Below are 45,447 nucleotides of genomic sequence, written 5' to 3'. Positions count from 1 at the left end.
CGCCCGCCAGCACCTGAAACCATCATCCCAATGGATTACAGGCCGACGGTGCACTAACAATCAACTTGGACCAGTCAGATGAGGCTGCTCATTGGCGCGCGCTGCGTCCAGAGCAGCCAGCGCTTCGGGGGTCAGGATCATAGCAGCCACGAGGAAACCGCCAAGCGCAACGGGCGCGCCAAATTCCAGAAGTTTGAAGTCGACAAACAGCGCGAGCTTTTTGGACATCAGAACCAGTGGCAGCATTGCCAGAACCAGCCAGACCACGTGAAAGCCAACACTTTTGGTTTCGAGATGGTGCGCGTCCGATCCTGCTGTGGTTGGCAGTTCATCTGCGGGCTGGCGGAAGATTTCTGGTTTGCCGGCGGTCTGATAGACGAGGAAAATGCCATAGAGCACAACCGACATCCCAATCATAAACACTGTTTGCAGGGCAGAGAGGCCACCGCCGGGTGCAGATGTGGTGAAGCTTGGCAGCACAAGGCTTACGATGGCGACGGGAAGCAGGACCACGAGATAGGCATTGGCTCCCGAGAGGTTGAACACTTGCAGCCCATGGCGCAGGCCGCCAATCAGGAGGCTCAATCCAACCAGCCCGTTCATCACGATCATCAGCACCGAGAACATAGTGTCCCGCGCCAGTGTCGGGTTGTTGTCCCCGGTCAACATAACCGCTGTGATAAGCGCCACCTCGATGCCGATCACCGAGAGCGTCAGGATCAGTGTGCCATAAGGCTCACCGAAGATGACGGCCAGACATTCCGCGTGATGCACCACACGAAACACCGCAGCCAACATCACGCCAAAGATACCGCCCAGCAGCAGCCAGGACATGCCAGAGCCCATGGCGGCGGGCTTGATCAGATCACCGGCGAAGGTCAATGCGACAAACACCAACCAGATCAGTACCGTCGCTTTCTCCGCGCGCAGGATGTTTGAAGTAGAAAAAGTCATTTTGGGTCTCCTGCCTTAGCGTTTCTGGGTTGGTGCAGATTTGAGACTGGTGGTCTCTGCCGCCTTAAAGTTGGTTTGTTCAGCTTTTGCTGCAGGTGCGACCGTTTTGATCCGCACAACAACCAAGGCTGTGAAAGCGGCCATCACGATGGCGAGCATCCAGTTCATGGCCAGGTCGCCAAACACAGCCGAGACAACGCTTGTCAGGAGTGGGCCGATAATGCCGCCAATGGTGAACACAAAAAGCATGGTTACAGCACTCGATGCTACATAAACGGGCACGGTCCGGTCCATCGCATGCGCCAGCAAAAGCGCATAAAGCGTGAGCATCGATCCACCGAGCAGAACCAGACCGACAAATAGGAGACGGTAGAGGGGTGTTCCCACCAAGCTCGCATGGCGAACACCATCCCCGGTGGAAAAGAATGCGAAGATCAAGAGCGCGAAAGTTGCCACTGCGGAGGCGACCAGAATGACCTTCCGGCGGTCCATCCGGTCAGAGGCAAGCCCCAGCGGGTAGAGAAACAGGATACGCCCGACGTAGACCGCGCCCATTGCGATCGCTACGTCCGCGGCGTCGACGCCCATGGTCGCCGCCCGATATGGCACAACATTCATGAAAACCGTGGAGACTATGCCAACAGCGAGCGCGCCAAAGGCAGCTGTGGGGGCATCTATGAAAAGGGCTTTTACACGCACATTGGCCCGCTCTTTGCCTTCCGGTGGCGTGCTTGGCGCGGCTGCAATCACGACGATAGCGAGACAGTACAGCAAAGACACCAACACAAAAGACTGGTTCAAATCGTCTGGAGTCACGATCACGATAACCTGGCTCAACACCGACATCAGGCCCAGAATGATGGCAAACACCGCAAGCAGGCGCCCGCGCGACGTCCCATCCACAGTTTCGCTGATCCAAGCGTCGCCGATGGCAAACAGCCCGGCTGTGGCGATGCCTGTCATAAGCCGCACAAACAAAAGGGTGGGTTCGTGATCTGTGACCGAAAAGAGCAAAGCCGCAGCCGTACAAATAGCGGCGGCCGCCGAAAAGGCGCGGATGTGGCCAATACTGGTGATCCAACCAGCGATGTAAAAGCAGCCAATCAGGAACCCCAGCGAGTAGGCCGCCGGTGCAAGCGCGGCGATTTCCTGCGAAGCACCGGTTTCCGCGAAATACAGGGCGACAATTGTGCCGGACGCCGCGGTCACCAGTTGGATCGCGGCAACAGCAATGAAGAGATATTTGAGAGTGTGAATTTGAGCGCTGAAACTGGGCATATGCGCACCTTTGAGAAAAATTCGGGGTTGGACGCCCAAGGCAACTGTGTCGATTGCCTTGGGCCGTGGGCTTACTTCAGATGAAGGTCAAAGAAGGCGTTCAGCTCGCGCAAAGCATCCTGCGATTCCGGGGCATCGACCATGAAACCTGCGATGTAGTCGCCGTGCGCCTGACCGTCATAGACGTGCAGGTCGGCAATCACATCCGCATCCCGCATGGCGCGGTGCATCCGCACTGTATCGCTGAGCAACAGATCCCGCGTGCCACTAAGGAAGATTGCAGGCGGCATCCCCTCAAGGTCGCCATAGACCGGAGAGAGATACGGATCGTCGGCGTTTTTGCCGCCCGCATACAGCTCAAAAGTGCCCGCGATTACGCCCTCATGCTGGCCAAGCGGATCAAGACCTTCGAGGGTTGTCCAGCTGTCAGACACATTGGCAAGATCGGTCGCGGGCGTGCCAGCCATGATCGCACCCGGCACCGGCAGACCTGCGTCCCGCAGTTGCAGAGTTGTAGAAAGCGTCAGGTTGCCGCCCGCCGATGTCCCAAACATGGCGATTTTGGCTGGATCATAGTTCTGAGTGATCTCGCCCCAAACCGCAATCACGTCATCGGTTGCTGCCGGAAACGGGTGTAGGGGCGGGCGACGGTAATCTACAGAGATCACCTCTACACCCAGCCCATTTGCCAACCAAGCGGCCTCCATGATTGCCGCTTTGCCGCCGTTGAACACGAAAGCGCCGCCATGAACATGAACAAAAACGGTGTCGGCCCAACGCGGGTCGATTTCCTCAGGCGTGACGAGATATGTCGTAACACCCGCGATCTGACCAACACTGAAATTGGCTCCGGTTTTGGCCAACATCGCCTCGGCCCCTTGCGCAGACGCTGCATCAAATTGGGCTTGGAAAGACAGCCACTCTTCCAGTGTCTCCGGAACCGCCGGCATTCCTACGATCTCGCGCGAGCCAATCAACTCGGCCAATTCTGGGGATACGCCCACTGGGACAGGCACCGTGCGCTCTGCCAACGGCAAGCCATCAGTCGCGGTTTTCACAGGGGGTTCAGCGGCAAAGGCCGGTACCGAAAGCGCTGCAACAAGAGCAGTGGTCAGGGCAGTTTTCAGAACGGAACGACGTTTCATTTCAATCTCCTACGTTTTAGGTGTCCGTGTTTGTCTTTGATGAACCTGAGGTAATTTCGCGCCTTGCACCTTGCGACCGCCGAAAGTGATCATTTGACGACAAAAGGGCGTCTGCTTGGGGCTTTTGTCTTGAAGCAGACCTGTGATGTGCAAACCAAGGGAGGCAGGTGGCAAAATAAAGCCCCGGTCGGACAACCGCCGACCGAGGCAATGACGCGAAGCGTTGATCAGGATGTCTGATCAATGGGCAGGGCAATCGGGAAGGCCCAGCCATCTTCAAGGATCTCTGGACCCGGCTGATACAGGCGCACGACGTAGTTCCACCCGTCCATGATCGGCAAACAGTTCACCCGACCATCCTCACAATCCCCGAAATGTATGGTCACGGTGCCGTCCTCGTTGGGAACGGAAGTCACGTTGTTGACCGAATAGGCCCCTGCGTCGTTGGGCACCATGTAACCGCTCGCATCATAGACTGTGACCGACCAGAAACCGTCTACAGGGACGTCGCCGACAGTCAGGATGTGGGGAATTGTGCCATCGCCCAACACCGGATATTGGCCGTCATAAACCGCCGCCGCAGGTGGGTTGCCGCCCCATCCGGCCGCCGCGCCGACCAAATGCGAGATTGGATTTACGGCGTCGGCCGTCCCAAACACCTCAAACGTGTTACCACTGAGCCCTTGCGCCAACGGAAGCAGCAGTTCGCGTGTCAAATCACGGGAGGCGGCGTCCCAGTTTGGTACCTCAAAGCTTCCGGCGTCAGACTGATGTACTTCAATGGCGTCCTGAAGCGTGTTGGCCAGGGCAATGTCTGATGGGTCATTCTCGTCTGCGAACGTCCTGAACAGGACCGACATATAACGCGTGCCGACCTCCTCTTCAGTGAAATGATAGGTGCCCGCGTCATGAACAACGCCTACCACATAGTGATCCTGGTTGAGAATTAGCATGGACATAAAGCGTCCTTCGGAGTCTGGCAGCACAATCGAGGCGGGCTCGGTCAGATCGATCACGACGCCGGAATAAAGTGTATCGCGGTTCATCCGGATCACATCCTGCGCATCCAGTGGTACCGGTTCGCGGATATGCATCAACCCACCAAAGCCACCCAGATCGACAATGCGCTGATGATACATGTCGGTCTCAGCTCGCACAAAATTGGTCACATTCACCGTCACCGGGGCCTCCGCAAAAGCAGGCACGGCAAGGCCTGCGGCGGCAACGATGGCAAGGAAAGAGGATACCGTTTTCATTTCAATCTCCTTTGATGGTAAGAGCGCGACCGTTCCAATTTCGGTCGCTTTGTTTGGCTCATTCCTCAGGTAGGCGGCCAAGAATGGCGTTGGGATGGGCCAAACACTTCTCAAAGTGATCAATCGACGACATAGTGAGCGCGTGCGCGACCCGATGCAGAACTCAAGGGGTTTACTCCCGACACTCGACGCCCTGGACCAGATGGCGTCCCCAAGGCTCGTTGAACGTGCGCTCAAAGATGTTGGGTTAACCCGCACGGTGCTTGAAGGCCCTCCGGTTCCGCTGCCGATACGGTATCATGCACAGCTTCTGGAAACGATTTCCGGCAAAATTGGAGAGCGCCATCTCGGGGCGATCATGGCGAAAGACTTTGCCTACTCTTCTCTCAACCGGCCTGATCCGTTTTCGAGCTATGCGCTTGGGGCTTCTCGGTTGGACATCGCCCTTCAACGGGCCGCCCGGGCGCTGCCCTTTCTCCAACGAGGGACCCAAATTCGCACACGAACCGACGGAAATTGTCTGGTATTCAGTTTCGGGGTGCAATTTGAAAAGAGCATCGGGGCTCAATTGCTTGAGCAGGAAATTCCTTCGATCCTAATCGCTCTTGTGCGTCCCTACCTTGGGACAAGCTGGGTGCCAGATTGGGTCGAACTTCCGGCTGAGCACAGGCTTCAGAAAGTTGCATTTGCACGATTGCTCGGCACAGAAGTCCGGGCCAATGCAGATTTTCCGGGGATCGCAATTCCGATGTCGCAACTTCAGACGCCGACCCGCCTTGACGAAGGCGGACGCGTGCAAATGACGGCTGCAGGCATAGAGAGGTTGCGGTTGAACCGCCCGCCCCGCACACATGCCGAAACGGTACGCCAAGCGCTTCGCATGCAACTCAACAACGGCAGCGCCGCGGTCGACGATGTCGCGGCGGCGCTTGGGGTCGGGGTTCGGACATTGCAGCGTCAGCTTCGGATCGAAGATGTGACGTTCAAGGAGATCGCGCTGTCCGAACAAGTTAGTCGGGCAAAGATGCTCTTGAGTGAAAACGACCTGAACCTGTCTCAAATCGCCTTTTATCTTGGTTTCTCCGAGGTCAACAGCTTCCGGCGCGCGTTCCGCACCTGGTTTGGACAATCGCCGACACAGTACCGTTCTCGCGCATTCAGCTAAGCTGCGGCATAGCGATTAATTCATCGAAGTCTGTGTCTGCAGTTGCTGCGGTTCCTCTTTGATCTTTGGAATGTGTAGTGAAAGCACACAGACATGCAATTGCAGGTCACTTTAGGTAGCCGCAAGCGGACATTAGTCCGTCCTGCAGCGAAGGTCCGTTTTCGCCCGTTCACGGCGAATGCTGTGCTGGTCCCTAAGGTCTACTTAGGGCTCGCTTTGGACCTTAGCCGCAAGGTGCTCCGACGGTCCGATGGGCGGGCCAAACTATCTGGCAGGGATCGTTTTTTTAGTGCAAATGACTAAAATGACGGCAACGCAATTGAGTCTAGGATATGATAGTAGGTTCCGAAGTGGAGGTTCCAATGGCGAATTTGACTGTCAAAAACTTATCGGTCGAAGTTTATGGACGTCTGCGAATTATCGCAGCGGAACGAGGTGTAAGCATCGAGGAAGCCGCGCGACAACTTCTCGACGAAGTGTCACGACCGTCAGAAAAAGTTGGTGATGTAATTGTGGAATACGTACAGAGCCTTAACGCGTTTCTTCCTGAAATCAAGCGGAGCGACGAAGCCCCAGAACCGACAGACTTCAGCTGACTTTTTAAGGTGCGATCATCTTTGTTTCAGTAAATGGTCGCAGATCACAGCCTGGTTTCCATCCGCCCAGTGGTAAAGCGAATAGAAATCCCCACAACCTAAGTCCTCTATTTCAGCTTCTTTTCGGCGTTAGGACTTCAGTTTCGATGTGGGTCATAGAAGGTGCCGTGCACTGCAGCTACTCAACCAGGGATCGTTTCACATAACACCCCTTCAGCGATGTTCCCGGTTCGTTACAGCCCGAGAAATCAGCGCGGGGTTGTGTGCGCAGCCCAGCCTTGGAAAGACTGTAACCCGCGTCGAACGCTATTAATCAATCTGGGGAAAACGTATCGTTCGGTGACCGCTCACTTAGAAAAGAGCCGATGTACGACAGCACCTTAGATCAGTTCAATCGGCAATACTCAGCATATCGAATGCGGCAACTAATCAGACCTGACCAAGGCTCAAGCCGGCCACCAAGCCGCCGTTCGCTGCCTTTGCAGCACTTGACCTCAGCGTCGGCGGCAATGTTGCGCCCACCTGCCATCCGACACTGGAATTTGAACGTCCGGATTGTGCGGTTTTCGACCTGCCGCACATGCGAAAGACCGAATCTCGCTAAACGGCAAGAATGGGCTCTTACCTCCTATCGATGCCCGCCGCAGAGAATGTCTGCTCTGAGCCCAGAGCAGACCCAACGCGCCATCCTTTCTTTGCAAGTGCAGCATCTCAGTTTGCCCAACGAACAGCGCATTCCGTCATCAGACCTAGATCTTGCTACCCGGCCCCGAGCTTGTCGGCGAAACGTTTCAATTCTACGGTGTCCTTGACCACGATCTTGCCGTAGTAGGTTTCCAGAATTCCCCGGCGTTTCATGTCGCGAAAAGCGCGCTGGACAGTTGGAACCGAAACACCGACAGCCAATGCAAAGTCCATTTGTGAGATCGCAACCGAATTACCCGCATCCAGCCGGTCGTTTGCTGCCATCCATGACAATCGCCTCGCAACCAGGTCGACACCTTCACCCGTGACAATTTCTGCAACAACCTCTTGCATTTGACGCCTTAGCGCGTTGTCGTGAGCGATGATGTCGACGTAACGCCGTGGGTTTGAGTCCAAAAAGTGCATCAGTTCCCGTCTGGAAATGCGCAGCAGTACTGACGGTTGGCGCGCGATGGCCAACCCCACTGCGGGCTCGTTGGTGATCACATCCGAGAAACTGTACCACTTGCTTTGCCGACCGGATGGGTATGCCAGTTCTTCATTGTTCGGAGCAAGAAGTTGAACGTCAATCTGCCCTCGGATCAGACCATGAACATGGGTTGGAACCCGGCCACGAGGATAGAGAATCTGTCCGATTTCCAGCGTCTTTACTGCGCCTAGTTTCAGGAAATCGTCCTGAAACGCCGGGCGTCTAGTGGAAAGCCATCCGGACCCTCGAAGAATGTCACTCTGCTCTGCCGTCAGTTGTCCAGAATTCCCCATGCCGGCCCTTCAAGCACATTCTTCGCTTCATTCCCGTGCTCATGATGAAGCAATAAACATCGTAAGTTGCTCTGGTGATCAAGTCTAGTGAATCAACGCCCCCTATCATTGTTTGCGGAGAGTTGTTCGATGCAAGCATCGCCTCAGATCGGCCTGTCAGACCCAAATGCGCCGAGGTGGAAACAACCGCTCGTCACGTCAACAAGAACGGAGAAAGATGATGACCACCCGCAGAGATGTTTTGAAAGCCATACCCACTGTCGGAACAGCATTTGCTGTTTCTGCAAACGTTCTCTTGGATGATGCCGTCGCTCATGCGCAGGAGGTCGCGCCGCCGTTGGATGGCCATTTCCACCCCAAAGGCAAAGCGCCATCTTCACACACCAAGGCAATTCTGGACAAAGCGCGATCCGACCTGCCGTTTTCTGACACGCAGGATTTTGACGAACAAAAGCGCGGATTGATCGCAGAAATGCCCGAGAAGCAGATCATGGCGGATGCTGGTCATGTCGCCTGGGACAAAGAGCGGTTCGACTTTCTGAACTCGGACGAAAATTTTGACAGCATCCATCCTTCGATGCAGAGAATCTCGCGCCTGAACCAGAACTATGGGCTCTACGAGGTCATCCCCGGCATCTACCAGGTGCGCGGTTTCGACCTTTCGGACATCTCATTCGTGCGCGGCAAGACCGGCTGGATCGTGATCGACCCTCTGGTTTCGGCAGAAGTGGCGCGGGCGGCATGGGAGTTGTTCCAAGAACATGTGGGTGAAGGGCTGCCTGTGACGACGGTGATCTACTCGCACAGCCACGGCGACCACTGGGGCGGTGTTCGTGGTGTCGTCGACGAAGCCGATGTTCGGTCTGGCAAGGTCGAGATCATCGCTCCGCGCGACTTCATGGAACACACGATTTCAGAGAACGTGTATGCCGGTAACGCTATGAACCGGCGACTGTTTTACCAATATGGCCTGCTGCTGCCTGCGAGCCCACACGGATACGCTGGCCAAGGGCTTGGTCAAGGCGTCTCCGCCGGTCAGGTTGGCCTGATCGCACCGACACGCATCGTCGAAGACGATATCGAGGAGTTCGAGGTCGACGGGGTGCGGATGATCTTTCAGAACACCCCGGGCACCGAAGCGCCATCTAACATGAACACCTATTTGCCGGACATGAAAGCGCTCTGGATGGCAGAGAACGTCACCGCGACGGTTCACAACATCTACACGTTGCGCGGTGCGCCGGTGCGGGACCCGTTACGTTGGTCGAAATACATTTCACGGGCGCTGCACCTTTATGGGGAAGAGGCCGAGGTGATGTTCTATTCGCACCATTGGCCGCGCTGGGGAAATGATCGCATTCAGACCATTCTGCGCGACCAACGTGATGTTTACGCCAACATGAACAATCAAGTCCTGCATTTCGTAAACAAGGGCGTGACGATCAATCAAATCCACAACGTTTATGAGTTTCCGAAAGGACTACAGGATAAATGGCATTGCCGCGGCTATCATGGGTCAGCAGCCCACAACAGCCGGGGCGTGGTGCAGCGCTATATTGGGTTCTGGGATTGCAACCCGGCCACGCTGATCCCGCCGTCGCCGGAGGACAGTGCCCCGCTCTATGTCGAGATGATGGGCGGTTCGGACGCGATCATCGCGCGTGGGGCCGACTTACATGACAAGGGCGACTACATGCTGGCGACCGAAATCCTGAACAAGCTGGTTCAGGCCGAACCGCGCAACATGGCGGCGCGGAACCTGCTGGCGGATGTCTACGAACAGCTTGGCTACCAGCAGGAAAACCCGGGGCTGCGCAATTCGTTCCTGTCCGGCGCGTTCGAATTGCGCTCGGGCATTCCCGGCGGGGACATTCCGGATACCTCCAGCCCAGACGTGATCCGCGCCATGTCGACCGAGTTGTTCCTAAACTTCCTCGCCATTAAGATGGACGGTCGCAAAGTTGAAGGGCATGAATTCACCATGAACCTCGTCACTCCGGACAATGGCGAGAAGTTCCTTGTCGAACTGCGCAACAGCACGCTGACCAATGTCGAAGGGTTCATCTCTGATGCTCCGGATGTGACACTCACGATCAATCGATCAGATTTGGAGCCGGTCATGGCCGGGGAAAAATCGCTGGATGCCCAGATCGCTGATGGTACCGCAACGCTCGACGGCGATCCGACCATTTTGGGTGTTCTGGCGCAGGCGATGGTCGATTTCGATCCCTTCTTCGAAGTTCTTCCAGGCACACGTGATCCACATCATGTCGAAGCTCATTCTGACGCATTCGAAGCCGTAACGGGGCTACCCGTTATCGAGTGAGTGTCTGAAGGATCAGGTGGGAACAAGGCATGGGCGGCAAAATCGCCCGTGCAAGGCATAGATAACAAGGCCATGTTCATCCGGCAGGGTCGACTGGGTTGAACAGAACTGACGGGGGTCCGATCATGATCAAACGTTACGAATACGCTTTTTCGAGACGCCAGTATATTGCACTTCTGTCCGCGGCCTCGCTTGTCTGTGTCGCGGGTTGCGCGTCCTTGACGGCTTCGTCCGAAATCAATGAGCTCAACTCCGATCTCAGGGCCAGACTTGCGACCATCCCGGCAAGTGACAATTCGGAACTGGTGAACATCGCGCGTCAGATCGAGGCATTGTCGTCATCAATGATTGAGGCACATCTGACCTTCGTCGATGAGTTCAATCGTCTTTCGATTGATCAGAGCACAAGCAGCAGGCAACTGACCGAAGCTTCGTCCAGTTATGACGCTGATCGGCTGTCGCGACGTTCCCAGCTGCTTGGATTGCAGCAACAACTGCAAGGTTCAGTTCCAGATGAGTATTGGCCCGAGGTCGCCGAGATCCTGTACAAGAAATCGGACGTCCTGAGTGGTGGAACACGTCTGGAGATCTGAAATGCCCGTACTCATAACAATCACAGCAGTCAATTTCTTGTTTGGAGGGCCATCCGACGGCCCAGCGTCATTTCTGAACCCGGAATCCCTCAGGTCCAAGTTGAATGATGCCATCGAGCCAGAGGACAGCACCACACGCGTCGCGGCAATGCAGATTGTGGACGAGCTGGTCGCAGCTGTTGAAAGCTACCAGCTGGCCGTGGATGCCGCTGCGGACAAGGCGATCCTCCAATCAAAAACCAGACAGACGTCGGCCAGATCTACTGCTGTCATTTTTTCCAAGATTGACCGTAACCGAAGCCAAGCGATGCAAGACATCATACGCTTGCGGGGTCGGCTCGCTGAACTTCTGGGCCAAGGAGTCTGGTCGCGGGTATTCGAAAGCTGAATCGTCTGCGAGAAACGGGCGCGCAATCTGCTGGTATTGGCGCCGCCAATCTTTCCAAATGAGAAAACTGGAAAGGCGCAACACCCCTCTTCCGCCTTGAGGCGACGGTGGTAAGTGTCGGTGACGCAGTTCTTTAAAGCCGCTGTGCGAACCGCCAATGTCTGCTTTGTCGAGCCGTTTTTCGGTAACCAGGCCGACCGACGATTGTCGATCTTGAACCTTTCTCGCCGACTTTGCAATATCCGCTTCCTGCGCATAGCTGTCACGCCAAGATAATCAGGCTGCAACTGCGGCGAACGGCAGCAAGGTCCGCTGCCCTGCCATCTGAGAAGCGCGTGGGAATGTCCGGTTTGCGCGGTTGGCGGCGTGCCGCGCTTGCATATGCGCGCGGCTTGATCGATTGCGGCTTCGGGCTCTGAGTTCCGCTTCGGCCCCAAAGGAAAATCCTGCTGCCAAAAAGGAAGAACTATGCGTGGCGGATCAGAACTGGGAAATGGTGGAGCCTAGGGGAGTCGAACCCCTGACCTCTTGCATGCCATGCAAGCGCTCTCCCAACTGAGCTAAGGCCCCATCTAGGTACCGCTGATGCGGTGGACGGACGTTTAGGAGACAGTGACGACGAGTGCAAGTCCAAAAATGGAATCGAACGCGAATTTCCGCACTAAGCTGTCCGTGGAACGAAAAAGGCGACCCTGTGGTCGCCTTTGACTTGATCAGTTTTCGTCTTCTGAAGACATGTCGGTGATATCATCCAGCGACACGTCATCACTGGTGTCATCATCGTCATCCAGCAGATCGTCATCCAGTTCGACGTCGACAGAGTCGTCGTCATCCAGAACCAGATCCTCTTCCGACGCGTTTTCACGCGCTTTGACCGAGGCGGCATCTTCTGCATCGGCCGCGATCATGCGGCTTTTGGATGTTTCAAGCTCCACGATCTCGCCAGTGTAGGGGCTGATGATCGGGTCCTTGTTCAGGTCGTAGAATCGCTTACCGGTGGTCGGGCAAACGCGCTTTACGCCCCATTCTTCCTTGGGCATGTCAAATCCCCTTGATATCAGGTGAGTCGTCTAAATGATTCAGCTCACCTGCCACAGGCAGAGAGCACTGTCAAAGTCTTTGCGCAAGAGAGGTCGCGATATGGGAAAGCATGCACTGCCAGGGACACCACCGGTGCCGCTGAGGCTGCGCAAATCCGCCCGGGCGCGGCGCATCAGTTTGCGAATTTCTCAACTGGATGGGAGGGTTACGCTGACCTATCCGGTCGGTGTGCCTGAATCCGAGGCGCTGAGTTTCGCACGTACCAAGGAAGAGTGGATTCGCCAGCATTTGCAGGACAGGCCTGAAACGGCCGTGGTGCAGTTCGGACAGAAGATACCGATTGAAGGCGTTGTCCGGCGAATCGTGCCCGCCAAGGGTCGGCGTGTTCAGTTGATGGCGGATGAGGTCGCAGTGCCCGAAGGGGCCGAGGCACGCAGATTGGCCCGGTTTCTGAAGGAATTGGCGCGGGACCGATTGATTGGCGCGTGTGATGATTACGCGGCAATGCTGGGGCGGTCGTACAGCACGCTCGGCCTGCGCGACACGCGGTCACGTTGGGGATCATGCAGTTCACAGGGTGGATTGATGTTCTCGTGGCGGCTCATTCTCGCGCCGTCCGAGGTGCTGCACTATGTGGCCGCGCATGAAGTGGCGCATCTTGTCGAGATGAACCACTCGCCCGCGTTCTGGGAGCAGGTGGAAAGCATTTTCGGCCCCTGCCAGCAACCCCGCCGCTGGTTGCGTGACAATGGGGCAGAGCTGCATCGTTACAGGTTTGACGCAAAGCCGAGTTGACCTTGCACTGTTTTGTGATCACATAAGCGGATGTTGAGCACACGCCCGTCTGACACCCAAACTGCCACTCATGACCGGGTGTACCGAGCCCTGAGGTCTCGAATCATGCATGGTGAGATGGCGCCGGGACAGGCGCTGACCTTGCGTGGCATCGGCAAGGAATTCGGCGTCTCGATGACCCCGGCGCGAGAGGCCGTGCGCCGTCTGGCCGCCGAGGGGGCTTTGTTCCTGTCCAATTCCGGCCGGGTCTCGACACCTGAGTTGACCAACGACCGGATAGAAGAATTGGCGGCGTTGCGCGCGTTGCTGGAAGTCGAGCTGGCCAGCCGGGCTTTGCCCCGGGCGCATATTGCGCTGATCGACCGCTTGCAGACCATCAACATGACCGTTGCCGAGATGGTGACCAAGCGGGACGCGGTTGGGTACATCCGTTCAAATCTGGAATTTCACCGCACCCTTTACCTGCGCGCTCAGGCGCCCGCGATGTTGGCCATTGCCGAAACGGTCTGGCTGCAACTCGGGCCGACGATGAGGGCGCTTTACGGGCGTCTCAGGCGCACTGAGCCACCGCATTATCACAAGCTGATCATTGCGGCCCTCAAGGCCGGGGACGAACCGGGCTTGCGCCTGGCGGTCCGTTCGGACGTGACGCAGGGATTGCGCTTGCTGGTGAGCTGAGCGGCATCCCGCCGACATTCCCGCGCCTACTGCTCAAGGTTTCACCGTTCTGGCCTGTTCAGTCCGACTGGGTTACTCTTGAGGCAAATCACAAACAAGAGCAGACCACAGCCATGATCACTCGACGGACTTTTTCCATTTGCCTTGGATCAACATTGTTGGCCGCCTGCACGGGTGGCGGTGCGCCATCCAGCGCGCCTGCATCGCGTATGCGGGCTGTTCCCAATGCGGGTTGGGATGCCTGGGTTGCCGGGTTCAAGGGCAGGGCGGCATCGCAAGGTATTTCACAATCCACGATTGACCGCGCCTTTCAGGGGGCAGGGTATCTGCCCGATGTGATCGAGCGCGACCGCAATCAGGTAGAGTTCAAACGCTCGCTCGAAGACTACCTGGCCATTGCCGCCTCGGACGAGCGGATCAGCACCGGCCAGAAGATGCTGCGGCAATACAACGGGACGCTGTCGCAGATCGAGGCGCAGTACGGGGTGGACAAGGAAATCGTCGTTGCAGTGTGGGGGCTGGAAAGCCGCTATGGCGCGCGTCGCGGCGATGTGCCCGTTGTGTCAGCCCTGTCGACGCTGGCCTATGACGGGCGGCGTGGTCAGTTCTTTGAAAGCCAGTTGATCGCGGCGCTCAAGATCCTTCAGAATGGTGACACCACGCCAGACAGGATGACCGGCAGCTGGGCCGGTGCGATGGGGCACACGCAGTTCATTCCAACCTCTTACCTGGCCTATGCCGTGGATTTCACCGGCGACGGGCGGCGCGATATCTGGTCGGACGATCCGACGGATTCGCTGGCTTCGACCGCTGCTTACCTGTCGCGCGCAGGCTGGGTGCGGGGGCAGCCTTGGGGGGGCGAGGTCGGAACCGTTTCCGGCACGCCGGTCGCCGTGCTGCAACCGCAGAAACCCGGGCCGCGCATTGCCGTCTTCCGCAATTTTCAGGTCATCAAGCGCTATAACAATTCGGACAGTTACGCGATCGGGGTCGGTCATCTGGCGGACAGAATCGCCGGTGGCGCGCCGTTTCAGGCCTCGTTCGGGCCAGATGCAAACGGTCTGACATTGGACGACCGCAAGGAATTGCAACGGCGGCTGACATCCCAAGGGTATGATACGAAAGGCGCGGATGGGGTGATCGGCAAAAACACGACGTCTGCTATCAGCGCGTATCAAAGCGCCAATGGCCTGGCGGTCACCGGAGAACCCTCGGTTGCGTTGTTGCGCAGGTTGGGCGGCTGACGGTTACGCCGCCAACCCTTTCGAGCCGATATCGAGGAATTTTTGACGGCGGTCCTGTATCAGGGTCGCCGCGTCTTTGCCGTCCAGTTCCTCCAGCATATCGGTGAGAGCCGCGCGTACAGCCTCGACAGCGGCCGGACGATCGCGATGCGCGCCGCCCTTGGGTTCAGGGATGATCCGGTCGCAAACGCCAAGCTTGTGAAGATCCTGAGCGGTCAGACGCAGCGCCTCGGCCGCTTCACGCATCTTTTCTGCATCTTTCCAAAGAATCGATGCGCAACCTTCCGGCGAGATCACCGAATAGACCGAGTGTTCCAGCATTGCCACGCGGTTGGCGGAGGCAAAGGCCACGGCCCCGCCCGAGCCGCCTTCGCCGATGATGACCGACACCAGGGGCACGCCGATCTTCAGACACATCTGGGTCGAGCGGGCAATCGCTTCGGACTGACCGCGTTCCTCGGCGCCTTTGCCGGGATAGGCGCCCGCGGTGTCGATCAGGGTGATCACTGGCAGGCCGAACCGCCCGGCCATCTCCATCAGGCGCACGGCCTTGCGATAGCCTTCGGGACGGGCCATGCCGAAATTTCGTTCGATCCGCGATTTGGTGTCGCTGCCTTTTTCATGGCCGATCACCATGACGGGTTGATCGTTGAAACGTGCAAGCCCGCCGATCACCGCCAGATCATCGGCAAAATTGCGATCTCCGGCCAGAGGGGTGAATTCGGTGAACAGGGCATTGACGTAATCGTTGCAATGCGGGCGTTCCGGGTGTCGGGCGACCTGGCATTTCCGCCATGGGGTCAGGTCGGCATAAAGCTCATCCAGAAGCTTGGCGGCTTTGGCGTCCAACGCGGCGGCTTCTTCGGTTACGTCCATCTCTTCGTTGGTGCGGGCCAACGCACGCAGTTCTTCAGCCTTGCCTTCAATTTCAGCCAGCGGTTTTTCGAAATCCAGATACTGGGTCATGACGCCTCTCAACGCGAAAGTTCCCTGCTATATGGCCTGACGGTGCTCCGGATGCAACTCGGCAAGGAAGATGTTCGATTTCAGATGGGCGACTGGAAAACCGGATACTGATGGCCACCGCCAAGAAAGACCCCGCGCTGCGCGCTCTGGCCTGCACCCACGACAAACTAACGCGGCGTCTGACCCTGTACCCACCCGACACCGCGCCCGAGGATGTGCTGGCCGAAACCTGTCTGGGTCAACTGGGCCAGAGAACGGGATAGAGCGAGGCCACAAGCAGCACCGCCATTGTCCAGTTGAACGCAACCAGCCTGCGCGGGTTCGTCAGCACCCGCGACATCTGCTGCCCGAGAAAGGTCCATGTGCTCACCGATGGCAGGTTGACCGCCCCGAAAACCAACGCCACAAGCGCAATCGCATGCAGGGTCTGACTGGGCGTGTAAGCGGTTGTGGCGGTCAGGGCCATGGCCCAGGCTTTGGGGTTCACCCACTGAAAGGCGGCGGCTTGCAAAAACGTCATGGGTGTCCCCGCTGCCAAATCGCCTGCGGCTGGCGCGGCATGCGCGATCTTCCATGCCAGATAAAGCAGATAGATCACCGATACGACCTTCAGCACTGAATAGCTGACCGGGTACCGGTCAAAGACCTGAACCAGCCCTGCACCGACCAGCAGCACCATGAGCGTGAAGCCAAGGCCAATGCCCAGCATATGCGGGATCGAACGCCGAAAGCCGAAATTCGCACCCGATGCCATCAGCATCAGATTGTTCGGCCCGGGCGTAATGGATGTCACGAAGGCAAAAGCGATGAGCGCCAGAAGGATGTCGTAAGTCATGCTGCGAAGTATCGTCTGACCGGCAGCAAATGAAATTGCTTTTTCGTGCGCATTTCCGCTATTTCTGCAACTTATGATGAAGAATGATCGGATAAATCGCCAGATATTGCACGAACTGACCCGTGATGGGCGCATCAGCAATCTGGAGTTGGCCGAACGGGTCGGGCTGTCTCCGTCCGCCTGCCTGCGTCGCGTTCAAGAGCTTGAGAAGGCCGGCGTAATCACAGGCTATCGTGCGGTTCTGAAACCGGCCGCGATGGGTGTCGGCTTTGTCGCCTATATCGGGGTCGGTCTTGGTGAACACACGAAAGCGGCGCAAGAGGGGTTCGAGCGGGCCCTGCAACAAGCCCCCGAAGTGGTCGAATGCCACAACATAACCGGTACAATCGAATACCTGCTGCGTGTCGAATGCGCCGATCTGCCGTCCTACAAGACCTTCCATACCGAGGTGCTGGGAACGCTGCCTCATGTCACGTCGATCACATCCTATGTGGTCATGGGGTCACCCAAGGATCTGCGTGCTTAACCACTGGAAATGTGAAGCCACACTCTCTTGCAGCGCAAATTTTCAGGGCCTAGTGTCATCGTAATGACGTTGCCAGGGGAAACGCCCAGCCAAAACGGTACGCAAACAGGGAGATTACGATGAAACTCGTTCGAACAGTGGCGACCGCAGTTGCCATCTCGGTCATTGCCGGGGCTGCTTTGTCTGCCCCGTTGAAACTGCAACCTGCCAATCCACAGCCATCTCCGAAGGCGGGGTTGAATGTCAAATATTCTGGTACAGGCAATCAACACAAGAAGATCCGGGATCTGAGTCAGGCAAAAAGCATGCTGTCTAAGGCGAAGCCCGGAAAGCCGTTGCGCGGGTTGGATTACAGGGACACCAGCAAGGGTGAGGATGTCTTGACCTTCGACCAAGCCTACAACGTTGCCGCCGAGGTCACAGGCTATATGCGCTTTGACTCACCTGGCGTTTACGAGCTGGAAACCTGGTCGAATGATGGGATAGAGGCTTGGGTTGGCGGTCAGCAGATTGGCCGGGTAAATGGCATTCAGGGCTGTGAAGCCAATCAACGCACCGAAGTGGAAGTGCCCAAGGCGGGCTGGTATCCATTGAAGATCGTCTATTTCCAGAAACTGGGAACCTCTTGCCTGATGATGAAGTCAGGAAAGAAGGGGGAACGCTTCACATGGACGCCCAATGACGTTTTTGGCCGTTGAAGAATTTGAAAGGGGCGCTCGATGGAGCGCCCTTTTTATGGCTTAGCAGCCCGCCGCAATCAGTTCGGCCTGCGCCACGATGACTTCGGCCTGCTTGATTGAGGCGATGTCGACAAGGCGGCCTTTATAGACGGTTGCACCCTCACCGTTGGCTTTGGCCTGTTCCATTGCGGCCAGGATTTCGCGCGCCTCGGAAACGGCCTCATCCGACGGGGTAAAGACCTGATTGGCCAGTGCAATCTGCTTGGGGTGGATCGCCCATTTGCCGACCATGCCCAGCGTGGCCGAGCGTTTCGCCTGAGCGATGTATCCCTCATCATCGCTGAAATCCCCGAATGGCCCATCCACTGGCAGCACCCCATGGGTGCGGCAGGCGGCAACGATGGCGGCTTGGGCCCAGTGCCACGGATCGGACCAGTGTTTTTCACCCTCGCGCAGCATGTAATAGTTTTCCTGTGTGCCGCCGATGCCCGTGGTCTGCATTCCCATCGAGGCCGCAAAATCTGCGGCTCCAAGGCTCATGGCCTGCAAGCGGGGAGAGGAGGCTGCGATCTCTTCCACATGCGCGATACCGGCTGCGGATTCGATAATGACCTCGAAGCTGATCGGTTTGGTCCGGCCCCTGGCGCGTTCAATGGCGGTGACAAGGGCATCCACGGCATAGACATCCGATGCGCAGCCGACTTTGGGAATCATGATCTGGTCCAGACGGTCGCCTGCCTGCTCCAACACGTCGACAACGTCACGATACCAATAGGGGGTATCCAATCCGTTGATGCGAACGGACATGTATTTGTTGCCCCAATCAACAGTGTTCAGGGCTTCGATGACATTGGCGCGGGCTATGTCCTTGTCCGAAGGAGCAACCGAATCCTCAAGGTCAAGGTTGATCACATCCGCAGCAGAAGCTGCCATTTTCGGGAACAGTTTGGTATTCGATCCCGGACCAAACAGTTGGCAGCGATTGGGTCGTGCAGGCGCGGCGGGTTGGATGCGAAAGCTCATCTGGACCTCGTGTGGGTAATGAAATTGCGATTTTCTCGCCCAAAGAGGTATTAAATTGCGCAACCTGGCGCAAGGGAGATTGTGCATCTGCGGCAATGCGGGTGCAGAATGCTGCGTGTCAGCAGCTGGGAAGTGGTGATTAAAGTTTAATCATTTTAAAAACTTCGAAGAATTTTGCGTCTTTTGTGTCCGTGGCGCAAGAATGTCGCGTACCTGCCGTGTTTGGCGGACCAAAACGCGAAACGCTCGTTTAAACGCTTCTCTAGCTTAGGCCGGAATCAAAGGAGTGACCGCAATGATCGAGACACCGTACCTGCTGTTTTTGGGCGATGCGCCCGACCAATTGGCGGCCAAAGTGGCTGTGGGCATCAAGGATTGGCGCCCGGAAAACGCCGTCGGCCAATATCGTATGGACGGCTGCAAGGCTGATCTGGGTCTGAAGGATATGACCCTGACCGAGGCCAAAGCGGCCGGCGCTAAAACGCTGGTTATCGGTGTCGCCAACCGTGGCGGTGTGATCAGCAACGCCTGGAAAGAAGTTTTGATTGAAGCGCTGGAAATGGGCTTTGATCTGGCTTCGGGCTTGCACAACCTGCTGCGCGATGAAGGTGATCTTGTTGCCGCGGCACAAACGCATGGTTGCACCTTGCATGACGTGCGTGTGCCGACTGTCGGATACCCGATCGCAAATGGCCGAAAGCGCACTGGCAAGCGTTGCCTCGCAGTCGGAACCGATTGCTCGGCCGGCAAGATGTACACGGCGATGTCGATGGATGCCGAGATGCGCAAGCGCGGCATGAAATCCACATTCCGTGCCACAGGCCAGACAGGCATCCTGATCACCGGGCAGGGTGTTCCGCTGGACGCGGTCATTGCAGACTTCATGGCTGGCTCGGTCGAATATCTGACACCGGACAATGACGAGGATCACTGGGACCACATTGAAGGGCAGGGGTCGCTGTTCCATGTCTCTTATTCGGGTGTGACCATGGCGCTGATCCATGGCGGGCAGCCCGACGCACTGATCCTGTGCCACGAACCGACCCGGACCCATATGCGTGGTCTGCCCGAGTATTCCCTGCCGACACTGGCGCAATTGCGTGACACGGCCCTGCCGCTGGCGCGGATTGCAAATCCGGCCTGTCAGGTTGCGGGTGTGTCGGTCAACACGCAGAACCTGAGCGAAGACGACGCCAAGGCTTATCTGGCCAAGGTCGAGGAAGAGCTGGGTCTGCCCGCAACCGACCCGTTCCGCTTCGGTGCCGGTAAGCTGGTGGACGCGCTGGCCGCAATGTGATCTGAACAATGCGCCGGTGGCGGGGGTGTTTCGCCTCCGGCGTGAGTATTCCGGAAAAGATGAAGGAGCGGGTGCGTGCAGATAGAGGTCTCTCGCGATGTGTTTCAGTTGGCGCAGGTGTTTACCATCTCGCGCGGGTCACGGACCGAAGCAAAGGTGCTGACGGTGCAGGTGTCGGACGGAACGCATCAGGGCTGGGGCGAATGCGTCCCTTATGCGCGTTATGACGAAACGCTCGAGTCGGTCGAGGCCGAGATCGCCGGTCTGCCTGCTGAGTTTAGCCGTCGGTCGCTGATGGACCTGCTGCCTGCCGGTGCCGCCCGGAACGCCGTGGATTGTGCTTTGTGGGATCTGGAAAGCAAGCGCGCAGGAAAACGCGCCTGGGATTTGGCGGGCCTGCCGGTGCCCGGACCCGAGATCACGGCCTATACTCTGTCGTTGGATACTCCGGAGGCAATGCAGTCTCAGGCGGCCGAGAACGCGCACCGCCCGCTTCTGAAGATCAAGCTGGGCACGCCAGATGACATGCCCCGGCTCGAGGCCGTGCGCGCAGGTGCTCCGAACGCCAGGATCATCGTGGATGCGAACGAAGGCTGGTCGGCCGAGGTTTACGCCGACCTCGCCCCGCATCTTGTGCGTTTGGGCGTGGCACTGGTCGAGCAGCCATTGCCGGCCGGTGACGACGACGCTTTGATCGGAATGGACCGCCCGGTGCCCGTCTGCGCCGACGAGTCCTGCCATGATCGCGCCAGCCTGCCCGGGCTTAAGGGGAAATACGATGTCATCAACATCAAACTCGACAAGACCGGTGGCCTGACCGAGGCGCTTGAACTGCGCAAAGCCGCAATCGCGGAAGGGTATGACATCATGGTCGGCTGCATGGTTGGCAGTTCGCTTGCCATGGCACCCGCGACACTGTTGGCGCAGGGTGCGGTGGTGACGGACCTTGACGGCCCGCTTCTGTTGGCCGAAGACCGCGACACCCCGCTGATTTTTGACGACGCCGGAGTTCACCCGCCCGAAGCGGCGCTCTGGGGCTGAGGAGACAAACATGACCCGAACCGTTTATGTAAATGGCGAATACCTGCCCGAGACCGAGGCCAAGGTATCCATCTTTGACCGTGGCTTCCTGTTTGCAGACGCGGTTTACGAAGTGACCAGTGTGCTGGATGGCAAGCTGATCGATTTCGAGGGTCACGCGGTGCGCCTGAAGCGGTCTCTGGACGAGCTGGAGATGGCCGAGCCCTGCACCAAGGAAGAGCTGCTGGAAATCCACCGCAAGCTGGTTGATCTGAATGGCATCGAAGAGGGCCTGGTTTACCTTCAGGTTTCGCGCGGCAGTGACGGCGACCGGGATTTTGTCTTCCCTTCGGCCGATACCAAGCCAAGCCTCGTTCTGTTCACCCAGAACAAGCCCGGGCTGGCTGACAGCCCGGCGGCACGGAAAGGTGCCAAGATCATCTCTATCGAGGACATCCGTTGGGGCCGCCGCGACATCAAAACCGTGCAACTGCTTTACCCTTCGATGGGCAAGATGATGGCCAAGAAAGCGGGGTGCGACGATGCATGGCTGGTCGAGGACGGCTTTGTAACCGAGGGCACCAGCAACAACGCCTATTTCGTCAAGAACGGCAAGATCGTGACTCGCCCGCTGTCCAACGACATCCTGCACGGGATCACTCGCAAGGCCGTGCTGCGCATGGCAGCCGAAGCACAGATGGAAGTTGAAGAGCGGCTGTTTACCATCGACGAAGCCAAAGAGGCTGATGAGGCCTTCACGACCTCGGCCAGTGCTTTCGTGATGCCGGTGGTTGAAATTGACGGAGTCACGCTGGGTGATGGTACACCCGGTCCGATTGCCAAACGCCTTCGTGAAATTTACCTGGATGAAAGCCGAAAGGCCGCGATCTGAAGAAATACCACGTTGGACGGCGTTGCGGTAAATTGCTGCGGCGCCGTGTCGACATCAGTCGGGTCCAAGGGGCCGTGAATTTCGCTGTAAATCCCGCCAAGCATGAGCAGTTCACATACGGCTTTCGGCCGAAAGGCAGGTCACTTACAAGGTTGAGCCGGAACACTGGTATTATCGTCGGACCAGTTCCTGCTGTGTCACAGGAATATGGTTGAAGGCGGGGTTACCCGACCTTGAAAGGGCTCAGGCTTTCCTGAAACTGTTCGATGAATTCCAGTGTTACCAATGACGGTTGCTTCAAAATTGGACGCACCAACGAGAGGGTATGCGTCAAGGACGGCTTGAACGGCCGATAACTCAATCCCCACGACGTGTATTGGACAGCATCCAGTTCGCTAACGACCGAGACACCAACACCTTCCAGCGCCAATTCACATGCTGCCGTGAACTGCCTGACCTCGATATGCGAGTTCAATTCGACATTGGCATGTTGAAACACTTTTGAAAGCCGCCCGAAAAAGTCGCTGTCGCGTCGGGTGTGGATGATTTTGCTGTGTGCAAGATCCGCCGGAGTAATTTCGGACAGGCCTTCCAACTCGTGCCCAGTGGGGAACACGCACACCGTGCGAACGTCGATGTTCCTGCTTTCTACGGCCGGATGACCGTGAAAGCTGTCAGTGATTCCGAAATCATACTGCTCGCCGATCATCCATTCCAGAATGCGTTCAGGTCTGTCAGGTTCGATCGTCAGGGTGACACCGGGCCGATCCTTCAGGAAACCGGCGACGACTTTGGGCAAATGGCTGGTGGCAAATCCCGGCAGGCACGCGACACGGATGTGCCCTGCTTTGCGTTGCGTGATATCCTGGCTGACATCCGAAATCTGTCTCATCAATTCGAGAACGCGCTCGACACTTGGCAAGAGATAGCGAACCTCCTGCGTTGGCACCAATCGGCCTTCCCGGCGGTCAAAAAGCTGAAACCCAAGCGATTTTTCAAGATCGGACAGCAATCTGCTGACAGCTGGCTGGGTCACGCCCAGATCAGCCGCTGCGGCCGTGACAGACCCGTTGGTGGTCACGGCCATCAGGGCCTCCAACTGCCGAACTCTCAGAATTTGACTCATTGCTGATCCCGATCTGCTGCGCCATTTCATAACACTATGTTATTTTTTCACCAAGTAGATAGGCCTTGAATTATATTTTTGTAACGTTAACGTCGTGAAATCGTCATGTGGGCCGTTTACGCGTTGCGGTCGGTATTCAACGAAGCATCAACCCTGATGCATGGGAGGAATCATGAAAAAGAATCTGCTTGGCGCTCTTGCCATCACCACGGCCTTGTCCCCCTTGGCGGCAATGGCGCAAACCGAAGTCCAGTTCTGGCATGCCTTCACCGGTCGCCTTGGGGAACTTGTCAAAGGACAAGTTGAAGAATTCAACGCCAGTCAGGATGAGTTCGTCGTGGTCGAAAGCCACAAGGGCAACTACTCGGAAACCCTGAATGCCGGGATTGCTGCATTCCGGGCCGGTGAACAGCCACATATCCTGATGGTGTTCGAAGTCGGCACGGCGACAATGATGTCAGCCAAAGGGGCGATCAAGCCGGTCTATGAGGTGATGGCCGAAAGCGGCGCGTCTTTTGATCCCGACGCGTATATTGGCGCCGTCAAAGGCTACTACACAACCACTGACGGAGAGATGCTGTCGCTTCCCTTCAACTCCTCGACGCCGGTCCTGTGGGTCAACCGCGATGCCATGCAAGCGGCGGGTGTTGATCCGGACACGGATCTGTCCACTTGGGAAAAAGTCGGCGAAGTGCTCGAGCAGCTGAAGGCAGGTGGCGAGGATTGCCCGCTGGTGACAGCATGGCAAAGCTGGATTCACCTTGAAAACCTTTCAGCCTATCACGATGTTCCCTTTGCCTCACGGGACAACGGATTTGCCGGTCTGGATACCGAGCTGATGCTGAACGGTCCGGTGCAGGTTGCACATCTGACCGCGATGGGTGACTGGGCCAAGGACGGCAAGTTCATCTATACCGGCCGCAGAAACGAAGGTGGTGCGAACTTCCGGTCAGGCGAGTGCGCATTGTTCACCGAAAGTTCGGCCGGATACGCCGGCATCAAGGCAGAGGCCGAGTTCGATTTCGACGTGCGTCCGCTGCCCTATTGGGAATCCGTAACCAGTGAGCCGCAAAACACCATCATCGGTGGCGCGTCTCTTTGGGTAATGGAGGGTCATGAGCCGGAAGAGTACAAGGGCGTCGGAGAGTTCCTGAGCTTCCTGTCATCACCTGATGTACAAGCGGCCTGGCACCAGAACACCGGTTACCTTCCAATCACGACAGAAGCGGGTGAGGTTACGCGTGCCGCCGGTTTTTATGACGAAAACCCGGGCACCGACGTCGCAGTGATCCAGATGACCACGAAAGAGCCGACCGCAAATTCGAAAGGCTTGCGCTTGGGATCGTTCGACCAGATCCGGGGCATCATCGACGAAGAGCTTGAGGCGATCTGGTCCGGTGAGAAGACCGCTCAGGAAGCGATGGACAGCGCGAAGGAGCGCGGCGATGCGTTGCTGCGCCGGTTCGAATCCGCCAATCAATAAGTCGTAACGTCATGCGGGCCCTTTCGGGGCCCGCATTTTCTTTCTTCGGTGGGTTTTCAGGATGGAAAAACGCGTCACCTTTCGCGGCTGGCTGTTGCCATTGGCGTTGATCGCCCCTCAGGTCATCATTTCCGCTGTTTTCTTTTTCTATCCCGCCGGTCAGGCCATCTGGCAGTCGCTGTTCATACCTGACCCGTTCGGGCTGTCGTCCCAGTTCGTGGGGCTCGGCAACTTTGAATTCCTGCTGAGTGACAAGTTTTATCGCGCCTCCTTCGTGACGACGGCGGTGTTTTCCACGCTGGTCACGTTGTGCTCGATGATCCCTGCCTTGTTTCTTGCGGTCATTGCGGATCGATTGATCAAAGGGTCCGGGGTCTATCGGACGTTGCTGATCTGGCCCTACGCTGTTGCCCCTGCGGTTGCGGGCGTTCTGTGGCTGTTCATGTTCAACACGCGCGTCGGCGTCGTGTCATGGTATCTTGGCCAGCTTGGATATGACTGGAACCACGTTCTGAACGGCACCGAGGCCATGGGGCTGGTGGTCGTTGCCTCTGCCTGGGGGCGCATAAGCTATAACTTCCTGTTCTTTTTCGCTGCCCTGCAATCCGTTCCAAGATCCGTGATCGAGGCGGCGGCGATTGACGGCGCGCATTTCTGGCGCCGATTCTTCACGATCGTGCTGCCGCTGCTGTCGCCGACGGCGTTCTTCTTGCTGGTGGTGAACGTCGTTTATGCCTTCTTCGAGACCTTTGGCGTGATCCACACGATCACCGGCGGCGGGCCGCAACAGTCGACAACAATTCTTGTCTACAAGGTATTCTCGGACGGGTTTGTGGGGCAGGACCTCGGCTCGTCTTCGGCGCAATCGGTCATCTTGCTGATCGTCGTGGGCCTGTTGACGGTCATCCAGTTCAAATACGTGGAAAAGAGGGTGCATTACTGATGGCGGCCCAACAACACGGAATGGTCGAAAAAAGCGGCGCGGGCATCTGGTTGTCCCATGCCCTCATGATCCTCGGTGTCCTGATCATATTTTTCCCGATATGGCTTGCCTTCGTGGCTTCGACCGTGACCCAGGCCGAGATCGTCTCGCCACCGATGCCTGTCGTGCCCGGCGATCAGTTCTGGGTGAACTACAAGGCGGCGCTGTTCTCGGGGGTAAATGTGCCCGTTGCCACGATGCTGTTCAACAGTCTGGTGATGGCAATCGGAATTGCAGTCGGCAAAATCATCATCTCACTGCTGTCCGCTTTCGCGATTGTCTATTTCCGCTTTCCCGGACGAACGACGTTCTTCTGGCTGATCTTCCTGACCCTTATGCTGCCGGTCGAAGTCCGCATCGTTCCGACGTTCGAAGTTGTCGCCGGGTTCGGCATGCTCAACAGCTATTACGGGCTGATCTTTCCCCTGATTGCCTCGGCCACGGCAACCTTCCTGTTCCGTCAGTTCTTTCTGACCATCCCCGACGAGCTTGCCGAGGCAGCCCGGGTCGACGGCGCGCGACCGATGCGGTTTTTCATCGATATCGTCGTCCCCATGAGCCGGACCAACATCGCCGCACTGTTCGTGATCCTGTTCATCTATGGGTGGAACCAATATCTTTGGCCGCTGCTGATCACGACCGATCCCGAAATGAATACCATCGTGATGGGTATCAAGCAGATGTTCCCGTCCGGTGACGACTTTGCGCATTGGCCGACGATCATGGCGACGTCCATTCTGGCGATGATCCCACCGGTCATCGTGGTGGTGTCGATGCAAAAGCTCTTTGTCCGTGGCCTTGTCGATAGCGAGAAGTAAGAAATGGCAACAGTTACCCTAGAGAATGTCAAAAAGAGCTTTGGCCCGACGGATGTGATCCACGGCGTTGATGTCGATATCGCCGATGGAGAGTTCATCGTGATCGTCGGCCCGTCAGGCTGCGGCAAGTCCACATTGTTGCGGATGGTGGCGGGGCTGGAAACGGTCACGTCCGGGGAAATCCGGATCGGCGGTGAACGCGCCAATGACAAAGAGCCCATGGATCGCGACATCGCCATGGTGTTCCAGAACTACGCGCTCTATCCACATATGTCCGTGCGTCAGAACATGGGGTATGGCCTGAAGATCGCGGGGCTGCCCAAGGCTCAGATCGATCAAAAGGTGACCCAGGCGGCTAAGCTGTTGCAGCTTGAACCTTTGCTGGATCGCAAGCCCAGGCAATTGTCCGGCGGTCAGCGCCAGAGGGTCGCGATGGGCCGGGCCATTGTCCGCGAGCCCGCTGTTTTCCTGTTTGACGAGCCGCTCTCGAACCTGGATGCCAAGCTTCGTGTTCAGATGCGTCTGGAAATACGCGAACTTCAGGAAAAACTTGGGATCACGTCACTTTACGTCACGCATGACCAGGTCGAAGCAATGACGATGGCGGACAGGATGATCGTGATGAACGGCGGCATCGCCGAACAGATCGGCACGCCGCTCGAGGTCTATGAAACTCCACAAACGCTGTTTGCCGCGCAATTCATCGGCAGCCCGGCAATGAACATATTCGAAGCACGGCGCCAAAACGGGGCGGTCAAGATCGGAGAAATCGAAGTCGGCCCCTCTGGGGGTCCGGACTGCGCCGTGAAGCTTGGCATAAGACCGGAGCACCTGTTGTCGGATGACAACGGCCCGCTTGAAGCCGCGATTCAGATGGCTGAACCGCTTGGGGCCAACACGTTGCTGCACGGTCACCTGTCGGGCTCTGAAAGCGCGATCACGGCAAGCCTTCCCGGTGTCCACCCGATCGAAGGACGCCATCCGATTATGCGGTTCTCGGTGGCACCTGAGAACATGCATTTGTTTGACCACGCGACAGGCAAAAGGCTGGAAGGCTGATGGAGTCTCAACAGGTTGAGGCCTTTCGCGGCGGGGAGAACCTGATCCGGGTCGTGGGGCATCGAGGGGCACGGGGCGTGTTGCCTGAAAACAGCATGATCGGCTTCGACTTTTCACTTTCCATCGGCGTCCCGCTTCTTGAATTTGACGTTGTCCTGACAGCCGATGATGTGCCGGTCATTACGCACAATCATCGTCTGCATTCGGCCAGTTTCCGTGATTGCAATGGCCTGTTTCTGACCGGGGAAGAGCCAAAAGTTTCCTCGCTGACTTACGAACAGATCCGACAATTCGATATTGGGCGTCTGGACGGCCATTCCGCCTATGGCCAACGCTTCCCGGATCAGGCGCAAATAGACGATGTTCGTGTTCCAAGGCTGTTGGATCTGCTCGATTTGGTCAATGACCCGAATTACAGTGATGCCCATTTGATGCTCGAGCTGAAGTCGGACCCCGACGTGGCCCATGATGCGCTTTACCGGGAAAACTTTGTCCGCAGAGTACTTCGGGATGTTCGCGGCAAGGGTTTATCTTCGCGCGCGGTGCTTCACAGTTTTGATTGGAACCTGTTGGCGGAGTGTCAGAGGCAAGCTCCGGAAATACCTTCATCCTACCTAACGCAACTTCCGGATAATGCCGACGATGTTGGCGAGGATTCCTCAAAATCCGTTTGCCCGGACTTTCGTGGCCGTCGCGACGAAATTCCAAACTTGGTAAAGCAGGCTGGCGGTTCGCTTTGGTGCCCGTACTTTGCGGATGTTACACCCGAAAACGTCAAGCGCGCAAAAGAGCTGGGCCTGTGCGTCGTCGTGTGGACAGTCAATGAACACGAAGATATCGGCAGGATGATCGATCTGGGAGTGGACGCAATCGTATCCGACTATCCCGGGCGGGTTCAAAGACAACTGTCGGAGTCAGGCTTCCGTTGGCAGTAGCGTACCGGTGATCCCGGCACCCCGAGGGTGACGTGGATGAATTTCTTGCGCCGATTGAAAATTGCCTCAAACAAAGGCCCTTCAGCCCGTTATCGCTCAGGATCAGTATGTTTTTTCAACATGATTTGATGAGAGCCTTTGCTCAGGACACCGTTCTTGGGCCCGCGGCTGACGGAAATCCGGAACGCTGCCCCCATTTCTCTGAGCGTTACGCTTGCGGTTGTCGGGATAGTGTTCCGTACCTTTGGGCGATGAAGAAGAATTGATACCTGCACATCAGTTCGTTCAATGCCATCAGGTTTTTTGGTATAGGTTTCGGCCATCGCTGGTCACAACCGTCATCGACGGGCCGGCGCCCCTGACGAACAGCGCCAAAAATTGAGTCACATTAACAACAATCTTGGGTTTGCTACAGTTCTGTCTCTTTTCCGCCGGAATTTGTGCTGATAAGGAAAAAATTGAGTGTTGGGGTGTTGGTAAGTGCGAGTGGGCAGATGAGAGCCGGAACAAACGGTCAAATAGCTATTACTTGGTGTCAGACGGAAATTGATGGGCTAGAAGACGCGCCCCTTTCCTGTATGACGGTCGGAGCAGCATGGTCATGGCGTGGACAAGCAATCGTCATGAGTGAGACTGCCGAGCAAAGCATCGGAAAAATCGGAAATGTCGGGGGCGTTTCCAGCCCGGTGACCAGCCACTTTCCTATTGTCCGTGAGATTTCGGGCGATGTGACCGGAACCCTTACCCTTACCAACGGTGCGCAGAAGTTCTCTGCCAAGCTTGTTGCCGATGGCAACAATACGTCGCGGGCTCTTGTGTTCGAAGGCGCTTGCCCGCCACGGGACGAAGAGTTCTGGATTGTCGAAGTGACCGAGCTTGCGATGATCCCAAACCCCGCCGCGAAAAGCGGCGCGACGGTAGTTTCTTTCCCGACCTCAAACTAGGACTTCAAGCCGCCGCCTGGCGGTTTGGGTGCGGAGCCCGGTCCGCTGGTTGTCTGCCCTGATCGTTTTTCTGAACTTTGCGGGATGTTGTGTTGACTCCGCCAGCATTGCGGATATAAGCGCGGCTTCATTGGTGTTGGTGGCCCCCGCAAGGGGATGCCTGTCATGGGGGAGACCTCAAGAGGACAACGCCCTTCATAGTGGCCCGTCAGGGCTTCGACCTAACGAAGGAGATCAGCCGTGACCAAACGCACGTCTGCCAAGTACAAAATCGACCGCCGGATGGGCGAAAACATCTGGGGTCGTCCGAAATCCCCGGTCAACCGTCGCGAATACGGCCCCGGCCAGCATGGCCAGCGCCGCAAGGGCAAACTGTCTGACTTCGGTCTGCAACTGCGCGCCAAGCAGAAGCTGAAAGGCTACTACGGCGACCTGACCGAGAAGCAGTTCCGCCGCATCTACGCTGAAGCCGAGCGTGTGAAGGGCGACACTGGTGAGAACCTGATCGGCCTGCTGGAGCGCCGCCTGGACGCTGTGGTCTACCGCGCCAAGTTTGTCGCAACTGTTTTTGCCGCGCGCCAGTTCGTGAACCACGGCCACGTCAAAGTGAACGGCGAGCGTGTCAACATCCCGTCCTACCGCGTCAAAGAAGGTGACGTGATCGAGGTGCGTGACAAATCCAAACAACTGGCTGTTGTCCTGGAAGCCGTCGCACTGGCCGAGCGTGACGTTCCTGACTACATCGACGCCGATCACTCGAAAATGACCGCGACGTTCGTGCGCGCGCCGGGCCTCAGCGATGTGCCTTACCCGGTCGTCATGGAACCGAACCTGGTCGTCGAATTCTACGCGAAGAACTGATCTTCGCCGAAATCGAATTCCGAAAGGCCGCGCTTTTGCGCGGTCTTTTTTTTGGTTTGCCCATGGCGCAGCCGTCATCGCGACATTGCCTGCGACTCCTTAGGGTGTTTTTGGGCAAATGTAGTGCGTGTCAGATCGGCAGGGGCCTGCCTTCGGCGATCGCTTCCATCGCGAAATACGAGGTCACGCTGTCCAGCTCGACCTTTTCGATCAATCGTTGATAGACCTTGTCATATGACGACATGTCCTGCGTTACGACTTTCAGCTGATAGTCGTAATCCCCTCCGATCCGATGAAAATCCACGACTTCCGGGATTGTCAGAACATGGCTCCGAAACGCCTGAAGCCACTGGGCAGAGTGGTGTCGGGTGCGGAGCATGACGAAGACCACAAGGCTCAACCCCAGTTCTTCTCGTGCGATGCGGGCCGTGGATCCGATCAGCACACCGTTTTCGTTCAGGGCCTTCAAGCGCCGCCAGCAGGCATTCTGGGACAGGCCAACCCGATCCGCCAATTCCCGCTGTGACAGGGTGGCGTCCTTTTGCAGCTCTTTCAGTATGCGTGTATCAATTTGATCTATTTTTGATGCCATAACTGATCATATGACACAAAAATTCAAAAATCCACGCAAAGATATGTGAAGTTTCCTCGGGCCAGAAATATCACATTGGTATGGCAGTAAGGAGCCAATGCCATGACCCTGTCCAAATTCCGTGCGGAACTCTGTTCCACCGCTCACAATTCAAATCTGCGCGATGGGCTGATCGGCGAGAACGTTCTGATCCCGGGTCTGCTTGGAGACGTGCCGCTTGTCTATGCGGATTACGTCGCTTCGGGCCGCGCGTTGCGGCAGGTCGAGGATTTTGTGGCGCAGGACGTTTTGCCGTTTTACGCAAACAGTCACACCGAGGCCTCCTACTGTGGGTCCTACATGACACGTCTGCGCCGCGAAGCGCGGGCGGAAATAGCCCGCATTGTTGGTGCTCGGGAAGAGGACGCGGTGATCTTTACCGGGTCCGGCGCCACTGCGGGGCTCAATCGGTTGGTCAGCCTGCTAGGGGTGGCAGAGGCTGACCAGCCGATTGTCTTGATCGGACCGTATGAACATCACTCAAACATTCTGCCGTGGCGCGAAAGCAAGGCATGTGTCATCGAAATCCCCGAGGCCGAGGGCGGTGGCGTGGACCTGCATGCGCTGAAAGCCGCGCTGGAGGCCCATGTGGATGCCGATTTGGTGGTCGGATCGTTTTCTGCCGCGTCCAACGTAACGGGCATTGTCACCGATCCTGATCCGGTCACGCGGATGCTCAAGGCGTATGGTGCCTTGGCCGTTTGGGACTATGCCGGTGGTGGGCCTTATCTGCCGATGGACATGGGGTCCGAAGGGGCCCGCAAGGATGCGATCGTGGTTTCGCCGCACAAGTTTCCCGGTGGCCCGGGCGCGTCAGGCGTTTTGGTTGTGAACCAATCGGCCGTTAAGCGGACCTGCCCCAGCTGGCCCGGCGGTGGAACCGTAAGTTTCGTTTCACCGTGGCGGCATGACTACAGCACCGATCTGTCCACCCGGGAAGAGGCCGGGACGCCCAACGTGATCGGAGACATTCGTGCGGCGCTGGCCTTCATCGTCAAGGATGTCGTCGGAACGGACGAAATCGCCCGGCGTGAGGCGCAGTACAATCAAATGGCGCTGGACGGCTGGAAGAACAACCCGAACCTGACCCTGCTTGGGGTCGAAAAAGCGCACCGTCTGCCGATCTTTTCCTTCCTGGTGCGCGACAATGCGGGCCAGCCCGTGCACCAGCAGCTGTTTACGCGGATGCTCAGCGATATCTACGGCATTCAGGCGCGGGGCGGCTGTGCCTGTGCCGGACCCTACGCCCACCGCTTGCTGGGGATCGATCAGGCAACGTCAGAGGCGCTGCACGCTGCCTTGTCCGCTGGGGAAGAAATGAAAAAACCCGGCTGGGTGCGCCTGAATTTCTCATATCTGATGAGCGAAGAGACGGTTCAGTTCATCATCGACAGCGTCAATGACCTGTCGCACCGGACCGAAGAATTCACGCCTTACTACAACGCTGACCCGGCAACAGCGCGCTTCAAGGCCGCATGAGGGAATTGCCGCTTTTCTCAACCCTTTGAGACAGGTATGAGAGGCCCATTCAACGGAGCCTCTCATGACCAAGATCACCCCACAACCCGGCATTATGGACATCGCGCTGTATCAGGGCGGTCAGTCGCATGTGGCGGGAGTGGAGCATGTGATCAAGCTGAGCTCGAACGAGAACCCGTTTGGACCCAGCCCCAAGGCCATAGAGGCGGTGCGCGACAGCGCGGCCACTCTGCATCGTTATCCCAGCACCGACCACGCGAGCCTGCGCGCGGCCATCGGCGCACGCCATGGGCTGGACCCGGCGCGGATCATCTGCGGTGTCGGCAGCGACGAGGTATTGCAATTTGTCGCCCAGGCCTACGCGGGGCCGGGGGACGAGGTGATCTATACCGAGCACGGGTTTTCCATGTACCCGATCATCGCCCGCATGGCCGGCGCGACGCCGGTCATGGTGGCCGAACGTGACCGCAAGGTGGATGTGGATGCCATTCTCGCCGCGGTGACGGGGCAGACGCGGATCGTGTTTGTCACCAACCCCGGAAATCCAACTTCGACCATGATCCCGAACGACGAACTGGAACGTCTGGCGCTGGGTCTGCCCGACACCTGCCTGATGGTTCTTGATGGCGCTTATGCGGAGTTTGTCGATGGGTTCGATGGCGGGGCGTCGCTGGTTGACGCCCATGAGAATGTAATCATGACGCGCACCTTCTCAAAAGTGTACGGGCTGGGCGGTATGCGTGTCGGATGGGGCTATGCGCACCGCCCGATCATCGACGTGCTGAACCGGGTGCGCCAGCCCTTCAACCTGTCAATGACCGCATTGGCGGCGGCTGAAGCTGCGGTAAACGATGTGGAATTCCTGACCTTCTGTCAGGCCGAAAACGCGCGCCTTCGTGTGTGGCTGGCCGATCAATTGGCCAAGACAGGCGTGCCGTCGGACCCGTCCTGCACCAACTTCATCCTAACGCGTTTTGCCGATCAGGCCGAGGCCGAGGCCTGCGATGACTACCTGAAAACGCAGGGTTTGATTGTCCGCCGGGTTGCAGGCTACAACCTGCCGAACGCCTTGCGGATCACCGTGGGCGACGAAGAAGCCTGCCGCCGTGTGGTTGCGGCGATCACTGCATTCAAAGAGGGCGCAGCATGAGCCAGATTTACGACCGCGTTGCGCTGATCGGGCTGGGCCTGATTGCTTCGTCCATGTTCTGGGCGATGAAACGTGCAGGGCTGGCCGGGGAAGTGACGGGTTATGCCCGGTCTGAAAAGTCCCGTGAAACCGCGCGCAGGATCGGATTGTGTGACCGTGTTTGCGACACGGCACGCGAGGCGGTCGAAGGCGCCGATCTTGTCGTGCTCTGCGTGCCTGTGGGGGCTATGGGCGCAGTTGCAGAAGAAATTGCACCCGTGCTGAAACCCGGTGCCACCGTTACGGATGTGGGTTCGGTCAAGCGGGGCGTCATTCGGGCGGTACAGCCTCATATCCCCGACGGAGTGCATTTCGTTCCCGCGCATCCCTTGGCAGGGACCGAGCATTCCGGCCCTGAATCCGGGTTTGCCGAACTGTTTGACAATCGCTGGTGCCTGTTGGTCCCGGTCGAGGGTTCGGACCCGGATGCCATTGCCCGTCTGCGCGCGCTCTGGGAGGGCATGGGGTCGAATGTCGATGAGATGGATGCGGATCACCACGATCTGGTCCTCGCCGTAACGTCCCATGCGCCGCACCTGATTGCCTACACGATGGTTGGCGTGGCCGACGATCTGCGACGGGTAACCGACAGCGAAGTCATCAAATATTCGGCCGCCGGCTTCCGCGACTTCACCCGGATTGCCGCGTCCGACCCGATCATGTGGCGGGATGTGTTCCTGTCCAACAAGGATGCGACGCTGGAAATCCTGGGCCGGTTCACCGAAGAGCTTTTTGCCCTGCAACGCGCCATACGCACTGGCGACGGCGATCATTTGTTTGACTACTTCACCCGCACCCGTGCTATTCGTCGCGGCATCATCGATGCCGGGCAGGATACGGATGCGCCGGACTTTGGGCGGGGAAAGGCAAGTTCATGAGACTGCGCTGGGGGCATATTCTGATCGGGGTCGTGGCTTTGAGCGCCGCGCCGGTTCATGCCGCGCCCCTTGACCAGTCTTTGGTGCCCCTCATGCGCCCTTTGACTGTTCAGCAGGCTGTCAGCGCGCCTGCCCCTTCTGACATTGCCAACCTGCGTCCGGTTTCGCGTCCGGTTTCGCCGCAAGTCACGGCTGCGGCGGCGCGCCCGTCGGAGCTGCCACTTCTGGGGCCGGACACATCCTTGATGCCTTATTTGCGACCCGAGTCTGTCGAGCAGCAGGTGTTGTTCAAAAGGCGCAAGCTGCGCAAAGGGTCTGTTTGCGGGGATATTGCCATTCAAGGCAAACCTGTTGGCCGTGTCGGCAGCAAGAATTCAGCCTGTGGTGTCAAGGATGCGGTGCAGATCACCTCGGTTTCGGGTGTGATGCTCAGCCGCCCCTCGACGATGGATTGCGGCACCGCCATTGCGTTGAACAAGTGGGTCGACAAGACCGTCAAACCCACCTTCAAACGCCGCGGGCCCGTGGTCGAGCTGCAAATCGCCGCCCATTATGCCTGCCGAACCCGCAACAACCGCAAAGGTGCGCGGATATCCGAACATGGCAAGGGTCGTGCGATCGATATCTCAGGTTTCAAAATGGCTGACGGTGAGGTGGTGACCGTCCTGAACGGGTGGCGCAAGAACCCGTCTCAGAAACAGCTCAAGAAGATCTGGCGCGGGGCGTGCGGCCCGTTTGGTACCGTGCTGGGGCCGAATTCCGATCGCTATCACAAGGATCATTTCCACCTTGATACGGCCCGCTATCGCAGCGGACCTTACTGCCGTTAACGCAGGATCAGACGCGGGGCAGGGCCCAAAGGCAATGGCCCGAGCGCCACGAAACCATCGCGGAAATTCAGTTGCAGATCCAGCGCGTTGGGGTTTCCGCCCAGCCCTGCCAGAAAGTTCAGCCCTCGGGTGACGGGATCAACGGCCTGATCGGGCAGGGCACCCGCCGCGTTTGCCATTGCGATCATATCCCGCCAGTTTTCGGCTTTGACGGCAATCTCACCGGTCGGGATACCTTGGGCGTCCACATCCAAATCGCCGGTCGCGAACAGGCGCAGCTCACCCCATTTGATCTCGGCCAGACGCAGATCGATGGCCACGGGCTGCGGACGGCTGTCTTCGAGGGCGGACCGGCTCCAAACCTTGTCGAAAGTGGTGACCATATCCAGTTCCAGCGTCTCAAAGCTTTGCGGTAACGAACTTGCGGAATGCATCAGGGCCCGCAGTTTTTCCCCCGGTGTAAACCCATCCGCGCGGGCCGTGATGGAATAGGCTTCTGAAATTGGCGTTTGTTCCATGATCAGGCTCAGCGTGTCGCCCGAGGCCAGCGTGGTGGAGTTTTCCGTCACCGACCAGGCCTCGGCCGTCAAAGCCATTTTCTCCAGCACGAGCGAGACGCCGGGCTGCAATTGCAGCTCGGCCAGCAATTCGTCGGCCACGATTGTTGATGTCTGGTCGAAATATGACAGGCGTTGCGGTGTGTCCGCGAACCGCAATATCTGACGACCGGGCCAGACGGCAGGGCTTTTGAATTCGATCCAATCCGCGCTCCATGCCGTGCCGTTCACCGGATCCGCCAGCGCCGGATTGTTCAGACGGGTCATGTGGTGGGTCGGATAGCCCGCTGTCGCGACATTCGAGAAATCCGCTTGCCAGCCGCGCGCCTCCTGCTGTTCGAACCAGCCAGTGATCGCAGAGCGCAGGCCATACCCGGCCACGAACCAATAGGCGCTCCATGCCAGGGAAACAAAAATCAACACTCGTATCATACGCATTCGAAAGGCCCTTTTTCCCGCCTTGGAATTGATGTTTATAGGCCGAAACAGGCAAGGACCAGTGCAATGACGATGTGGGTATTCGGATATGGATCGCTGCTGTGGAATCCGGGCTTTCCGGTGGCACGCAGTGAACGCGCGACACTTCATGGTTACTCCCGCTCCTTCTGCATGAGCTCGATCCACCATCGCGGGACCGAAGAAAAACCCGGCCTGGTGCTGGCACTGGACGAACAGGAGAACGCAAGTTGCACCGGTTTGGCCCTTGCGGTCGAGGCGGGTCACGAAGACCGTACGCTGCACGAGCTGCGCGAGCGCGAGCTGATTTCCTCGGCCTATGTTGAACGTATGCTGGATGTGCACCTGGAAAACGGCGAAATCGTTAATGCCGTTACCTATGTGATCGATGCCGACCACGTCCAGTATTGCGGCGGGATGCCGTTGGAGGAACAGGCCCGGATTATCGCTCATGCGGTTGGCGGGCGCGGTCCGAATGACGAATACCTTTACAACACCGTAGAACATCTGGCCGAGATCGGGCTGCGTGACCATGATCTTGAGTGGTTGGCGCAACGGGTGCGCGACATTACCGCATAAACTCTTGGCGTCACGCGCGGAATCCCGCTAGATTCGACGCAAAGCAGGCAAATACCGGGAACCACGCGCATGGCGCAGGCACATCAGGGCGCGAGACCCCATTTCTCGCATCCCATTCGACAAATTCTGTTGATGTTGATGGCGATCGGCTTGTCCGGGCTGGGCGTGTTTCTGGCACTGCCTTACGTATTGCCGGTTTTCTATGCCAATCCGTATCTGAATGGTTTCATTCTGATCGTATTTCTTATCGGCGTCCTCGCTTGTTTTTATCAGGTTACGCAACTGATCGGGTCCGTGCGCTGGATCGAGGCCTTTGTCGGGGGCGTCGTTCGCGAAGATGCGCGTACACCGCAATTGCTGGCGCCTTTGGCTTCGCTGCTGCGGGAGAGAGGCGCGCGCTCACAGATCAGTTCCACCTCAACCCGGTCCATTCTGGACTCCGTGGCCGAGCGTGTCGAAGAAGAACGGGAAATCACGCGTTATATAACCAATGTTCTGATCTATTTGGGTCTGCTGGGTACGTTCTTTGGCCTGGCGACAACCGTTCCAGCCATTGTCGACACCATCCGCAGCCTGAACCCGCAAGAAGGCGAAGAGGGGCTGGCCGTCTTCAATCGCCTGATGACCGGACTCGAGGCGCAGTTGCAGGGGATGGGCGTTGCGTTCGGGTCCTCTCTGCTGGGTTTGGCGGGATCGCTGATCGTTGGTCTGCTCGAAGTGTTTGCCGGGCACGGGCAGAACCGCTTTTATCGCGAGCTCGAAGAATGGCTGTCCTCGATCACCCGCGTCGGATTTGCCGGTGGTGAAGAGGGCGGGGCAGAGATCGCCGTACTGACACCTGTGCTGGATGCCATGTCCGAACAGATGGATGCGTTGCAGGATCTGTTTGCCGCTCAGGAAAGTGAGCGGGCTAAGGTTTCGGCCAAGCTGGGGCAACTGGTCGATGTGATTGCCGAGATGAACAATCGCCAGGCCAATACCGAAAGCGTCACTTCGGCTCTGGAGCGTGTTGCGCTGGGGCAGGATGCGTTGCTTGACCACATGCGCGAACACGGTGCAGGCGATGGCATCGATGCCGAAAGCCGGATGCGCCTGCGCTCGATGGACGTGCAGTTGCTGCGCATTCTCGAAGAGATTTCGGCGGGTCGTCAGGAAAGCATGAACGAATTCCGCAAGGATATCGAACTGCTGGTCAAGGCCCTGACCCTGCCGCGAGGCGCGGTGCGCACCACGCCGGAAGGAGAGTAACCCATGGCGCTGTCCCGCCGCACCGGTCAACGCTTCCAGGGCTCGGTCTGGCCCGGATTCGTGGACGCGATGACCGGGCTGCTGATGGTGCTGACATTCGTTTTGACCATCTTCATGGTGATTCAGTTCGTTCTGCGCGAAACCATTTCGGGTCAGGAAGACGAACTGACGACGCTGGCAGACGAGGTTGCTGCGCTTGCGGGCGCGCTGGGTTTGGAAGAGCGTGAAAACAGCCGCTTGCAGGCAAGGCTGGGTGCGTTGAACACGACGCTGTCGCAGGCCGAAGACGATCTGGCGCAAGCGCAGTCGCTGATCGCCTCACTGACCACCGAACGCGACCGTCAGGCCGCCGCGCTGGATAAGGCGCAGACCCGGATCACGAATTTCGAAGCACAGGTTGCGGCGCTGCTTGCCGAGCAGGAACAGGCTTTGGGCGACATCGCAGCGCTTGAGACTGAGCGCGAGCGATTGCTGACGGAACAAGAGGCGCTGAACCTTGCCCTTGCACAAAGTCGCGAGGAAATCGATGCGCAGACGGAAGCTGCCCGATTGGCAGCCGCCCGCCGCGAGGCACTGGAAGCATTGGTTGCGGATCTGGAGCAAAGCGGCGATGAACGCGCGGCGGAAATCGCCACCCTTGAACAGCAACTGAGCGATGAAGAAGCCGCCCGCCTGGCCGAAGCCGCTGCTGCCGAGGCATTGCGAAACCGCCTTCAGAATGCGGATGCCGAGCTGACGGCCATGACGCTCGCGTTGGAGGCACAACGCAAAGAGGCCGAAGATACGCTGACCCTTCTGGCCGCCGCGCAAGCCGCGCGGGCCGAGCTTGAGCGACAATTCGGCGACGTGAATCCTGATGAATTGCGCGCCGAACTTGAAGCCGCCCTGAAGGCGCAAACGCAAGCGCAGGCGGATGCTGATAAACAACGCACCCTGGCCGAACAAAGGCAGGCTTTGCTGGCTCTGGCAGAATCGACATTGTCGGAAGAGAAAGAAATCTCAGCTGAGGCCCAGCGTGAGGCGGCTCTTCTCAACCAGCAGATTGCCGCGCTGCGCGGGCAGTTGGGGTCCTTGCAGGCCCTGCTGGACGATTTCGAAGAGCGCAACGAGGCCGCCGAGATCCAAATCCAGACTTTGGGTCAGGACCTGAATGCCGCGCTGGCCCGTGCCGCTTCGGAAGAACGCCGGCGCCGCCTGCTGGAAGAAGCCGAGCGCCTGCGTCTCGAGGCCGAGGCCGAAGCACTGGCCGGTCAGAATGAGGAACTGGCAGCGCAGGCGGAAGATCTGCAACGTTATCGTTCGGAATTTTTCGGACGTCTTCGGGATGTCCTTGGCGACCAGGAAGGTGTGCGGATTGAAGGTGACCGCTTTGTCTTTTCATCCGAGGTTTTGTTTCCGACAGGATCAGCCGTGCTGTCCGCGGAAGGGCAGCAGGAGGTTGCGAAAGTTGCGAACATCCTGCGCAGTGTCGCCGCTGAAATTCCGCCCGGTTTGAACTGGGTGATCCGGGTCGACGGCCATACCGACAACGTTCCGCTGGCCGGTTCGGGCCGATACCGGGACAACTGGGAACTCAGCCAGGGTCGCGCGTTGTCTGTTGTGCGCTATATGGTCGACGCGCTGGGCATCCCACCTAATCGTCTGGCGGCAAACGGGTTTGGTGAATTCCAGCCGGTCAATCCGGCTGACACGCCAGAGGCGCGGGCACAGAACCGCCGGATCGAGCTGAAACTCACGGAAAGATAGCAAACCCTTGCCTCTTGCATGGGTAATCTGTGTGATGGGGTCAAACCGATTACCGTCTGCCAAAGCGAAAGCTTTGATCCGGAGTGCCCATGAAGCAGCGGGGTACCACGGGGTAATCCTCGGTCAGAAAATACGCATAGGTTCCTGAAGGGTATTCTGCTGAAACGGTGAAGGCGCCGTTGCATTGGTCCAAATTGCCGTGACCCTGAACAAAAACGTAGTCCTCGTTGAAGGTGCCGTCATGCCGCCCGCCCGGCGCAGCGCCACCCGGCCGGTTGCCGGGTTTCAGACGATAGGACGACGTCATTTCGGTCACTTTGTCCCCTACGACGCCAGTGACGGCATATATCGGGAAACCATCTGCGGCATAGCCGATCAAGGGTGAATGCTCGGACGGTGACCATCCCAGCAGCTTGACCAACCCCGTCGGTACACCGTGATAGTGATACTTTCCGTTCGGCTGTACATGCGCATAATTGGCGTCCAATCCCAAGGAAACAGCGCCACCCAAGGCATTGTAGGACCACCCGGACCTGGGGTCGCCATGCCAAAACTCGGCCGCCAGCGGGTCGAACACAACCCCGTTGAGTGACACGCCAAAGTTCCACCCCATTTGCAGCGGCGTGATTGCACCTTTGGTCGTTGGATTTGCAGGCAATTTCAACTTGACCTTCTGCTGTTCGATCTGGTGCGGATTGCCTTGGTTTGGAAACCGGCCAACCAGATGATCAGGAATGCCGTTGCCCGTCACTTTGATTTTTCCGCCTTTTTCTTTCACCGAGGCGCTGCTTTTCCCGGGGTTTTCGGTTGCTGGCACCAACCTCAGCGTTTCTGCGGTCGTTTCGTCGTGATAGCGAAACCTGTGCTGTGCAGTTGCCACAGCGGCAACGGCGGATAGGGCAAAGGCGGCGCCCCAGAGAATTGAAATTTTGCTCACGTGTCGATCCCTGTCTTGCGTTCATCATTGAAGATGACACGCGGCAGAAGTCTTTTTCCGTCGCACTTTATGCTGTCAGCAGAGAAAAAGCCCGGCGATGGGGATCGCCGGGCTTTGAAGGAGTTGTCTGTATTTTGGTCAGTCTGCCGTCAACAGAGGTGGTTTGTCTCCTGAAATGCGCCGTTGGTCCGGGCCAAGAATTTCAAGATCCAGTTCGCCCTTCTTGACCGAGACACGAACCACGCCGCCCTTGGCCAGCTTGCCGAACAACAGCTCTTCGGCCAGCGGCTTCTTAATGTGCTCCTGAATCACGCGACCCAGCGGGCGTGCACCCATCTTGTCGTCATATCCCTTGTCGGCCAGCCACTCGGCAGCTTTTGGGGTCAGGTCGATGGTCACGCCACGATCCAGCAGTTGTGCCTCAAGCTGTAGGACGAATTTCTCGACCACCTGCAAAATGACCTCTTTCGGCAGCGGTGCGAAGGAGATCACGGCATCCAGACGGTTGCGGAATTCCGGTGTGAACATACGCTCGATCGCGGCCGTGTCTTCGCCTTCGCGCCGATCGCGACCGAAGCCGATGGCGGCTTTGGCCTGTTCCTGCGCGCCCGCGTTCGAGGTCATGATCAGCACTACGTTGCGGAAATTCACCGTGCGACCGTTGTGATCGGTCAGCTCGCCATGGTCCATCACCTGCAACAGGATGTTGAACACGTCCGGGTGGGCCTTTTCTATCTCATCCAGCAACAACACGCAGTGCGGATGCTGGTCAACACCGTCGGTCAGCAAACCACCCTGATCAAACCCGACATAGCCCGGAGGGGCACCGATCAGGCGGCTGACGGCATGTTTCTCCATGTATTCCGACATGTCGAAACGCAGCAGTTCCACACCCAGGGTATCTGCAAGCTGTTTCGCCACCTCGGTCTTGCCAACCCCCGTCGGACCGGCAAACAGATAGTTGCCGATGGGTTTTTCAGGTTCACGCAGACCGGCGCGGGCCAGTTTGATCGCGCTGGACAGCGCCTCGATTGCTAGATCCTGACCAAACACCACCCGTTTCAGCGATGCTTCAAGGTCTTTCAGCACCAACGCATCATCCTTGGTGACGTTCTTGGGCGGAATGCGCGCGATCTTGGCGACAACCGCCTCGATCTCTTTGACGCCAATGGTCTTGCGCCGCTTGCTTTCCGCGACCAGATGCTGCGCCGCGCCGGCCTCGTCGATCACATCGATGGCCTTGTCGGGCAGCTTGCGGTCGTTGATGTAACGCGCCGACAGTTCGACCGCCGTCTTGATCGCATCGGCGGTGTATTTGATGTCATGATGCTCTTCGAAATAAGGCTTCAGCCCGCGCAAGATCTTTACGCTGTCTTCTACCGAAGGCTCGTTCACGTCGATCTTCTGGAACCGGCGGCTCAGCGCACGGTCCTTCTCGAAGTGCTGACGGAACTCTTTGTAGGTGGTCGAGCCCATGGTGCGCAGTTTGCCGCCCTGAAGCGCAGGCTTCAGCAGGTTCGAGGCATCCATAGCCCCACCCGAGGTCGCCCCGGCACCGATCACGGTATGGATTTCGTCGATGAACAACACCGCGTCCGGGTGATCCTCCAGTTCGGTCACAACCGCTTTCAGACGTTCTTCGAAATCACCGCGATAGCGGGTTCCGGCCAGCAGCGCGCCCATGTCCAAGGAATAGATCGTGGTATTGGCCAGCACATCGGGGGCCTCGCCACCGACGATCTTGTGCGCAAGACCTTCTGCGATGGCGGTCTTGCCCACACCTGGATCCCCCACCAGCAGCGGGTTGTTCTTGCGGCGGCGGCACAGCACCTGGATGCAGCGTTCCACCTCATCCGAGCGTCCGATCAGCGGATCGACATCGCCAGCTCGAGCCTTGGCGTTCAGATCCACGCAGTATTTTCCCAGCGCGCTTTCTTTCTGTTCGGCTTCGCCGGATGTAGTCTGGGCGTCTTCTTCCACCTGATCCGCACCGGATACCGAGCGGCTTTCGCCATAGGCAGGATCCTTGGCGACGCCATGCGCGATGAAATTGACCGCGTCGTAACGGGTCATGTCCTGCTCTTGCAGGAAATAGGCGGCATTGCTTTCGCGTTCGGCGAATATGGCGACCAGAACGTTGGCGCCGGTCACTTCGGTCCGGCCCGAGCTTTGAACGTGGATCGCGGCGCGCTGAATGACGCGCTGGAACGCTGCGGTGGGTACGGCTTCGGATCCGTCGATATCCGTGACCAGATTCGAAAGATCCTCGTCGATGAACTCCACCAAAGTGCTGCGCAGCTCGTCCAGATCGACACTGCACGCTTTCATGACGCGCACGGCATCGGGTTCTTCCAGAAGGGCCAGCAGCAAATGCTCCAGCGTTGCGAATTCGTGGCGCCGTTCATTCGCAGCCGCCAGGGCCGCGTGTATGGCTTGTTCCAGTGTGCTCGAGAATGAAGGCACGCGGGTGCTCCTCTGTCTTGGGTCAGAAGGGGGCGGTTTCTTGGCCGGAACCCCATCCCAACCATGTCCTCATACTATTAGAGTTTGGTTGATCGTGGCCCGGCTTCAAGGGTTTTCTTTCACTTGACAGTCACATTTGTTGTGACCGTGGCCCTGAAGAGGAGCAAATAGGCATCAGAACCGGTCTTTTCTAGCCCGAATTTCGGCAAAAACGGCCTCGGGGTCAGCGCCCACCATACCCAATTTCGCCTGAACCGCCGGATCGGCGGCCCTCAGGAACGGATTTGTGGCCTTTTCAAGGGCCAGAGTCGAAGGAACAGTGGCTTTCCCGGCCGCACGCGCGCGGTCGATATCCGCAATGCGATCTTTCAAGGCTTGGTTTTCGGGATCGACTGTAATCGCGAATTTGGCGTTGGATTGTGTGTATTCGTGCCCTGAACAGACCAAAGTGTCGTCCGGCAGGGCGGCCAGCTTGTTCAAAGAGGCCCACATTTGCGCGGGTGTGCCCTCGAACAGGCGCCCACAACCCAGCGCCATCAGGCTGTCGGCGGTGAACACCGCGGAACTCTTCGGCATGTAGAATGCGATATGGCCATCCGTGTGCCCGGAAACGTCCAGAACCTGAACCGGTTCGCCGCCGATCTCGAAACTGTCGCCCTCTTTGACCTGCTGATCCAGCGGCGGCAGGCGATTTGCGTCAGCGGCGGCCCCGATGACCTTTGCCGGCTGTTTGGCCAATATTCCCACCAGCCCGTCCACGTGATCCCAGTGATGATGGGTCAACAGCACATATGACAGCGTCCACCCCCGGTCATCCAACGCCTTCAGGACCGGTGCGGTCTCGGGCGCGTCGATCAGGGCGGTCTGGCCAGTGACGGCGTCATGCGCCAGAAAGGCGTAATTGTCGCTCAGGCACGGGATTGTAACGATTTCAAGAGGCATGGCCTTTTGCCCTTTCATTGCTAGACTGCGCCCAGCTAAGCCGATTGACCGGATGTCCGCAATGCATCTTGATGTACAGGATCTGAGGAACTTCTATTACCGCAGCACGTTGGGGCGTGCGGCGCAGGCGGCTATTCGCGGGCGTCTGATCGAGCTTTGGCCCGAAGCAAAAGGCCAGACAGTGGCGGGATTCGGTTTCGCGGTGCCTTTGCTGCGCCCTTACCTGTCGGATGCGCGCCGGGTCATCGGGTTGATGCCGGGACCACAGGGCGTGATGCCATGGCCGGCAGGCATGCCCAACGTTTCGGTCCTGACCGAAGAAACCCTCTGGCCGATCGAGACCGGCCACGTGGACAAGCTTGTGGTGATGCATGGGCTGGAAACGTCGGAACGGCCAAACCAGTTGCTTGACGAATGTTGGCGCGTGCTGGGCCCCGGTGGCCGGGCCGTCTTCATCGTTCCAAACCGGGCGGGTCTGTGGTCACGGTCGGACAAGACCCCGTTCGGGTTCGGGCGCCCGTACTCTGCAACTCAGCTGGAAAACCAGCTTAAGGCGCATCACTTCCTGCCCGAGGTGCATTGCTCGGCCTTGTATATGCCTCCGTCGTTCCGGCGATTCTGGTTGAAATCCGGCAACCTGATCGAAAAGACCGGCCAGCGGATTCCGACGGTGATGGCGGGTGGGGTGCTGATGGTGGAAGTCAGCAAACATATCCGCCCGCCAAGCGGCAGCGTGACCAAAGACGCGGTCAAAAGACCGATCAAAGCGCTGGACGGCTTGCTGAAGCCCGCCTGAGACCCCGGGCAATTCCATGCGAAAAATTGAGGAAAAAAAGTCACAGGAATCGCAAAAACCTGCATATTCGTAACATTTTTCAACTGGGCCAATGTGTTCAAACCGTCGCACTTGCCGTAAGTTAATGAAAAATAACAATTTGTGGATAAATCCGTTACCGCTATAGCGTATTGCTTGGTTGGTTCGGCTCTGCTACATCCCCGGTGATTTTGATCCCCGACCGTCTGGCCGGGGTTTCTTCACGCCCCCGGGGTAGCTGCCGCACGCGAATTCGGGGCCCAAAATATCGGAAGGGTGGACGTGTCCGAACCAGCTTCGATTTCCACTGGCATCGCCGAGCGCT

45 protein-coding genes and 1 tRNA gene (1 of these 46 cut by a window edge) are annotated in these 45,447 nt (G+C 57.9%); 30 read left to right on the top strand and 16 right to left on the bottom strand.

The genetic code is table 11. The features are described 5' to 3' along the window. Positions 1-60: 60 nt before the first annotated feature. The 4 genes from ACR0FB_RS16275 to ACR0FB_RS16260 form a co-directional block, all read right to left on the bottom strand. Complete coding sequence (locus tag ACR0FB_RS16275) at positions 61-954, bottom strand: calcium:cation antiporter (protein WP_480621295.1); 894 nt, start codon at positions 952-954, stop codon at positions 61-63. A 15-nt stretch (positions 955-969) separates the two neighbouring features. After that, the gene (locus ACR0FB_RS16270; RefSeq protein ID WP_480621293.1) at positions 970-2,232 is read right to left on the bottom strand and encodes an MFS transporter; all 1,263 of its coding nucleotides are present in this window, start codon (positions 2,230-2,232) and stop codon (positions 970-972) included. 71 nt (positions 2,233-2,303) lie between these two features. Further along, a complete protein-coding gene (locus ACR0FB_RS16265) occupies positions 2,304-3,377 on the bottom strand; it encodes an alpha/beta hydrolase (protein WP_171724796.1) in 1,074 nt (357 codons plus the stop codon). A gap of 227 nt (positions 3,378-3,604) precedes the next feature. Next, positions 3,605-4,633 carry a DUF1214 domain-containing protein gene (locus ACR0FB_RS16260; protein WP_480621291.1) on the bottom strand — a complete coding sequence of 343 codons (1,029 nt, stop codon included), beginning with the start codon at positions 4,631-4,633 and terminating at the stop codon, positions 3,605-3,607. A 94-nt stretch (positions 4,634-4,727) separates the two neighbouring features. Between ACR0FB_RS16260 and ACR0FB_RS16255 the strand changes: the two genes are divergently transcribed. Together ACR0FB_RS16255 and ACR0FB_RS16250 are read left to right on the top strand one after the other, a co-directional pair. Continuing rightward, complete coding sequence (locus ACR0FB_RS16255; RefSeq protein WP_170507295.1) at positions 4,728-5,798, top strand: AraC family transcriptional regulator; 1,071 nt, start codon at positions 4,728-4,730, stop codon at positions 5,796-5,798. A gap of 362 nt (positions 5,799-6,160) precedes the next feature. Then, a complete protein-coding gene (locus ACR0FB_RS16250) occupies positions 6,161-6,394 on the top strand; it encodes a FitA-like ribbon-helix-helix domain-containing protein (protein WP_480610170.1) in 234 nt (77 codons plus the stop codon). Positions 6,395-7,153: 759 nt separating this feature from the next. Here ACR0FB_RS16250 and ACR0FB_RS16245 read toward each other — a convergent pair. After that, positions 7,154-7,861: a Crp/Fnr family transcriptional regulator gene (locus tag ACR0FB_RS16245; protein ID WP_480605676.1), complete on the bottom strand. Its 708-nt coding sequence runs from the start codon at positions 7,859-7,861 to the stop codon at positions 7,154-7,156. Positions 7,862-8,081: 220 nt separating this feature from the next. Here ACR0FB_RS16245 and ACR0FB_RS16240 point away from each other — a divergent pair, with 220 nt between their 5' ends. The 3 genes from ACR0FB_RS16240 to ACR0FB_RS16230 all read left to right on the top strand — a co-directional run bounded on the left by ACR0FB_RS16240 (position 8,082) and on the right by ACR0FB_RS16230 (position 11,168). Next, a complete protein-coding gene (locus tag ACR0FB_RS16240) occupies positions 8,082-10,187 on the top strand; it encodes an alkyl/aryl-sulfatase (RefSeq protein WP_480605679.1) in 2,106 nt (701 codons plus the stop codon). Positions 10,188-10,312: 125 nt separating this feature from the next. Then, on the top strand, positions 10,313-10,780 hold the full coding sequence (locus ACR0FB_RS16235) for a hypothetical protein (protein ID WP_480605681.1): 468 nt from the start codon (positions 10,313-10,315) through the stop codon (positions 10,778-10,780). 1 nt (position 10,781) lies between these two features. Continuing rightward, positions 10,782-11,168, top strand: coding sequence for a hypothetical protein (locus ACR0FB_RS16230; protein WP_480605684.1), 387 nt, complete (start codon positions 10,782-10,784; stop codon positions 11,166-11,168). A gap of 494 nt (positions 11,169-11,662) precedes the next feature. On the opposite strand, the gene ACR0FB_RS16225 is transcribed toward ACR0FB_RS16230, so the two are convergent. Beyond that, a tRNA-Ala gene (locus ACR0FB_RS16225) sits at positions 11,663-11,738 on the bottom strand. 143 nt (positions 11,739-11,881) lie between these two features. Further along, positions 11,882-12,208: a TIGR02300 family protein gene (locus tag ACR0FB_RS16220; RefSeq protein ID WP_171634574.1), complete on the bottom strand. Its 327-nt coding sequence runs from the start codon at positions 12,206-12,208 to the stop codon at positions 11,882-11,884. A gap of 100 nt (positions 12,209-12,308) precedes the next feature. On the opposite strand from ACR0FB_RS16220, the gene ACR0FB_RS16215 reads away from it, so the two are divergent. The 3 genes from ACR0FB_RS16215 to ACR0FB_RS16205 all read left to right on the top strand — a co-directional run bounded on the left by ACR0FB_RS16215 (position 12,309) and on the right by ACR0FB_RS16205 (position 14,926). Next, positions 12,309-13,004 (top strand): M48 family metallopeptidase, encoded by a 696-nt coding sequence (locus tag ACR0FB_RS16215; RefSeq protein WP_480621288.1) that lies wholly within the window; start codon positions 12,309-12,311, stop codon positions 13,002-13,004. Positions 13,005-13,034: 30 nt separating this feature from the next. Beyond that, positions 13,035-13,682, top strand: a complete 648-nt coding sequence (locus ACR0FB_RS16210) for a GntR family transcriptional regulator (RefSeq protein WP_170346010.1) — start codon at positions 13,035-13,037, stop codon at positions 13,680-13,682. A gap of 113 nt (positions 13,683-13,795) precedes the next feature. Beyond that, complete coding sequence (locus tag ACR0FB_RS16205; protein WP_171634569.1) at positions 13,796-14,926, top strand: lytic murein transglycosylase; 1,131 nt, start codon at positions 13,796-13,798, stop codon at positions 14,924-14,926. Positions 14,927-14,929: 3 nt separating this feature from the next. Here the strand turns inward: ACR0FB_RS16205 and ACR0FB_RS16200 are convergent, their stop codons facing one another. Further along, on the bottom strand, positions 14,930-15,892 hold the full coding sequence (locus tag ACR0FB_RS16200; protein WP_480621286.1) for an acetyl-CoA carboxylase carboxyltransferase subunit alpha: 963 nt from the start codon (positions 15,890-15,892) through the stop codon (positions 14,930-14,932). Between the two features lie 110 nt (positions 15,893-16,002). Here ACR0FB_RS16200 and ACR0FB_RS16195 point away from each other — a divergent pair, with 110 nt between their 5' ends. Beyond that, positions 16,003-16,155: a hypothetical protein gene (locus tag ACR0FB_RS16195; protein ID WP_171722719.1), complete on the top strand. Its 153-nt coding sequence runs from the start codon at positions 16,003-16,005 to the stop codon at positions 16,153-16,155. Here the strand turns inward: ACR0FB_RS16195 and ACR0FB_RS16190 are convergent. Next, positions 16,131-16,727: a LysE family translocator gene (locus tag ACR0FB_RS16190; protein WP_171118858.1), complete on the bottom strand. Its 597-nt coding sequence runs from the start codon at positions 16,725-16,727 to the stop codon at positions 16,131-16,133. The genes ACR0FB_RS16195 and ACR0FB_RS16190 overlap by 25 nt on opposite strands. Positions 16,728-16,800: 73 nt before the next feature. On the opposite strand from ACR0FB_RS16190, the gene ACR0FB_RS16185 reads away from it, so the two are divergent. Then, positions 16,801-17,253: an Lrp/AsnC family transcriptional regulator gene (locus tag ACR0FB_RS16185; RefSeq protein WP_171634561.1), complete on the top strand. Its 453-nt coding sequence runs from the start codon at positions 16,801-16,803 to the stop codon at positions 17,251-17,253. Positions 17,254-17,372: 119 nt separating this feature from the next. After that, the gene (locus tag ACR0FB_RS16180) at positions 17,373-17,951 is read left to right on the top strand and encodes a PA14 domain-containing protein (protein WP_171722721.1); all 579 of its coding nucleotides are present in this window, start codon (positions 17,373-17,375) and stop codon (positions 17,949-17,951) included. Between the two features lie 42 nt (positions 17,952-17,993). On the opposite strand, the gene ACR0FB_RS16175 is transcribed toward ACR0FB_RS16180, so the two are convergent. Beyond that, positions 17,994-18,956, bottom strand: coding sequence for an L-malyl-CoA/beta-methylmalyl-CoA lyase (locus ACR0FB_RS16175; RefSeq protein WP_171722722.1), 963 nt, complete (start codon positions 18,954-18,956; stop codon positions 17,994-17,996). Between the two features lie 295 nt (positions 18,957-19,251). Between ACR0FB_RS16175 and dgcN the strand changes: the two genes are divergently transcribed. From dgcN to ACR0FB_RS16160, 3 genes are all read left to right on the top strand, one after another. After that, complete coding sequence (gene dgcN / locus ACR0FB_RS16170; protein WP_210092758.1) at positions 19,252-20,253, top strand: N-acetyltransferase DgcN; 1,002 nt, start codon at positions 19,252-19,254, stop codon at positions 20,251-20,253. 75 nt (positions 20,254-20,328) lie between these two features. Further along, positions 20,329-21,294 carry an N-acetyl-D-Glu racemase DgcA gene (gene dgcA / locus ACR0FB_RS16165; protein WP_171722724.1) on the top strand — a complete coding sequence of 322 codons (966 nt, stop codon included), beginning with the start codon at positions 20,329-20,331 and terminating at the stop codon, positions 21,292-21,294. Positions 21,295-21,304: 10 nt separating this feature from the next. After that, entirely contained in the window at positions 21,305-22,165 is an 861-nt protein-coding gene (locus tag ACR0FB_RS16160) for a D-amino-acid transaminase (protein WP_152459035.1), read from the top strand. A 223-nt stretch (positions 22,166-22,388) separates the two neighbouring features. Here the strand turns inward: ACR0FB_RS16160 and ACR0FB_RS16155 are convergent, their stop codons facing one another. Continuing rightward, on the bottom strand, positions 22,389-23,291 hold the full coding sequence (locus ACR0FB_RS16155) for a LysR substrate-binding domain-containing protein (RefSeq protein WP_210092756.1): 903 nt from the start codon (positions 23,289-23,291) through the stop codon (positions 22,389-22,391). A gap of 172 nt (positions 23,292-23,463) precedes the next feature. Between ACR0FB_RS16155 and ugpB the strand changes: the two genes are divergently transcribed. The 7 genes from ugpB (at position 23,464) to rpsD (ending at position 30,373) form a co-directional block, all read left to right on the top strand. After that, on the top strand, positions 23,464-24,774 hold the full coding sequence (gene ugpB / locus ACR0FB_RS16150; RefSeq protein WP_209832246.1) for a sn-glycerol-3-phosphate ABC transporter substrate-binding protein UgpB: 1,311 nt from the start codon (positions 23,464-23,466) through the stop codon (positions 24,772-24,774). A gap of 61 nt (positions 24,775-24,835) precedes the next feature. After that, on the top strand, positions 24,836-25,717 hold the full coding sequence (gene ugpA / locus ACR0FB_RS16145) for a sn-glycerol-3-phosphate ABC transporter permease UgpA (RefSeq protein WP_152459032.1): 882 nt from the start codon (positions 24,836-24,838) through the stop codon (positions 25,715-25,717). Positions 25,718-25,737: 20 nt separating this feature from the next. Beyond that, positions 25,738-26,574 (top strand): sn-glycerol-3-phosphate ABC transporter permease UgpE, encoded by an 837-nt coding sequence (gene ugpE / locus ACR0FB_RS16140; protein ID WP_209833663.1) that lies wholly within the window; start codon positions 25,738-25,740, stop codon positions 26,572-26,574. A 3-nt stretch (positions 26,575-26,577) separates the two neighbouring features. Further along, positions 26,578-27,633: a sn-glycerol-3-phosphate import ATP-binding protein UgpC gene (locus tag ACR0FB_RS16135; protein ID WP_171722727.1), complete on the top strand. Its 1,056-nt coding sequence runs from the start codon at positions 26,578-26,580 to the stop codon at positions 27,631-27,633. Continuing rightward, positions 27,633-28,568: a glycerophosphodiester phosphodiesterase family protein gene (locus ACR0FB_RS16130; protein WP_480485614.1), complete on the top strand. Its 936-nt coding sequence runs from the start codon at positions 27,633-27,635 to the stop codon at positions 28,566-28,568. Before ACR0FB_RS16135 ends, ACR0FB_RS16130 begins: the two co-directional genes overlap by 1 nt. A 623-nt stretch (positions 28,569-29,191) precedes the next feature. After that, complete coding sequence (locus tag ACR0FB_RS16125) at positions 29,192-29,512, top strand: hypothetical protein (protein WP_480621283.1); 321 nt, start codon at positions 29,192-29,194, stop codon at positions 29,510-29,512. Positions 29,513-29,752: 240 nt separating this feature from the next. Beyond that, positions 29,753-30,373, top strand: coding sequence for a 30S ribosomal protein S4 (gene rpsD, locus ACR0FB_RS16120; protein WP_480621281.1), 621 nt, complete (start codon positions 29,753-29,755; stop codon positions 30,371-30,373). A 130-nt stretch (positions 30,374-30,503) separates the two neighbouring features. Here rpsD and ACR0FB_RS16115 read toward each other — a convergent pair whose 3' ends face one another. Next, a complete protein-coding gene (locus ACR0FB_RS16115) occupies positions 30,504-30,965 on the bottom strand; it encodes an Lrp/AsnC family transcriptional regulator (protein ID WP_171634539.1) in 462 nt (153 codons plus the stop codon). Between the two features lie 102 nt (positions 30,966-31,067). Here ACR0FB_RS16115 and ACR0FB_RS16110 point away from each other — a divergent pair, with 102 nt between their 5' ends. From ACR0FB_RS16110 to ACR0FB_RS16095, 4 genes are all read left to right on the top strand, one after another. After that, complete coding sequence (locus ACR0FB_RS16110) at positions 31,068-32,483, top strand: aminotransferase class V-fold PLP-dependent enzyme (RefSeq protein WP_480492173.1); 1,416 nt, start codon at positions 31,068-31,070, stop codon at positions 32,481-32,483. A 64-nt stretch (positions 32,484-32,547) separates the two neighbouring features. After that, entirely contained in the window at positions 32,548-33,633 is a 1,086-nt protein-coding gene (gene hisC, locus ACR0FB_RS16105; RefSeq protein ID WP_480621279.1) for a histidinol-phosphate transaminase, read from the top strand. Further along, positions 33,630-34,550, top strand: coding sequence for a prephenate/arogenate dehydrogenase family protein (locus ACR0FB_RS16100; RefSeq protein WP_171634530.1), 921 nt, complete (start codon positions 33,630-33,632; stop codon positions 34,548-34,550). The genes hisC and ACR0FB_RS16100 overlap by 4 nt, the downstream gene beginning before the upstream one ends. Further along, complete coding sequence (locus ACR0FB_RS16095; protein ID WP_171634528.1) at positions 34,547-35,380, top strand: extensin-like domain-containing protein; 834 nt, start codon at positions 34,547-34,549, stop codon at positions 35,378-35,380. Before ACR0FB_RS16100 ends, ACR0FB_RS16095 begins: the two co-directional genes overlap by 4 nt. On the opposite strand, the gene ACR0FB_RS16090 is transcribed toward ACR0FB_RS16095, so the two are convergent. Next, positions 35,377-36,375: a DUF2125 domain-containing protein gene (locus tag ACR0FB_RS16090; protein ID WP_480621277.1), complete on the bottom strand. Its 999-nt coding sequence runs from the start codon at positions 36,373-36,375 to the stop codon at positions 35,377-35,379. The two genes, ACR0FB_RS16095 and ACR0FB_RS16090, sit on opposite strands and share 4 nt — an antisense overlap. Before the next feature lie 66 nt (positions 36,376-36,441). On the opposite strand from ACR0FB_RS16090, the gene ACR0FB_RS16085 reads away from it, so the two are divergent. The 3 genes from ACR0FB_RS16085 (at position 36,442) to ACR0FB_RS16075 (ending at position 39,966) form a co-directional block, all read left to right on the top strand. Next, a complete protein-coding gene (locus tag ACR0FB_RS16085) occupies positions 36,442-36,972 on the top strand; it encodes a gamma-glutamylcyclotransferase (RefSeq protein WP_152459021.1) in 531 nt (176 codons plus the stop codon). A 69-nt stretch (positions 36,973-37,041) separates the two neighbouring features. Then, a complete protein-coding gene (locus tag ACR0FB_RS16080) occupies positions 37,042-38,220 on the top strand; it encodes a biopolymer transporter ExbB (protein ID WP_480621275.1) in 1,179 nt (392 codons plus the stop codon). Positions 38,221-38,223: 3 nt separating this feature from the next. Further along, positions 38,224-39,966 (top strand): peptidoglycan -binding protein, encoded by a 1,743-nt coding sequence (locus ACR0FB_RS16075; protein WP_480621273.1) that lies wholly within the window; start codon positions 38,224-38,226, stop codon positions 39,964-39,966. A gap of 49 nt (positions 39,967-40,015) precedes the next feature. On the opposite strand, the gene ACR0FB_RS16070 is transcribed toward ACR0FB_RS16075, so the two are convergent. The 3 genes from ACR0FB_RS16070 to gloB form a co-directional block, all read right to left on the bottom strand. Next, positions 40,016-40,903 carry a YHYH protein gene (locus ACR0FB_RS16070; protein ID WP_480621271.1) on the bottom strand — a complete coding sequence of 296 codons (888 nt, stop codon included), beginning with the start codon at positions 40,901-40,903 and terminating at the stop codon, positions 40,016-40,018. A gap of 138 nt (positions 40,904-41,041) precedes the next feature. Beyond that, the gene (clpA, locus tag ACR0FB_RS16065; protein WP_171168952.1) at positions 41,042-43,366 is read right to left on the bottom strand and encodes an ATP-dependent Clp protease ATP-binding subunit ClpA; all 2,325 of its coding nucleotides are present in this window, start codon (positions 43,364-43,366) and stop codon (positions 41,042-41,044) included. Positions 43,367-43,540: 174 nt separating this feature from the next. Further along, positions 43,541-44,308 (bottom strand): hydroxyacylglutathione hydrolase, encoded by a 768-nt coding sequence (gloB, locus tag ACR0FB_RS16060; protein WP_480621269.1) that lies wholly within the window; start codon positions 44,306-44,308, stop codon positions 43,541-43,543. A 61-nt stretch (positions 44,309-44,369) separates the two neighbouring features. Here gloB and ACR0FB_RS16055 point away from each other — a divergent pair, with 61 nt between their 5' ends. Both ACR0FB_RS16055 and ACR0FB_RS16050 read left to right on the top strand, forming a co-directional pair. Next, positions 44,370-45,104, top strand: a complete 735-nt coding sequence (locus ACR0FB_RS16055; protein ID WP_171634510.1) for a class I SAM-dependent methyltransferase — start codon at positions 44,370-44,372, stop codon at positions 45,102-45,104. A 300-nt stretch (positions 45,105-45,404) separates the two neighbouring features. Next, positions 45,405-45,447, top strand: the 5' portion of a protein-coding gene (locus tag ACR0FB_RS16050; RefSeq protein ID WP_171722736.1) for a F0F1 ATP synthase subunit delta. The gene runs 518 nt beyond the window's last position; the window shows 43 of its 561 coding nt (coding positions 1-43); the start codon lies at positions 45,405-45,407; its stop codon lies off the right edge, out of view.

Source organism: Ruegeria sp. P10 (assembly GCF_056534925.1).
This window is presented reverse-complemented; position numbering and strand designations above follow the sequence as displayed.

Coding starts and splice junctions, on each gene's coding strand:
- ACR0FB_RS16275 (WP_480621295.1), bottom strand. CDS start 954: ATGACTTTTTCTACTTCAAACATCCTGCGCGCGGAGAAAGCGACGGTA.
- ACR0FB_RS16270 (WP_480621293.1), bottom strand. CDS start 2,232: ATGCCCAGTTTCAGCGCTCAAATTCACACTCTCAAATATCTCTTCATT.
- ACR0FB_RS16265 (WP_171724796.1), bottom strand. CDS start 3,377: ATGAAACGTCGTTCCGTTCTGAAAACTGCCCTGACCACTGCTCTTGTT.
- ACR0FB_RS16260 (WP_480621291.1), bottom strand. CDS start 4,633: ATGAAAACGGTATCCTCTTTCCTTGCCATCGTTGCCGCCGCAGGCCTT.
- ACR0FB_RS16255 (WP_170507295.1), top strand. CDS start 4,728: ATGGGCCAAACACTTCTCAAAGTGATCAATCGACGACATAGTGAGCGC.
- ACR0FB_RS16250 (WP_480610170.1), top strand. CDS start 6,161: ATGGCGAATTTGACTGTCAAAAACTTATCGGTCGAAGTTTATGGACGT.
- ACR0FB_RS16245 (WP_480605676.1), bottom strand. CDS start 7,861: ATGGGGAATTCTGGACAACTGACGGCAGAGCAGAGTGACATTCTTCGA.
- ACR0FB_RS16240 (WP_480605679.1), top strand. CDS start 8,082: ATGACCACCCGCAGAGATGTTTTGAAAGCCATACCCACTGTCGGAACA.
- ACR0FB_RS16235 (WP_480605681.1), top strand. CDS start 10,313: ATGATCAAACGTTACGAATACGCTTTTTCGAGACGCCAGTATATTGCA.
- ACR0FB_RS16230 (WP_480605684.1), top strand. CDS start 10,782: ATGCCCGTACTCATAACAATCACAGCAGTCAATTTCTTGTTTGGAGGG.
- ACR0FB_RS16220 (WP_171634574.1), bottom strand. CDS start 12,208: ATGCCCAAGGAAGAATGGGGCGTAAAGCGCGTTTGCCCGACCACCGGT.
- ACR0FB_RS16215 (WP_480621288.1), top strand. CDS start 12,309: ATGGGAAAGCATGCACTGCCAGGGACACCACCGGTGCCGCTGAGGCTG.
- ACR0FB_RS16210 (WP_170346010.1), top strand. CDS start 13,035: ATGTTGAGCACACGCCCGTCTGACACCCAAACTGCCACTCATGACCGG.
- ACR0FB_RS16205 (WP_171634569.1), top strand. CDS start 13,796: ATGATCACTCGACGGACTTTTTCCATTTGCCTTGGATCAACATTGTTG.
- ACR0FB_RS16200 (WP_480621286.1), bottom strand. CDS start 15,892: ATGACCCAGTATCTGGATTTCGAAAAACCGCTGGCTGAAATTGAAGGC.
- ACR0FB_RS16195 (WP_171722719.1), top strand. CDS start 16,003: ATGGCCACCGCCAAGAAAGACCCCGCGCTGCGCGCTCTGGCCTGCACC.
- ACR0FB_RS16190 (WP_171118858.1), bottom strand. CDS start 16,727: ATGACTTACGACATCCTTCTGGCGCTCATCGCTTTTGCCTTCGTGACA.
- ACR0FB_RS16185 (WP_171634561.1), top strand. CDS start 16,801: ATGATGAAGAATGATCGGATAAATCGCCAGATATTGCACGAACTGACC.
- ACR0FB_RS16180 (WP_171722721.1), top strand. CDS start 17,373: ATGAAACTCGTTCGAACAGTGGCGACCGCAGTTGCCATCTCGGTCATT.
- ACR0FB_RS16175 (WP_171722722.1), bottom strand. CDS start 18,956: ATGAGCTTTCGCATCCAACCCGCCGCGCCTGCACGACCCAATCGCTGC.
- dgcN (WP_210092758.1), top strand. CDS start 19,252: ATGATCGAGACACCGTACCTGCTGTTTTTGGGCGATGCGCCCGACCAA.
- ACR0FB_RS16160 (WP_152459035.1), top strand. CDS start 21,305: ATGACCCGAACCGTTTATGTAAATGGCGAATACCTGCCCGAGACCGAG.
- ACR0FB_RS16155 (WP_210092756.1), bottom strand. CDS start 23,291: ATGAGTCAAATTCTGAGAGTTCGGCAGTTGGAGGCCCTGATGGCCGTG.
- ugpB (WP_209832246.1), top strand. CDS start 23,464: ATGAAAAAGAATCTGCTTGGCGCTCTTGCCATCACCACGGCCTTGTCC.
- ugpA (WP_152459032.1), top strand. CDS start 24,836: ATGGAAAAACGCGTCACCTTTCGCGGCTGGCTGTTGCCATTGGCGTTG.
- ugpE (WP_209833663.1), top strand. CDS start 25,738: ATGGTCGAAAAAAGCGGCGCGGGCATCTGGTTGTCCCATGCCCTCATG.
- ACR0FB_RS16135 (WP_171722727.1), top strand. CDS start 26,578: ATGGCAACAGTTACCCTAGAGAATGTCAAAAAGAGCTTTGGCCCGACG.
- ACR0FB_RS16130 (WP_480485614.1), top strand. CDS start 27,633: ATGGAGTCTCAACAGGTTGAGGCCTTTCGCGGCGGGGAGAACCTGATC.
- ACR0FB_RS16125 (WP_480621283.1), top strand. CDS start 29,192: ATGAGTGAGACTGCCGAGCAAAGCATCGGAAAAATCGGAAATGTCGGG.
- ACR0FB_RS16115 (WP_171634539.1), bottom strand. CDS start 30,965: ATGGCATCAAAAATAGATCAAATTGATACACGCATACTGAAAGAGCTG.
- ACR0FB_RS16110 (WP_480492173.1), top strand. CDS start 31,068: ATGACCCTGTCCAAATTCCGTGCGGAACTCTGTTCCACCGCTCACAAT.
- hisC (WP_480621279.1), top strand. CDS start 32,548: ATGACCAAGATCACCCCACAACCCGGCATTATGGACATCGCGCTGTAT.
- ACR0FB_RS16100 (WP_171634530.1), top strand. CDS start 33,630: ATGAGCCAGATTTACGACCGCGTTGCGCTGATCGGGCTGGGCCTGATT.
- ACR0FB_RS16095 (WP_171634528.1), top strand. CDS start 34,547: ATGAGACTGCGCTGGGGGCATATTCTGATCGGGGTCGTGGCTTTGAGC.
- ACR0FB_RS16090 (WP_480621277.1), bottom strand. CDS start 36,375: ATGCGTATGATACGAGTGTTGATTTTTGTTTCCCTGGCATGGAGCGCC.
- ACR0FB_RS16085 (WP_152459021.1), top strand. CDS start 36,442: ATGACGATGTGGGTATTCGGATATGGATCGCTGCTGTGGAATCCGGGC.
- ACR0FB_RS16080 (WP_480621275.1), top strand. CDS start 37,042: ATGGCGCAGGCACATCAGGGCGCGAGACCCCATTTCTCGCATCCCATT.
- ACR0FB_RS16075 (WP_480621273.1), top strand. CDS start 38,224: ATGGCGCTGTCCCGCCGCACCGGTCAACGCTTCCAGGGCTCGGTCTGG.
- gloB (WP_480621269.1), bottom strand. CDS start 44,308: ATGCCTCTTGAAATCGTTACAATCCCGTGCCTGAGCGACAATTACGCC.
- ACR0FB_RS16055 (WP_171634510.1), top strand. CDS start 44,370: ATGCATCTTGATGTACAGGATCTGAGGAACTTCTATTACCGCAGCACG.